General features: G+C 69.0%; 50 protein-coding genes (2 of these 50 only partly in view). 27 read left to right on the top strand and 23 right to left on the bottom strand.

Translation table 11 applies throughout. The annotated features are described in order from the left end of the window. The 7 genes from AQJ84_RS17155 to AQJ84_RS17125 form a co-directional block, all read left to right on the top strand. Positions 1–511, top strand: partial view of an SDR family oxidoreductase gene (locus AQJ84_RS17155; RefSeq protein ID WP_030041792.1) — the end only. Its footprint begins 1,250 nt before the window's first position; the window shows 511 of its 1,761 coding nt (coding positions 1,251–1,761); the start codon falls outside the window, past its left edge; it ends in the stop codon at positions 509–511. Continuing rightward, the gene (locus tag AQJ84_RS17150) at positions 508–1,380 is read left to right on the top strand and encodes a metal-dependent hydrolase (RefSeq protein ID WP_059198833.1); all 873 of its coding nucleotides are present in this window, start codon (positions 508–510) and stop codon (positions 1,378–1,380) included. The genes AQJ84_RS17155 and AQJ84_RS17150 overlap by 4 nt, the downstream gene beginning before the upstream one ends. Before the next feature lie 113 nt (positions 1,381–1,493). Continuing rightward, on the top strand, positions 1,494–2,453 hold the full coding sequence (locus AQJ84_RS17145; RefSeq protein ID WP_051870044.1) for a MerR family transcriptional regulator: 960 nt from the start codon (positions 1,494–1,496) through the stop codon (positions 2,451–2,453). Between the two features lie 122 nt (positions 2,454–2,575). Next, positions 2,576–3,124 (top strand): RNA 2'-phosphotransferase, encoded by a 549-nt coding sequence (locus tag AQJ84_RS17140; protein ID WP_030041788.1) that lies wholly within the window; start codon positions 2,576–2,578, stop codon positions 3,122–3,124. A 19-nt stretch (positions 3,125–3,143) separates the two neighbouring features. Next, entirely contained in the window at positions 3,144–3,590 is a 447-nt protein-coding gene (locus AQJ84_RS17135; protein WP_225877301.1) for a hypothetical protein, read from the top strand. A 52-nt stretch (positions 3,591–3,642) separates the two neighbouring features. Further along, positions 3,643–4,554 (top strand): LLM class flavin-dependent oxidoreductase, encoded by a 912-nt coding sequence (locus tag AQJ84_RS17130; RefSeq protein WP_030041786.1) that lies wholly within the window; start codon positions 3,643–3,645, stop codon positions 4,552–4,554. A 70-nt stretch (positions 4,555–4,624) separates the two neighbouring features. Further along, positions 4,625–5,515 (top strand): Cof-type HAD-IIB family hydrolase, encoded by an 891-nt coding sequence (locus AQJ84_RS17125; RefSeq protein ID WP_198536337.1) that lies wholly within the window; start codon positions 4,625–4,627, stop codon positions 5,513–5,515. A gap of 15 nt (positions 5,516–5,530) precedes the next feature. Here AQJ84_RS17125 and AQJ84_RS17120 read toward each other — a convergent pair whose 3' ends face one another. From AQJ84_RS17120 to hisC, 5 genes are all read right to left on the bottom strand, one after another. Continuing rightward, positions 5,531–6,601, bottom strand: a complete 1,071-nt coding sequence (locus AQJ84_RS17120; protein WP_030041784.1) for a M23 family metallopeptidase — start codon at positions 6,599–6,601, stop codon at positions 5,531–5,533. A 97-nt stretch (positions 6,602–6,698) separates the two neighbouring features. Next, a complete protein-coding gene (gene cydD / locus AQJ84_RS17115; protein ID WP_225889101.1) occupies positions 6,699–10,217 on the bottom strand; it encodes a thiol reductant ABC exporter subunit CydD in 3,519 nt (1,172 codons plus the stop codon). Between the two features lie 82 nt (positions 10,218–10,299). After that, entirely contained in the window at positions 10,300–11,307 is a 1,008-nt protein-coding gene (gene cydB / locus AQJ84_RS17110; RefSeq protein ID WP_030041781.1) for a cytochrome d ubiquinol oxidase subunit II, read from the bottom strand. Between the two features lie 19 nt (positions 11,308–11,326). Then, positions 11,327–12,832: a cytochrome ubiquinol oxidase subunit I gene (locus tag AQJ84_RS17105; protein ID WP_030041780.1), complete on the bottom strand. Its 1,506-nt coding sequence runs from the start codon at positions 12,830–12,832 to the stop codon at positions 11,327–11,329. 151 nt (positions 12,833–12,983) lie between these two features. Continuing rightward, positions 12,984–14,063 (bottom strand): histidinol-phosphate transaminase, encoded by a 1,080-nt coding sequence (gene hisC, locus AQJ84_RS17100; RefSeq protein WP_053191943.1) that lies wholly within the window; start codon positions 14,061–14,063, stop codon positions 12,984–12,986. 416 nt (positions 14,064–14,479) lie between these two features. Between hisC and AQJ84_RS17095 the strand changes: the two genes are divergently transcribed. The 3 genes from AQJ84_RS17095 (at position 14,480) to AQJ84_RS17085 (ending at position 17,974) form a co-directional block, all read left to right on the top strand. Next, positions 14,480–15,592 (top strand): LacI family DNA-binding transcriptional regulator, encoded by a 1,113-nt coding sequence (locus AQJ84_RS17095; RefSeq protein ID WP_078632050.1) that lies wholly within the window; start codon positions 14,480–14,482, stop codon positions 15,590–15,592. Between the two features lie 243 nt (positions 15,593–15,835). Then, entirely contained in the window at positions 15,836–16,918 is a 1,083-nt protein-coding gene (locus AQJ84_RS17090; protein WP_030041776.1) for a metallophosphoesterase family protein, read from the top strand. Positions 16,919–17,110: 192 nt separating this feature from the next. Next, positions 17,111–17,974, top strand: a complete 864-nt coding sequence (locus AQJ84_RS17085) for a hypothetical protein (protein ID WP_053191941.1) — start codon at positions 17,111–17,113, stop codon at positions 17,972–17,974. Between the two features lie 113 nt (positions 17,975–18,087). Here AQJ84_RS17085 and thiC read toward each other — a convergent pair whose 3' ends face one another. Both thiC and AQJ84_RS44735 read right to left on the bottom strand, forming a co-directional pair. Next, positions 18,088–19,905 (bottom strand): phosphomethylpyrimidine synthase ThiC, encoded by a 1,818-nt coding sequence (gene thiC / locus AQJ84_RS17080; protein WP_053191939.1) that lies wholly within the window; start codon positions 19,903–19,905, stop codon positions 18,088–18,090. A 194-nt stretch (positions 19,906–20,099) separates the two neighbouring features. Further along, a complete protein-coding gene (locus AQJ84_RS44735; RefSeq protein WP_198536339.1) occupies positions 20,100–20,786 on the bottom strand; it encodes a hypothetical protein in 687 nt (228 codons plus the stop codon). Positions 20,787–20,924: 138 nt separating this feature from the next. On the opposite strand from AQJ84_RS44735, the gene AQJ84_RS17075 reads away from it, so the two are divergent. Then, positions 20,925–22,169 (top strand): YibE/F family protein, encoded by a 1,245-nt coding sequence (locus AQJ84_RS17075; RefSeq protein ID WP_374935409.1) that lies wholly within the window; start codon positions 20,925–20,927, stop codon positions 22,167–22,169. 340 nt (positions 22,170–22,509) lie between these two features. Here the strand turns inward: AQJ84_RS17075 and AQJ84_RS17070 are convergent, their stop codons facing one another. The 4 genes from AQJ84_RS17070 to AQJ84_RS17055 all read right to left on the bottom strand — a co-directional run bounded on the left by AQJ84_RS17070 (position 22,510) and on the right by AQJ84_RS17055 (position 24,973). Next, positions 22,510–22,947 carry an SsgA family sporulation/cell division regulator gene (locus AQJ84_RS17070; protein ID WP_030042264.1) on the bottom strand — a complete coding sequence of 146 codons (438 nt, stop codon included), beginning with the start codon at positions 22,945–22,947 and terminating at the stop codon, positions 22,510–22,512. 98 nt (positions 22,948–23,045) lie between these two features. After that, positions 23,046–23,900, bottom strand: coding sequence for an IclR family transcriptional regulator (locus AQJ84_RS17065; RefSeq protein ID WP_078632118.1), 855 nt, complete (start codon positions 23,898–23,900; stop codon positions 23,046–23,048). 394 nt (positions 23,901–24,294) lie between these two features. Continuing rightward, complete coding sequence (locus AQJ84_RS17060) at positions 24,295–24,507, bottom strand: DUF5326 family protein (RefSeq protein ID WP_030042262.1); 213 nt, start codon at positions 24,505–24,507, stop codon at positions 24,295–24,297. A gap of 148 nt (positions 24,508–24,655) precedes the next feature. Further along, positions 24,656–24,973, bottom strand: a complete 318-nt coding sequence (locus AQJ84_RS17055) for a cupin domain-containing protein (RefSeq protein WP_030042261.1) — start codon at positions 24,971–24,973, stop codon at positions 24,656–24,658. Between the two features lie 57 nt (positions 24,974–25,030). Here AQJ84_RS17055 and AQJ84_RS17050 point away from each other — a divergent pair, with 57 nt between their 5' ends. The 5 genes from AQJ84_RS17050 (at position 25,031) to AQJ84_RS17030 (ending at position 28,853) form a co-directional block, all read left to right on the top strand. Continuing rightward, a complete protein-coding gene (locus AQJ84_RS17050) occupies positions 25,031–25,408 on the top strand; it encodes a phage holin family protein (protein WP_030042260.1) in 378 nt (125 codons plus the stop codon). A gap of 7 nt (positions 25,409–25,415) precedes the next feature. Beyond that, positions 25,416–25,907 (top strand): low molecular weight protein-tyrosine-phosphatase, encoded by a 492-nt coding sequence (locus AQJ84_RS17045; protein ID WP_030042259.1) that lies wholly within the window; start codon positions 25,416–25,418, stop codon positions 25,905–25,907. Continuing rightward, the gene (locus AQJ84_RS17040; protein ID WP_030042258.1) at positions 25,904–27,058 is read left to right on the top strand and encodes a cystathionine gamma-lyase; all 1,155 of its coding nucleotides are present in this window, start codon (positions 25,904–25,906) and stop codon (positions 27,056–27,058) included. Before AQJ84_RS17045 ends, AQJ84_RS17040 begins: the two co-directional genes overlap by 4 nt. 230 nt (positions 27,059–27,288) lie before the next feature. After that, on the top strand, positions 27,289–28,260 hold the full coding sequence (locus AQJ84_RS17035; RefSeq protein ID WP_030042257.1) for a LysR family transcriptional regulator: 972 nt from the start codon (positions 27,289–27,291) through the stop codon (positions 28,258–28,260). Positions 28,261–28,370: 110 nt separating this feature from the next. Then, the gene (locus AQJ84_RS17030; RefSeq protein WP_030042256.1) at positions 28,371–28,853 is read left to right on the top strand and encodes an NUDIX domain-containing protein; all 483 of its coding nucleotides are present in this window, start codon (positions 28,371–28,373) and stop codon (positions 28,851–28,853) included. A gap of 13 nt (positions 28,854–28,866) precedes the next feature. Here the strand turns inward: AQJ84_RS17030 and AQJ84_RS40995 are convergent, their stop codons facing one another. Together AQJ84_RS40995 and AQJ84_RS17020 are read right to left on the bottom strand one after the other, a co-directional pair. Then, positions 28,867–30,660, bottom strand: coding sequence for a globin domain-containing protein (locus tag AQJ84_RS40995; protein ID WP_374935408.1), 1,794 nt, complete (start codon positions 30,658–30,660; stop codon positions 28,867–28,869). 416 nt (positions 30,661–31,076) lie between these two features. Then, the gene (locus AQJ84_RS17020; RefSeq protein ID WP_030042254.1) at positions 31,077–31,709 is read right to left on the bottom strand and encodes an HAD family hydrolase; all 633 of its coding nucleotides are present in this window, start codon (positions 31,707–31,709) and stop codon (positions 31,077–31,079) included. Between the two features lie 206 nt (positions 31,710–31,915). On the opposite strand from AQJ84_RS17020, the gene AQJ84_RS17015 reads away from it, so the two are divergent. Further along, on the top strand, positions 31,916–32,782 hold the full coding sequence (locus AQJ84_RS17015; protein ID WP_030042253.1) for a GNAT family N-acetyltransferase: 867 nt from the start codon (positions 31,916–31,918) through the stop codon (positions 32,780–32,782). Positions 32,783–32,886: 104 nt separating this feature from the next. Here AQJ84_RS17015 and AQJ84_RS17010 read toward each other — a convergent pair whose 3' ends face one another. Next, the gene (locus AQJ84_RS17010) at positions 32,887–34,095 is read right to left on the bottom strand and encodes an MFS transporter (RefSeq protein WP_030042252.1); all 1,209 of its coding nucleotides are present in this window, start codon (positions 34,093–34,095) and stop codon (positions 32,887–32,889) included. 159 nt (positions 34,096–34,254) lie between these two features. Here AQJ84_RS17010 and AQJ84_RS17005 point away from each other — a divergent pair, with 159 nt between their 5' ends. Next, positions 34,255–34,707, top strand: coding sequence for a GNAT family N-acetyltransferase (locus AQJ84_RS17005; RefSeq protein WP_030042251.1), 453 nt, complete (start codon positions 34,255–34,257; stop codon positions 34,705–34,707). Positions 34,708–34,794: 87 nt separating this feature from the next. Here AQJ84_RS17005 and AQJ84_RS17000 read toward each other — a convergent pair whose 3' ends face one another. Together AQJ84_RS17000 and dnaB are read right to left on the bottom strand one after the other, a co-directional pair. Further along, positions 34,795–36,180 carry a serine hydrolase domain-containing protein gene (locus tag AQJ84_RS17000; protein ID WP_030042250.1) on the bottom strand — a complete coding sequence of 462 codons (1,386 nt, stop codon included), beginning with the start codon at positions 36,178–36,180 and terminating at the stop codon, positions 34,795–34,797. A gap of 58 nt (positions 36,181–36,238) precedes the next feature. After that, positions 36,239–37,714, bottom strand: coding sequence for a replicative DNA helicase (gene dnaB, locus AQJ84_RS16995; protein ID WP_030042249.1), 1,476 nt, complete (start codon positions 37,712–37,714; stop codon positions 36,239–36,241). A gap of 458 nt (positions 37,715–38,172) precedes the next feature. Between dnaB and AQJ84_RS16990 the strand changes: the two genes are divergently transcribed. Continuing rightward, positions 38,173–39,510 carry an MATE family efflux transporter gene (locus AQJ84_RS16990; protein WP_053191947.1) on the top strand — a complete coding sequence of 446 codons (1,338 nt, stop codon included), beginning with the start codon at positions 38,173–38,175 and terminating at the stop codon, positions 39,508–39,510. Positions 39,511–39,636: 126 nt separating this feature from the next. Here the strand turns inward: AQJ84_RS16990 and rplI are convergent, their stop codons facing one another. From rplI to rpsF, 4 genes are all read right to left on the bottom strand, one after another. Beyond that, the gene (rplI, locus tag AQJ84_RS16985; RefSeq protein ID WP_030042246.1) at positions 39,637–40,083 is read right to left on the bottom strand and encodes a 50S ribosomal protein L9; all 447 of its coding nucleotides are present in this window, start codon (positions 40,081–40,083) and stop codon (positions 39,637–39,639) included. Between the two features lie 18 nt (positions 40,084–40,101). Beyond that, the gene (gene rpsR / locus AQJ84_RS16980; protein ID WP_003949403.1) at positions 40,102–40,338 is read right to left on the bottom strand and encodes a 30S ribosomal protein S18; all 237 of its coding nucleotides are present in this window, start codon (positions 40,336–40,338) and stop codon (positions 40,102–40,104) included. Between the two features lie 57 nt (positions 40,339–40,395). Beyond that, positions 40,396–40,998: a single-stranded DNA-binding protein gene (locus AQJ84_RS16975; RefSeq protein ID WP_030042245.1), complete on the bottom strand. Its 603-nt coding sequence runs from the start codon at positions 40,996–40,998 to the stop codon at positions 40,396–40,398. 78 nt (positions 40,999–41,076) lie between these two features. Beyond that, positions 41,077–41,367 carry a 30S ribosomal protein S6 gene (gene rpsF / locus AQJ84_RS16970; RefSeq protein WP_010353482.1) on the bottom strand — a complete coding sequence of 97 codons (291 nt, stop codon included), beginning with the start codon at positions 41,365–41,367 and terminating at the stop codon, positions 41,077–41,079. 264 nt (positions 41,368–41,631) lie between these two features. Here rpsF and AQJ84_RS16965 point away from each other — a divergent pair, with 264 nt between their 5' ends. The 3 genes from AQJ84_RS16965 (at position 41,632) to AQJ84_RS16955 (ending at position 44,349) form a co-directional block, all read left to right on the top strand. Further along, complete coding sequence (locus AQJ84_RS16965) at positions 41,632–41,943, top strand: hypothetical protein (protein ID WP_030042244.1); 312 nt, start codon at positions 41,632–41,634, stop codon at positions 41,941–41,943. Between the two features lie 178 nt (positions 41,944–42,121). Beyond that, positions 42,122–43,243 carry a peptidoglycan bridge formation glycyltransferase FemX gene (gene femX, locus AQJ84_RS16960; protein ID WP_030042243.1) on the top strand — a complete coding sequence of 374 codons (1,122 nt, stop codon included), beginning with the start codon at positions 42,122–42,124 and terminating at the stop codon, positions 43,241–43,243. 74 nt (positions 43,244–43,317) lie between these two features. Continuing rightward, complete coding sequence (locus AQJ84_RS16955) at positions 43,318–44,349, top strand: alanine racemase (RefSeq protein WP_030042242.1); 1,032 nt, start codon at positions 43,318–43,320, stop codon at positions 44,347–44,349. Between the two features lie 102 nt (positions 44,350–44,451). On the opposite strand, the gene AQJ84_RS16950 is transcribed toward AQJ84_RS16955, so the two are convergent. Next, entirely contained in the window at positions 44,452–45,981 is a 1,530-nt protein-coding gene (locus AQJ84_RS16950) for a glycosyltransferase family 87 protein (protein ID WP_078632114.1), read from the bottom strand. Between the two features lie 100 nt (positions 45,982–46,081). Then, on the bottom strand, positions 46,082–48,787 hold the full coding sequence (locus AQJ84_RS16945; protein WP_079022698.1) for a transglycosylase domain-containing protein: 2,706 nt from the start codon (positions 48,785–48,787) through the stop codon (positions 46,082–46,084). A 374-nt stretch (positions 48,788–49,161) separates the two neighbouring features. Between AQJ84_RS16945 and AQJ84_RS16940 the strand changes: the two genes are divergently transcribed. The 3 genes from AQJ84_RS16940 (at position 49,162) to AQJ84_RS16930 (ending at position 52,333) form a co-directional block, all read left to right on the top strand. Further along, positions 49,162–49,842: a PadR family transcriptional regulator gene (locus AQJ84_RS16940; protein ID WP_030042239.1), complete on the top strand. Its 681-nt coding sequence runs from the start codon at positions 49,162–49,164 to the stop codon at positions 49,840–49,842. A gap of 45 nt (positions 49,843–49,887) precedes the next feature. Further along, positions 49,888–50,970, top strand: a complete 1,083-nt coding sequence (locus AQJ84_RS16935; RefSeq protein ID WP_030042238.1) for an inositol-3-phosphate synthase — start codon at positions 49,888–49,890, stop codon at positions 50,968–50,970. Positions 50,971–51,070: 100 nt separating this feature from the next. Further along, on the top strand, positions 51,071–52,333 hold the full coding sequence (locus tag AQJ84_RS16930; RefSeq protein ID WP_030042237.1) for an MFS transporter: 1,263 nt from the start codon (positions 51,071–51,073) through the stop codon (positions 52,331–52,333). 111 nt (positions 52,334–52,444) lie between these two features. Here the strand turns inward: AQJ84_RS16930 and AQJ84_RS16925 are convergent, their stop codons facing one another. Continuing rightward, the gene (locus AQJ84_RS16925; RefSeq protein WP_030042236.1) at positions 52,445–53,887 is read right to left on the bottom strand and encodes a CCA tRNA nucleotidyltransferase; all 1,443 of its coding nucleotides are present in this window, start codon (positions 53,885–53,887) and stop codon (positions 52,445–52,447) included. Positions 53,888–54,143: 256 nt separating this feature from the next. On the opposite strand from AQJ84_RS16925, the gene AQJ84_RS16920 reads away from it, so the two are divergent. Both AQJ84_RS16920 and murJ read left to right on the top strand, forming a co-directional pair. Further along, positions 54,144–56,537, top strand: a complete 2,394-nt coding sequence (locus AQJ84_RS16920) for a DUF6049 family protein (RefSeq protein WP_053191938.1) — start codon at positions 54,144–54,146, stop codon at positions 56,535–56,537. Between the two features lie 44 nt (positions 56,538–56,581). Then, positions 56,582–57,414, top strand: the 5' portion of a protein-coding gene (gene murJ, locus AQJ84_RS16915; protein ID WP_030042235.1) for a murein biosynthesis integral membrane protein MurJ. It continues 1,444 nt past the right edge of the window; only the first 833 of its 2,277 coding nucleotides appear in the window; its start codon is at positions 56,582–56,584; the stop codon falls past the right edge of the window.

Genomic DNA, 57,414 nt, shown 5'->3' with positions numbered 1-57,414 from the left:
TGAGGACTGGAAGAAGGTCCTCGACGTCAACCTGTGGGGCGTGATCCACGGATGCCGGCTCTTCGGGAAACAGATGGCCGAGCGCGGCCAGGGCGGTCACATCGTCAACACCGCGTCCGCGGCGGCCTACCAGCCCTCCAAGGCGCTGCCCGCCTACAGCGCCTCCAAGGCGGCCGTGCTGATGCTGAGCGAGTGCCTGCGCGCGGAACTGGCGGGCCAGGGGATCGGCGTGACCGCGGTCTGCCCGGGCTTCGTGAACACCGGCATCACCTCGACCGCGCGCTTCGCCGGGGTCGACGCCGAGGAGGAGAAGCGGCGGCAGAAGCGGACCGCCCGGCTGTACGGACTGCGGAACTATCCGCCGGAGAAGGTCGCCGACGCGATCCTGCGGGCGGTCGTGCGAGGCGAGGCGGTGGTCCCGGTGACGCCCGAGGCGCGCGCCGCCCACCTCATGTCCCGGTTCATGCCCAGGGCGCTGCGGGCGATCGCACGTCTGGAGCCCCCGCTGTGAGCGCGCGGATCGCCCCGCGCCGGGTCTCCTTCGACTGGTCGCGCACACCCCTGCACTGGATCCCCGGCGAGCCCACGGCGACCCATGTGATCAATGTGCTGCACCTGTTGCTGCCGGCGGGGGAGCGTTGGTTCGTGCAGGTCTTCAAGCAGGGTCTGCCACTGGTCGAAGACCCCGAACTGCTGGCCCAGGTCAAGGGCTTCATGGGCCAGGAGGCCACACACAGCGTCCAGCACACGCACGTGCTGGACCATCTCGGGGCACAGCGGCTCGAGACCGCGGAGTTCACCCGGCACGTCGACTTCCTCTTCGAACGGCTGCTGGGCGAGCGTCCGCCGCTCGGCGCGCCGATACCCGAGCGGGAGTGGCTGCGATTCCGGCTGGCGGTCGTCGCCGCGATCGAGCAGTTCACGGCGGTCCTCGGCGACTGGTTCCTGGCCGCCGACGGCCTGGACCGGGCCCACGCCGACGAGGTCATGCTGGACCTGCTGCGCTGGCACGGCGCCGAGGAGGTCGAGCACCGCTCGGTCGCCTTCGACATGTACCAGCACTGCGGCGGCACCGGCACGCCCCGGTACGCCCGCCGTGTCGCCGGCATGGCGGTCACGGCACCGGTGATGTTGTACCTGTGGGTATGGGGTACGGCGTACCTGATGCGCCACGACCCCCAGCTGACGGGCAGCCGCCTGCGCTACTCCTACGCCGAGCACAACAGGGCCGTGCACAAGGGGCTGTTGCCCGCGTGGCGGGAGCTGGGCGCGGCGATACCCCGCTACCTCCGGCGGTCCTACCACCCTTCTCAGGAGGGGTCGTTGAGCCGGGCGTTGGAGTATTTGAGAAGGTCACAGGCGTCGAGGGCTGCCTCGTGACGGTCGGATCGGGGAGTGAGGGGCGACCTGACACCGAGAAGACCGGCCACCCCGCCGACGAGCCCGCCCGCCCCGCCGAGGAGCCCGGCCACCCCGCCGAGGAGCCCGGCCACCTGACTGAGAGCCCTGGCCGCACCGCCGCGGGGCCCGCGTACCGGATCGACGACCTCGCACACCTCAGCGGTGCCACGGTCCGCACCATCCGCGCCTACCAGGACCGCGGGTTGCTCCCCCGCCCCGAACGCCGTGGCCGTGCCAACGTGTACGCGGACGCCCATCTCCTCCGGCTGCGCCAGATCGCCGACCTGCTCGACCGCGGCTACACCCTGGCCTCCATCAAGGAGCTCCTGGAGGCGTGGGACGCGGGCCGGGGCCTGGGCGGGGTGCTCGGTCTGGTCGCCGAGGTGGACGGTCCGTGGAGCGACGAGGAGGCGGTCCGGATCTCGCGCGCCGAGCTGGACGAGCGGTTCGGCGGAACCCCCGACGACGTGGCGGTCACCGAAGCCGTACAGCTGGGAGTGCTCGAGCCGGTTCCGGGAGATGACGGATTCTTTCTGGTGCCGAGCCCCCAAGAACTGGCCGTAGCCGTCGAGTTGCACAAGGTCGGCGTACCCCTTTCCGCGATCTCCGGCCATCTGCGGGAGTTGAGAGGTCAGGTGGAGCACATCGCCACCAGATTCCTGGAGTTCACGACCGAGCACGTATTCGCCCGGTACCTCGAGGATCCACACCGCCTGACGGACTCGGACGCCGCGGAGGCGACCTCACTGGTACGACGACTGCGCCCACTCGCGCAGCAGACCGTGGATGCGGAACTCGCCCGGGCGATGCGCCTGTTGGCCGTCCGCCACCTGCGCCGACAGCTCGGCGCGGACGAGATCCCGCAGTCCTCGGACCGGACTCGATCCGTGCCGATCCCGACGGAGACGATGAGGGCGGTGGAGAGCCTCGTTGGCTCAGAAGGCACCGCCGAGTTCGTCGCGCTGGCCGTCGAACGCGAGGTACGGGCAAGGGCGTTGGACCGCTTGGCAGCAACTCACTCCGCATCAGTTGATCTTGACCAAACACCTTGAATCGATGGGCGGTTGTCCACAGAATCGCCAATTCCCCTGTGGATAACCACACTTGGCTGTGGATCAAACATGGGCGGCAAAATCATTCGCGTGATCCCTGTCTCTCCCTACACTCTGAGGGGATGGATGAGAGACGCACCGTGAAGGTGTCGAAGTACCTGTCGAAACACCTGCGGCACCAACCCGAGCGGATCGGGCTCACCCTGGACGAGGCCGGCTGGGTGGAGATCGACGTGCTGATCGCCGCGGCCGCCGCGCACGGGTTCCGCTTCAGCCGGGACGAGCTGGACCACGTGGTCGCCACCAACGACAAGCGGCGCTTCGCGATCGACGGCACCAGGATCCGCGCCAGCCAGGGCCACAGCATCGATGTCGACCTCGGCCTGCCGACCGCGACCCCGCCGGCGTACCTCTACCACGGCACCGCGGCCCGCTCTCTGGACGCGATTCGCGCCGAGGGCCTGCGCCCCATGAACCGCCACGACGTACATCTCTCACCCGACCGCGAGACCGCCACCCGCGTCGGTGCCCGCCGCGGCCGCCCCGTCGTGCTCTCGGTCGACGCGGGCGCCATGCACCGTGACGGCCACGTCTTCCAGGTCAGCGTGAACGGAGTGTGGCTGACGAAGGCGGTGCCGTCGACGTACCTGCGGTTCCCAGACCCTCACTGACCACTGCATGATCGGTGGTATGGACCACTTGCCCACCACCCAGGCCGCCGTCACCGCCCTCCGGGACCTCGCCATGGAGTACGCGCGCGAGGTCGAGGTCACCCACGACATCGGCGCCGACCAGACCTCCCGCCGCACCGCCGCGGGAGTCGGCGTCACCACCGACGCGGACGGGTCCCTGCCCCACGAGGCGTTCGTCGAGTTCGGCGGGTTGCCCCGGGTGAGCGTGCGGCTCTACCCGGACGACGACGCGCTGATCGACGTCGAGGGCGTCGAGTGCCCCGACGTCGCCCGCGAGGACGTGCCCGCCTTCCTCCGCTCGGTCTTCGACGAGCTCGCGTACGTCAGGGCCCGCCGTTTCCCCCCGGGCTACTTCCTGATCGTGCCGCTGCCCGGCGACCGCGCGCACAAGGAGTACGTGTCGATGATCCGCCTCAGCCCCTGGCTGAGTGGACGCGTTCGATGACCTTCCGTGACGGTTTCACGTGAAACACGGTCGGCCGCTTACGCTCGGACACATGAGTCTGCGCCTGAGCACCGTCATCCTCCCGTACCGCCGCTGGCACGAAGGCGGCCGTGCGGCATGGACACGTGCCGAGCAGCTCGGTTTCCACACCGGGTACACCTACGACCACCTGTCCTGGCGCAGCTTCCGGGACGGCCCGTGGTTCGGCGCCGTGCCGACGCTGACCGCCGCCGCGGCCGCCACGGACGAGCTTCGCCTGGGCACCCTGGTGACGTCCCCGAACTTCCGGCATCCGGTGACCCTGGCCAAGGAGCTGATCTCCCTCGACGACATCTCCGGCGGACGGGTGACGCTCGGCATCGGGGCGGGCGGTACCGGCTTCGACGCCACCGCGCTGGGACAGGAGCCGTGGACACCGCGCGAGCGCGCCGACCGCTTCGCCGAGTTCGTGCACCTGCTGGACCGGCTGCTCGCCGAGGACGGCCCCGCCGGGGTGTCGTACGAGGGTGACCACTACTCGGCGCACGAGGCGCGCAACATCCCAGGGTGTGTACAGCGCCCCCGGCTGCCCTTCGCGGTGGCCGCCACCGGTCCACGCGGGCTGGGCCTCGCCGCACGCCACGGACAGGCGTGGGTGACCACCGGCGACCCCAAGCTGTACGAGAACGGCACTCCGGAACAGTCGGTTCAAGCCATTCGCGGACAGGTCGAGAAGCTGGCGGACGCGTGCGCGGCGATCGGCCGCGACGTGACCTCACTCGACAAGATCCTGCTCACCGGTTTCACCCCGGACCGCAGCCGGCCGCTCCAGTCGGTCGACGCGTTCGTGGACTTCGCGGGCCGTCACCTGGAGCTTGGCTTCACCGACCTCGTGATCCACTGGCCGATCCCCGACTCCGACTTCGCGGCCGACGAGAAGGTCTTCGAGCAGATCGCCATGGAGGCACCGGCGCAGCTGCGCTGACCTGGACGCCCGTGGTCCGTGCCTCATCCGTACCTCATCTGTGCGGACCGTCGCACGGGCGTGCGGGCATATGCGGGAGAATGGCCCGGTGACCTCAGCGACTCGAGAGCCCGAAACCCCGGCCGCCGCCCTCCCGCCCCGGCTGATCGCCACCGACCTCGACGGCACCCTGCTGCGCGACGACAAGTCGGTGTCCCCGCGGACGGTCGCGGCCCTCGCCGCCGCCGAGGAGGCAGGCATCGAGGTCTTCTTCGTCACCGGCCGCCCGGCCCGCTGGATGGATGTCGTCAGTGAGCACGTCCACGGCCACGGCCTGGCGATCTGCGGCAACGGCGCGGCGGTGGTCGACCTCCACGGAGGCCCCGGCGCCCACCGGTTCGTCAAGGTCCGCGAACTGGCCCGGCAGAACGCGCTGGAGGCCGTAGGACTGCTGCGGGACGCGGCGCCGGGCACGATGTACGCGGTCGAGCAGACGTACGGCTTCTACCAGGAACCGGACTATCCGAAGCTGCACATGGAGACCCCGGACTCGCTCGCACCGGCCGAGGACCTGCTGGCGCCGGACGCCCCCGGTGCCGGCGAGCCGGTCCTCAAGATCCTCGCCTACCACTCCGACATCGATCCGGACGCCTTCCTCACGCTCGCCCGCCTCGCGATCGGCGACCGGGCCAACGTCACCCGCTCCAGCCCCAGCGCACTGCTGGAGATCAGCGGCCCCGGTGTCTCCAAGGCCAGCACGCTCGCCCTGTGCTGTGCCGAGCGCGGCATCTCGCACGAGCAGGTCGTCGCCTTCGGGGACATGCCCAACGACGTCGAGATGCTGACGTGGGCGGGACGGTCGTACGCGATGGGCAACGCGCACCCGGACGTGCTCGCGGCGGCGTCGGGACGGACGGTCGCCAACAACGAGGACGGCGTGGCCGTCGTCATCGAGCGCATGCTGGCCGAGCAGCAGGCCTAGCACCGCCGGGCGGCGCTATTCCAGCGGGACACCCCGCGCCGCCAGCCACGGCACCGGGTCCACCGCCGAGCCCGTCTCCGGCGTGACCCGCACCTCGAAGTGCAGGTGCGGGCCGGTGGAGTTGCCGGAGGTGCCGGACTGCCCGATCCAGTGTCCGGCGCTCACCGACTCCCCCTGGTCGACGGCGGCGGCGGCGAGGTGGGCGTACTGCGTGTAGTAGCCGCCCGCGTGCCGGAGCACCACCTCGATACCGAAGGGGCCCCCGCACGACACCTTCACCACCCGTCCCGCACCCACCGCCCGCACCGGCGTGCCGATCGGTACCGCGAAGTCCTGTCCGGTGTGGCGATTCGCCCACCGCGCACCGCCGCTGCCGAAGGCCGCCGACAGCTCGTACGACTTCACCGGTGCGATCCAGCCGCTGGTCACGTCGGCATCCGCCTGGTCCAGCCGGACGGCACCCCGGCACGAACCCGCCGCGACGGAGGCATCGGCCTGGCCCTGCAACTGCCACCGCGCCTGTTCCAGCTTCGCCTCGATGTCCCGCTTCAGGTCGGCGAGTTCGGTGGCGTGCCGGTCCAGCTCCCGCCAGGCCGCCGCGGCCTTCTTCTCGTCCGCGGCGAGCCGTGCCTCGGCCCGGCGGCTCTTGTCGATCGCGTTGTTGACGGCCAGATCCGCCCGCCAGACGGCCCGCTGACCACGCATCAGATTGTCCGGATCGTCCGCCAGGATCATCTGCGCGGTGATCGGCAGGCCGCCACCACTGCGGTACTGGGCGCGGGCGATACGGCCCAGGTCCTCGTGGAGCACGGCGATCCCCTGGCGCTCCCGGTCCAGCAGCGCTTCGAAACGCTCGGCCTGCGCCCGCTGCACCTCGGCCTCCTGGCGACCCGCCTCGTACCGCTGCGTCGCCACGGCCGCGTCCTCGTACAGCCGGGCCACCTGTGCGCTGATCCCGGCGTCGGCAGCGCCGTGCGAGTCGCCGTCCGCAGCGGCGTCGGAGGCCCCCGGGGGACGGGCCGCGAGTACGGCGAGCGCGCACAGCAGCGCCGGAACGAGCAGCCGGGGACGGCGAAGTGAGCGCATGTCAGCGATCCTGACCCGAACAGGCGGCTCCGGTCCTGTTCAAGTCGTGCGCTTGGGGGACGCGTTGGCGCGGATGGGCTAATACGGCGCCGGCTGCCTACCGCGCCCCCACCAACAGGTCCGCCTCCTGCTCCCGAGCCACCATCCCGCGCAACGGCCCCTCCACGGCGGCCAGCTCCGCATACGTACCCCGCTGGACCACCCGCCCCGCGTCCAGGACGACGACCTCGTCCACCGCTTCCAGGCCGGCCAGCCGGTGGGTGATGAGCAGCGTCGTACGGCCCTCGGTGGCGGCCAGCAGGTCCGCGGTGAGAGCGTCCGCCGTCGCCAGGTCCAGGTGTTCGGCGGGCTCGTCGAGGACGAGCACGGGGAAGTCGGCCAGCAACGCCCGCGCCAGTGCGAGCCTCTGCCGCTGTCCGCCGGACAGCCGCGCCCCGTGCTCGCCGACCAGCGTGTCGAACCCGTCGGGCAGTCCGTCGGCCCAGTCGAGCAGCCGGGCCCGCCGCAACGCGTCACGCAGGTCGTCCTCGGTGGCGTCCCTCCTGGCGAGCAGAAGGTTCTCGCGCACCGAGCTGTCGAAGAGGTGGGCGTCCTGTGCGCACAGGCCGACCAGCCGCCGGACGTCGTCGCCGGCCAGCGCGTACGCGTCCACGCCCGCCAGCGTGTACGCACCCGCGTCCGCGTCCAGGAAGCGCAGCAGCACCTGCGCGAGTGTCGACTTGCCGGACCCGGACGGCCCGACCACGGCGATCCGGCGGCCCTCTTCCAGCGTCAGGTCCAGCCCGCCCAGCGCGTCGCGGTCCTGCCCGGCGTGCCGGGCCGCGAGCCCCCTGACCACAACCGGGAACGGGGACGCGGGCGCCTGCCGGGGTCGCTCCGGTTCCGCCACCGGCTCGGGCGCGTCCAGCACTTCGTACACGCGCTCCGCGCTCCTGCGCACCCGCTGCCGGTACTGCACGGCGAGCGGCAGGCCGAGGACGGCCTCGAACGCGGCCAGCGGGGTGAGGACGACGACGGCCATCACCACGCCGCCCAGCCTGCCGTCGGCAACGGCCTGAACACCCACCAGTGCGGTGGCGGCGACGGTCAGGCCGCACACCAGCGCGACGAGTCCGTCGCCGAGTGCGGTGGCCGTGGCGGCACGCGAGGCGATCCGGGTGAGCACACCGTCGGCCCGCCGCGCCTGTGCGGTACGTCCGGGCAGGGCACCGGCGACGGTGAGCTCGGCGGTGCCGGTGAGCAGATCGGTGACCCGCGTGGCCAGCGCTCCTCGGGCCGGGGCCAGCCGGCGTTCGGCCCGCCGGGCCACCGCGCCGGTGAGCAGCGGCACCCCCGCCCCGGCCGCAAGCAACCCTGCGGCGAGTACGGCGCCTGCCTCGGGCAGCAGCCAGGCCGTGAAGCCCACGGACACGGCGGACACGACCGTGGCGGCGCCGGCGGGCAGCAGCCAGCGCAGCCAGTAGTCCTGAAGGGCGTCCACGTCGGCGACCAGTCGCGACAGCAGGTCACCCCGGCGGGTCTGCCGGAGCCCGGCAGGCGCCAGCCGCTCCAGGCGCCGGTACACGGCGACCCGGGTGTCGGCCAGCATCCGCAGCACGGCGTCGTGCGACACCAACCGCTCCGCGTACCGGAAGACGGCCCGACCGATCCCGAAGGCCCGTGTCGCCGTCACGGCCACCATCAGATAGAGCACGGGCGGCTGCTGCGAGGCCCGTGAGATGAGCCACCCGGAGGTCGCCATGAGCCCCACGGCACTGCCGAGCGCCAGGCTGCCGAGCACCAGGGCGAGGACGAGCCGCCCGCGCCGGGCTCCCGACATGGCCCGGACCCGGGCGAGAACGCCACGCCCGTCCGTGCCCGTCACCATCGCCGCGGAGGCGTCGGAGGCGTCGGAGGCCGCAGGTGTCACCACCTCCGCGGCCTCGGCCGAGTGGACCTCGGCTGTCCCAGGAACCGTCTCCGGGCGACCGGGAGACACCGGTTCCGCGAGCCGTACCACCCGGTCCGCCACCGACAGCAGGGCCGGCCGGTGCACGACCAGCAGAACGGTCCGGCCCACCGCCAGCCGCCGTACGGCCTCCACGACCTCGGCCTCCGTCGAGCCGTCGAGCGCAGCCGTCGGCTCGTCGAGCAGCAGCACGGGCCGGTCGGCGAGAAACGCCCGGGCCAGCGCGAGCCGCTGCCGCTGTCCGGCGGACAGCCCGGCCCCGTCCTCACCCAGAGCGGTGTCGGCGCCCTGCGGCAGCGCGTCCACGAACTCCAGCGCGCCCGCGTCGTCCAAAGCCCGGCGTACGGCGGGGTCGTCGGCGTCGGGCCGGGAGAGGCGTACGTTCTCGGCGATCGTCCCGGCGAACAGGTGTGGCCGTTGCGGCACCCACGCGATCCGTGCCCGCCACTGCTCCAGGTCGGCCTCGGCGAGATCGACTCCCCCGGCCAGGACGCGCCCCTCACTCGGCCGCACAAAGCCCAGGAGTACGTTCAGCAGCGTCGACTTGCCGGCGCCGCTCGGCCCCACCAGCGCGACCGTCTCCCCGGGTTCGACAGTGAACGACACGTCCGACACGGCGTCCCCCGACCGTTCGGCGAAGCGGACCGTGACGCCCTCGAAGGACAGGGGCCCTGTCGACACAGGCGCGGAACCCGCTTGCGGCACCGGCGTCTCCAGCACCGAGAAGATCTCCTCGGCGGCCGCGAGCCCCTCCGCCGCCGCGTGGTACTGGGCCCCGACCTGGCGCAGCGGCAGATACGCCTCCGGCGCCAGCACGAGGATGACCAGGCCGATGTACAGGTCCATGTCGCCATGGACCAGCCTCATGCCGATCGTGACGGCGACAAGAGCCACCGAGAGCGTCGCGAGCAGTTCCAGCGCGAAGGAGGAGATGAACGCGATCCGCAGGGTCCGCATGGTCGCCTGCCGGTACTCGCCGGTGATGCGACGGATCGAGTCGGCCTGCGCCTTGGCCCGTCCGAACACCTTCAGGGTCGGCAGGCCGGCGACCACGTCCAGGAAATGCCCGGACAGCCGGGACAGCAGCTGCCACTGACGGTCCATCCGGGACTGGGTGGCCCAGCCGATCAGCATCATGAAGACCGGGATGAGCGGCAGGGTGCCGACGATGATGGCCGCCGAGACCCAGTCCTCGGTGACGATCCGCGCCAGCACGGCCACCGGTACGACCACCGCGAGCCCCAACTGGGGGAGATAGCGCGAGAAGTAGTCGTCGAGCGCGTCGACGCCTCGCGTGGCGAGAGCGACCAGCGATCCCGTCCGCTGCCCGCTCAGCCACCCGGGTCCCAGCGCGACAGCCCGGTCCAGCAACCGCCCACGCAGCTCCGACTTCACCGCGGCGCTCGCCCGATGCGCGGCGAGCTCGGTGAGCCACGAGACGAGTGCGCGGCCGAGGGCGACGGCCGCCAACAGCAGTAGGGGAGTCCGGAGTTCGGGAACGGCCATGCCGTGCTGGAAGGCGCCCACCACGACCTCGGCGATGAGCATCGCCTGTGCGATGACCAGTCCCGCACCGACGGCCCCCAGGCCGACGACCGCCACCAGGAAGAGCCGGGTGGCGCGGGCGTACCGGAGGAGACGCGGATCGATCGGTTTCACGTGAAACATGCCCTTCGGCCCTGGGGGTGCTTTTCACCGTGTTTCACGTGAAACATCGCGAAACCATGGTGAAGCACACCCCCACGCGGACTCAGTGAGCGGCGTCGGCAGCGAGGTGCTGCGTACCGATCCGCTTGCGGAACACCCAGTAGGTCCACCCCTGGTAGAGCATGACGAGCGGCGTGGCGATCGCCGCGCACCACGTCATGATCCGCAGGGTGTAGGGGCTCGACGAGGCGTTGGTGACCGTGAGGCTCCAGTTCTCGTTGAGCGAGGAGGGCATGACGTTCGGGAAGAGCGTCAGGAAAAGCATCGCCACGGCGGCCACGATGGTGACTCCGGACAGCGCGAACGACCATCCCTCACGCCCGGCCTGGTTGGCGACCAGCGCCGCGACCAGTGCCGCGACCGCCACGACTAGCGCGACCAGGCTCTTTCCGTCACCGCTGTCGACCTGCGTCCACAGCAGGAAGAGCAGCGCCAGCACCGCGGCAACCAGACCGACACCCGACGCCAGCTTCCGCGCCCGCTCCCGGATGTCTCCCACGGTCTTGAGCGCCGTGAACACCGCGCCGTGGAAGGTGAACAGCGTCAGCGTCACCAGCCCGCCGAGCAGCGCGTAGGGGTTGAACAGGTCCCACAGGGTGCCGACGTACTCGAAGTTCCGGTCGATCTTCACCCCGTGCACGATGTTGCCGAAGGCCACGCCCCACAGGAACGCCGGCAGCAGCGAGGTCCAGAAGATCGCGTGCTCCCAGTTGCGCTGCCAATTCTCCTCGGGCCGCTTCACCCGGTACTCGAAGGCGACACCTCGGACGATCAGGCAGACCAGGATGAGCAGCAGAGGCAGGTAGAAGCCCGAGAAGAGCGTGGCGTACCACTCGGGGAAGGCGGCGAAGGTCGCACCTCCGGCTGAGAGCAGCCACACCTCGTTGCCGTCCCAGACGGGACCGATGGTGTTGATCAGCACCCGCTTCTCGGGCCGGTCGCGAGCCAGCAGCTTGGTGAGGATGCCGACCCCGAAGTCGAAGCCCTCCAGGAAGAAGTAGCCCGTCCACAGAACGGCGATGAGCACGAACCAGACGTCGTGAAGTTCCATGACTAACAGCTCCCTCGGCCTAGTAGGAGAAGGCCATCGGCTTGTCGGCGTCACGGGAGTCGCCGCCGATCTTCGTGGGCGGGTTGAGATCGGCCTCGGTGAGCTCGGGCGGGCCGGCCTTGACGTACTTCGCCAGCAGCTTGACCTCGACGACGGCGAGGATGGCGTACAGCGTGGTGAACGTGACCATCGAGATGATGATCTCGGTCTGGGAGACGCCCGGCGACACCGCGTCCCGGGTCTGCATCACGCCGTAGACGACCCACGGCTGCCGGCCCATCTCGGTGAAGATCCAGCCCCAGGAGTTGGCGATCAGCGGGAACGCCATCGTCCAGAGCGCCGCGAGCCAGTACAGCCGGGTGAGTCGCGACCCGAGCGGCTTCTTCAGCAGCACCAGGTGCGGCACCTCGTCCTCCCCGGTCCGCAGTGCGGCCGGGAGCAGGAACTTCTTCCGCGTGAGCCACAGTCCCAGCAGACCGAGGGAGAGGGACGCCATGCCGAAGCCGATCATCCAGCGGAAGCCCCAGTAGGCGACGGGGACGATGGGCTTGTAGTCACCGGGGCCGAACTTCTCCTGCTCCGCCTTGTTGGTGTCGTTGATCCCGGGCACGTACGAGTCGAAGTCGCTGTGGGCGAGGAAGGACAGGAGCCCGGGAATCTCCAGGGCGACCTTGTTGTGCCCCTCGTCGACATCCCCGTACGCGAACACGGAGAAGGGCGCCGGCTTCTCGCCGTCCCACAGCGCCTCGGCCGCGGCCATCTTCATCGGCTGCTGCTCGTACATGACCTTGCCGAGAGTGTCGCCGCTGATGGCGGTGAACATGCCGCCGACCGCGAGGGTGACCAGGCCCAGCCGCAGCGACGTCCGCATCACCGGAATGTGCCTCTTGCGCATCAGGTGGAAGGCGGCGATGCCCACCATGAAGGCGCCACCGGTCAGGAAGGCCGCCGAGAAGCTGTGGAAGACCTGGTTGAGCGCGGTGTTCTGGGTCAGGACCCGCCAGAAGTCGGTGAGCTCGGCGCGGCCCTTCGCCTCGTTGATCCGGTAGCCGACGGGGTGCTGCATCCACGAGTTGGCCGCGAGGATGAAGTACGCCGACAACAGGGTGCCGATCGAGACCATCCATATACAGGCGAGGTGGATCTTCTTGGGGAGTTTGTCCCAGCCGAAGATCCACAGACCGATGAAGGTCGACTCGAAGAAGAAGGCGATCAGCGCTTCGAACGCGAGCGGGGCTCCGAAGACGTCACCGACGAACCGCGAGTAGTCGGACCAGTTCATGCCGAACTGGAACTCCTGCACGATGCCGGTGACCACGCCCATCGCGATGTTGATCAGGAAGAGCTTGCCCCAGAACTTGGTCGCCTGGAGGTACTTCTCCTTCTCCGTACGCACCCACGCCGTCTGCAGTCCGGCCGTGAGGGCGGCCAGAGAGATCGTCAGGGGGACGAACAGGAAGTGGTAGACCGTCGTGATGCCGAACTGCCAGCGCGCCAGGGTCTCCGGCGCCAAAGCCAGGTCCACGTTGCCGCTCCTAACTCACACGCTTGTGAAAGCGTTCACATTCACAAGCAATTATGCAGCACCGTTTCCTCAACATGCGAGGGGGGTCCCGCCTATCGCGCGGGAACCCCCCTGACCGTCTCTGACCAGCCGAAACAGCGGCGCGAACGCGCTACAGCTCCTTGCGGAACCCCTCCGCCGCCTTCAGGAAGATGTCGTTCGCCTCGGTCTCTCCGACCGTGACCCGCACACCCTCACCAGGGAACGGCCGGATCACCACACCCGCCTGCTCACAGGCCTGGGCGAAGGCGACCGTGCGCTCCCCCAGCCGCAGCCACACGAAGTTGGCCTGGGTCTCCGGCACCGTCCAGCCCTGGGCGCGCAGGGCGTCGACCACGCGAGTGCGCTCGCACACCAGCGAGCCGACCCGGCCGATCAGCTCGTCCTCGGCCCGCAGCGAGACGACCGCGGCGTCCTGTGCGAGTTGGCTCACACCGAAGGGGACAGCCGTCTTGCGCAGAGCCGCGGCCACCGGCTCGTGAGCGATCGCGAAGCCGACCCGCAGCCCGGCGAGGCCGTACGCCTTGGAGAAGGTACGCAGCACACAGACGTTCGGACGCTCGCGGTACAGCTCCACGCCGTCCGGCACCTCGACGTCACGGATGAACTCGCGGTAGGCCTCGTCGAGCACGACCAGCACATCGCTCGGCACCCGGTCGAGGAAGCGCTCCAGCTCGGCCCGCCGCACCACCGTGCCGGTCGGGTTGTTGGGATTGCAGACGAAAATCAGTCGGGTCCGGTCGGTGATCGCGTCCGCCATGGCGTCCAGGTCGTGCACGTCGCCCGGCGTCAGCGGCACCTGCACCGCCTTCGCACCGCTGATCCGCGTGATGATCGGGTACGCCTCGAAGGACCGCCAGGCATAGATCACCTCGTCGCCGGGGCCCGAGGTCGCCTGGACCAGCTGCTGGGCCACGCCGACCGAGCCGGTGCCGGTGGCCAGGTCGGAGAGCGGGACGGCGAACCGCTCGGACAGCTCGTTCATCAGACCCGTGCACGCCATGTCCGGGTAGCGGTTGAACGACGAGGCCGCGGCCGCCACGGTCTCCATCACGCCGGGCAGCGGCGGATAGGGGTTCTCGTTGGAGGACAGCTTGTAGGCCACCGGGCCACCGGCCGCCGCGGGCTTGCCCGGCTTGTAGGTGGGGATCCCCTCCAGCTCGGCGCGCAGCTTGGGGCTCGTCTCGCTCACCGCAGTCCTCCTCGCGACCACCGGCGGCCATCACCACCGCCGGCATCCAATACTCCTCACCCTATGAGGATTCCGCGCGCCTGCGTACAGGTCGGAACGCACCTCATCCGTCACACCGGCATCAGGGGCATCACGACACGAAGGCGCACGAATCAAGGGGCGCGGTCACATATATCTATGCGCCGGTGGCTCACGCCGTAGCGCGCATCCCTCGTAGAGGTGAGTTGAGACCTCTTCGAAACATGGACCACTCGACAGGCTTGCACGGGTCGACAAGTCACGTCCAAACATTCAATGGGTCAAGTGCCTTGCTTTCCAAGGCATTTGACCCCTGCCAGCCTTGCAGAAACGTGCCTGTCAACGCGTGCATATGCGTCCGCCCTACCCCACCGCATGAGCCCTACTATCGGCTCGCCATGACAGCAGCAGGGAAGCACCAGGTGAGCCGCGCGGAAACCTCTCGTCGAGGAAGTCGGCCGGGCCGGGCAGGCATCAGAGACGTGGCTGCCGCCGCCGGAGTCTCCATCACGACCGTCTCCGACGCCCTCAACGGCAAGGGACGGCTCCCGGACGCCACCCGACGCCATGTCCGCGAGGTCGCCGATCGACTGGGCTACCGGCCCTCGGCCGCCGCCCGCACACTCCGAACCGGCAAGTCGGGCCTGATCGGCCTGACCGTGACGACATACGGGGATGAACCTTTCACCTTCACCGAGTTCGCGTACTTCGCCGAGATGGCGCGCGCCGCCACCTCGGCCGCGCTCGCCCGCGGCTACGCCCTCGTCATCCTCCCCGCGACCTCACGCCACGACGTGTGGTCGAACGTCGCCCTGGACGGCACGGTCGTCATCGACCCGTCCGACCAGGATCCGGTCGTCAGCGAACTCGTCCGGCAGGGTCTACCGGTCGTCTCCGACGGCCGCCCGGCCGGCGCGCTGCCGGTCACGGCGTGGGTCGACAACGACCACGAGGCCGCCGTCCTCGGCATCCTCGACCACCTGGCCGACGCCGGAGCCCGCCGCATCGGCCTGCTGACCGGGACCAGCACGGACACGTACACGCATCTGTCGACCACCGCGTACCTGCGCTGGTGCGAGCGTGTGGGCCAGGATCCGGTGTACGAGGCATATCCGGCGCACGATCCGTGCGCGGGAGCCGTCGCAGCCGACCGGCTCCTGGCCCGCCCCGACCGGCCCGACGCCGTGTACGGCTTGTTCGACCCGAACGGCACCGACCTGCTCGCCGCCGCCCGCCGCTACGGGCTGCGCGTACCGGACGACCTGCTTCTGGTCTGCTGCAGCGAGTCCACCGTGTACGCCAACACCGAGCCTCCCATCACCACGCTCTCCCTGAAGCCGCGCCGCATCGGCACCGCGGTGGTCCAGCTCCTCATCGACGCCATCGAGGGCGTCGAGGCGGACCGACCGGTCGAGCAGGTGATACCGACCGAACTGATCGTGCGTACCTCGTCCCAGCGACGTCCGCCGCGCACGACCGTCAGCCCGCCGCGGTCGCCCGAGGAGCAGTAGCCCGAGCGCGGCCGGAGCGGGAAAGCGCGTTCCGTGAAGTGGGACAAGGGTGGTCGACACACGGTCGAAGCCCTGCCCAATCGGGGCGAAAGCCGCGGTGAACTGGAGTCTTGCTCCGATTCACCACCCCTGGGTCATCACACGGCGCGATCCGCATTCCTATGATGGGCCCACGACACCGCGGGCCGCTGCGACCAGGCAGTCCGAAGAGGTGCAGATGCGGCGTGATGGTGGAGGGGTCTGATGACTCAGGGGGCCGGTCAGGGACCCGAGGTGGAGCGGACGGCGACGTTGCGCGACTTCCGGGTGCCCGCGTATGTCCACGAGACCGGTCCGTACCCGCACGTCGTGCACGCGAGCGAGACGGCCCGACCTGTCGAGGAGCCCGTCGACCTCCCCGAGGGGTACACGCCGACCGAGCGCGACCTGCCGGTCATCAACCGGGGCGACACGCTGCAGGTCCACATCGACCCCGCGGCGGCACCGGACACGCAGTCGACGGCCGGCCCCGGGCCGCTGTACGTCGTCGGCGACGTACACGGCTATCTCGACGAACTGGTGGCAGCCCTCCAGGAGAAGGGACTCGTCGACGACGCGGCCCAGTGGTGCGCGGGCACCGCGAGGCTGTGGTTCCTCGGCGACTTCACCGACCGCGGCCCGGACGGCATCGGCGTCATCGACCTGGTGATGCGACTGTCCGCCGAGGCCGCCGCCGCGGGCGGCTACTGCAAGGCCCTCATGGGCAACCACGAGCTGCTGCTGCTCGGCGCCAAGCGGTTCGGGGACACCCCCGTCAACTCCGGTGCGGGCACCGCCACCTTCCAGGCGGCCTGGCTGCTCAACGGCGGGCAGAAGAGCGACATGGACCGCCTCCAGGACCACCACCTGCAGTGGATGGCCCGGCTCGACGCCATGGAGGCGGTGGACGGCCACCTGCTCGTGCACTCCGACACCACCGCCTACCTCGACTACGGCCGCTCCATCGAAGAGGTCAACGACACCGTCCGCGAGACGATCACGCGCAACGACGCGGACGAGGTGTGGGACGTGTTCCGGAAGTTCACCAAGCGCTTCTCCTTCCGCGACGAGGGCGGCGCCGACGCCGTACGCTCCCTGCTCGATACGTACGGCGGCACCCGCATCGTTCACGGTCACAGCCCCATTCCGTATCTCCTCGGCGAGGTCGGCTCCGAAGAGGGCGAGGACCCGGCAACGCCGCTGGTGGAGGGCCCGCACGTCTACGCCGACGGGCTCGCCATCGCGATGGACGGCGGAGTGACCATGGCCGGAAAGCTGCTGGTCCAGCAACTTCCCCTGGATATCTGAACGTTCACAGGGCAGGCGTTCTTCGTGGCGGACCGGTCTGCGGCGACCCTGGCCAGAGGCCATTTTCGGTAAACCCCCTGTCACCGCGTGCCGTCATCGCTCTACCATCTGCTTATCCGTAGCAGGCTCCCCTCCGTTTCTGCCCGACGGCTCGTCAGCGTGCGAGCCCCAAGCCCTACGGAGCATCGGGGGATGCACATGAACAGCGTTCCGCAGCACCTGCTGAGCGAGGACCGCCAGGAATACGAGCGGATCCTCGATGAGGCGCTGCGCTCCGCCCCACACCGCCCTGAACTGGCCGCTGTCGGTCAGCGGCTCAACCCCGAACAGCTGCGCACCATGGCGCTCAACGCCACCGCACTCATCACGGCGGCCGCGGCGACCGAGTACCAGCACTACGTGAAGGTGCGCGAGGAACTGCGCCATCCGGCGCCGTCCACCCCGTCGTCCACGCGCGAGACCGGCTCTCCGGAGCCGGGCACGAGCACGATGGGGCTCGCCGCCACCATGGGCGAGGTCGCCGAGACCGCCGGCGCGGGCGCCGTCGCCGTCGTCGCGGTCCTGGCCCCCGTCCTCGCCGGCACGGCCGCGGCGATCTTCCTGCTCGTGGGCTACATCCTGAAGATGCTCAACCCCGAGCCGGCGTTCGCCCAGACCATGCTCACCACCGGATGGGTGTTCGGTGCGATGACCGCGGCCGCGATCCTCGTCGCCGCCGTCGGACTGCTGCTCACCGCACTGCGCAACCGGCCCTCGCTCGAAGCCGGGCCGTACGGCGCGATGAACGAGGAGGTGGCCCGTGCCAGGGAAGCCTGGCGCGAAGCACTGCTGGAGCGCGGCGTCCTGCCGTTCCTCCGGGAGGCACTCACCGCCCCCGACAGCGCCGCACTGCGACGTACCGCACCGCCGGCACCGACCAGCCGCATCCCGCACCTCGGTTACGGCCGCCCGGGCTTCAGCAGCCCGGACGACGGCGCCCCGGGCCCCCGCCCCAGTTTCTCGAGCCCGGACTACACCAGCCCGGACTTCGGGGGGCCGGAACACCAGCCGGACTAGGTCCCTTCCGGCCGGAGCGACCCCTCGGCTTGCGCCCCCGTCCAGGGGAGCGCAAGCCGAAGAACCGGCTTCGGCCCGGGCGGGCCTCCTCGCACCACGGTGCGGACGGCGCGTCAGTCCACGACGGGCAGATACACCCGGTTGCCCGCCGCCGCGAACTCCTTCGACTTCTGCGCCATGCCCTCCTCGATGTCCTCCTGGCTCCCGCCGTGCCGACGACGGATGTCCTGGGAGATCTTCATCGAGCAGAACTTGGGTCCGCACATCGAGCAGAAGTGCGCTGTCTTCGCGGGCTCGGCCGGCAGTGTCTCGTCGTGGAACTCCCGTGCCGTGTCCGGGTCCAGGGCGAGGTTGAACTGGTCCTCCCACCGGAACTCGAAGCGGGCGTCCGACAGCGCGTCGTCCCACTCCTGCGCGCCCGGGTGCCCCTTGGCGAGGTCGGCCGCATGGGCGGCGATCTTGTAGGTGATGACGCCGGTCTTCACGTCGTCCCGGTTGGGCAGGCCCAGGTGCTCCTTGGGCGTGACGTAGCAGAGCATGGCCGTGCCCCACCAGGCGATCATCGCCGCACCGATGCCGGAGGTGATGTGGTCGTACGCCGGAGCGACGTCCGTGGTCAGCGGCCCGAGCGTATAGAACGGAGCTTCATCACAGATCTCCTGCTGAAGGTCGATGTTCTCCTTGATCTTGTGCATCGGCACATGGCCCGGGCCCTCGATCATGGTCTGAACATGGAAACTCTTCGCGATCCGGTTGAGTTCGCCGAGCGTGCGCAACTCCGCGAACTGCGCCTCGTCGTTGGCGTCCGCGATCGAGCCGGGCCTGAGACCGTCGCCGAGCGAGTACGTGACGTCGTAGGCGGCGAGGATCTCGCAGAGCTCCTCGAAGTTCTCGTACAGGAAGCTCTCCCTGTGGTGCGCGAGGCACCACGCCGCCATGATCGAACCGCCGCGGGAGACGATGCCGGTCTTGCGGTTGGCGGTCAGCGGTACGTACGGCAGGCGCACACCCGCGTGGACCGTCATGTAGTCCACGCCCTGCTCGGCCTGTTCGACGACCGTGTCCTTGTAGATCTCCCAGGTCAGCTCCTCGGCCCGGCCGTCGACCTTCTCCAGTGCCTGGTAGAGCGGGACCGTGCCGATGGGGACGGGCGAATTGCGCAGCACCCACTCGCGGGTGGTGTGGATGTTGCGGCCGGTGGACAGGTCCATGACCGTGTCGGCGCCCCAACGGGTCGCCCAGGTCATCTTCTCGACCTCCTCCTCGATGGAGGACGTCACCGCCGAGTTGCCGATGTTGGCGTTCACCTTCACCAGGAACCGCTTGCCGATGATCATCGGCTCGATCTCCGGGTGGTTGACGTTCGCCGGCAGCACCGCCCGGCCCGCCGCGATCTCCTCCCGAACGACCTCCGGCGAAACGTTCTCCCGGATCGCGACGTACTCCATCTCCGGGGTGACCTCGCCCCGGCGGGCGTAGGCGAGTTGGGTGACCGCCGTGCCGGAGCGGCCGCGGCGCGGCAGTCGTGGCCGTCCCGGGAAGACCGCGTCCAGGTTGCGCAGGCCTCCGCGTGGTGCGGTGTGCTTGATGCCGTCGTCCTCGGGGCGGACCGGACGGCCCGCGTACTCCTCGGTGTCGCCGCGGGCCACGATCCAGTTCTCCCGCAGCGGCGGCAACCCCCTGCGGACGTCGGTCTCGGTATGGGGATCGGTGTACGGGCCCGACGTGTCGTACAGCGTGACCGACTGCCCGTTGGTGAGGTGCACCTGACGGACCGGCACGCGCAGGTCGGGGCGTGAGCCCTCGACGTACGCCTTGTGCCAGCCGATGGACTTCCCGGCCTCCTCGTTCGACGTGCTGTCCGTCGGCACCGCCGTCGGAATCTGCGCGTTCTGCGTGGAGGCAGGCGTGCGTGCGTCCTTGCTGGTCATGAGACCTACTCCCTACGCCGGCATTACCCGGTAACAGGTTCGGCGGTCGACGCAGCGGATTCCGTCTGCCGATGTTTCGTGTCAAACATCACTCGCTTGTAGCGATGTTTCATGTGAAACATGACTGGGACGGAGGTCAGCGCCCTCTCAGCCCGGTGCTCCGAGCTCCCGCGTGTTCAAAGGTGCCCCCCACGCTAGCGGCAATTCGGGCGCGGTGACCAGAGGGCCTCTGTCGTTCTTGCGATGATCGGTCGGTGACCACGACACAGCAGTTCCCGTTCCCACCCTCCGAGCCGCCCCGCAGGCCGGGCGGCGGGAACGGCGGCGGAGACGACGGCGGCCGCGGCGGCGGCCCCGGCGGCGGACCTGGCAACCGCCGGGGTGGCAGTCAGGGCCGTGGCCAGGGCGACGGCGGGGAAAGCGGCTATGACTTCTTCGGTGTCGCGGGGGATGGGCGGGCCCGCGGCAACGACGCCGCCGACCAGCACGGTCGGGAAGCAGGCCTCGGCTACGGTCCCGGCTCGGGCGGTGGGCCCGACCGCGGCCCCGGTGCCGCGCAGGGGCACGGTTCCGGCGGCGGGCAGGAGCCCGGACCTGGGTTCGGCGGGCACGACCACGGCTCGGGTGGACACGGCCACGGACCCGGTGGCGTCGGGCGAGGCCATGGGCCCGGTGACGGTGGACACGGCCAAGGATCCGGCGGCGTCGGACGCGGCAACGGGCCGGTCGGTCACGGTCACGGACCCGGCGGACACGGACGGGGCGAAGGCGGACACGGCCAGGGGCCCGGCGGACACGGGCACGGCAAAGACGGACACGGCCAGGGGCCCGGTGATGGCGGACACGGCCACGGCAACGGCGGTGATTCGGGCGGTGGGCAAGGGCCCGACGGCCCCGAATCCGGGGGCGGGCACGGTCACTCGCACAGCCACGGGCCGGCTACCCCCGTCTCCAAGCACCTTCGCAAGGTCATCGCGGCGATCCTGATCCCGTTCGCCACAGCCGTCCTGGTCGGGCTCGTGGTGCTGTGGCCGGGCGGCGCCCCCGCGCACGAGCGCACGGGGGTCGGCTTCGACCGGCAGACCCAACGGGCCACGGTCACCACGGTCGAGAGCGTGAGCTGCTCGTCGGTGAACGCCTCGGGGGACACCCCGACCGGTGACACGTCCACCGCCGAGGGTTCCTCCGCTCAGCAGCAGGCGAACGGCACCTGCAAGAAGGCGACGATCCGGGTCGACACGGGCAAGGACAAGGGCCGTACGTTCACCGAAATCGTCCAGCCTGACCAGTCGCGGCAGTTGCACGAGGGCCAGAAGGTCGTGGTCGCCTACGAGCCCTCCGCGCCGAAGGACCTGCAGTACTCGGTCACCGACGTCGACCGTCGCCTCCCGATGGCGCTGCTCGCCGGCATCTTCGCGGTCGCCGTCGTCGTCGTGGGGCGGCTGCGGGGCGTCATGGCCCTGGTCGCTCTGGCCATCAGCTTCCTGATCCTGAACTTCTTCGTGCTGCCTGCCATCCTGCAGGGATCGAACCCGCTGGTCGTGGCGGTGGTCGGGTCGAGTGCCATCATGCTGATCGCCCTTTACCTGTGTCACGGGCTGTCGGCCCGTACCTCGGTCGCGGTACTCGGCACCCTGATCTCACTGCTGCTCATCGGCATCCTGGGCTCGCTGTTCATCGACTGGGCCGCGCTCACCGGCAACACGGACGACAACACCGGTCTGATCCACGGTCTGTATCCGACGATCGACATGAGCGGTCTGCTTCTCGCCGGCATCATCATCGGTTCACTCGGTGTCCTCGACGACGTGACGGTCACCCAGACATCGGCGGTCTGGGAGCTGCACGACGCCAATCCGGCGATGGGCTGGCGCGGGCTGTACCGCGCGGGCATCCGGATCGGCCGCGACCACATCGCGTCCGTCGTCAACACACTCGTCCTCGCCTACGCGGGTGCCGCGCTGCCGTTGCTGCTGCTCTTCTCGATCGCGCAGAGCAGCGTGGGGACGGTCGCCAACAGCGAGCTGGTCGCCGAGGAGATCGTGCGCACGCTGGTGGGCTCGATCGGTCTGGTCGCGTCGGTCCCGGTCACCACAGCCCTGGCGGCGCTGGTGGTCTCAGCCGACCGGCCGGGGGCGGGGAGCGCGGCAGGGATGGCCGGGACGACTCCCGGGGCCCCGGTGGAGGCGGGAGCGGGGCCGGCAGCGGCCGGTGCGCGCGCGGTTCCGGCCCGCGGCGGGAAGGGACGACGGCGCAGGCGGTGACCAGGCGTGGGGCCTGCTGACTCTCGTGGCGGACCGCCGCACACGAGGCCGCCCTCAGCAGCCCGAGGCCAGCGTTGCCGCGGTGCCAGTGGTATCCGCGGTACCAGCGGTGCCAACGGTTCCGCGTTGTCAGCAGTGCCAGTGGTGTCCGCGGTACCAGTGATGCCTGCTGTGCCGGCAGTGCCAGTGGTGTCCGCGGTACAGCCATGGCCGCACAGCCCAGGCAGCCGCACCCGGGTTAAGAAACGCGTGCCCCGCACACACCCCGCGAAGAAGCGTTACTGCACGACCTCCCGCCCTTGCTGAAGCGTTCCGTCAACGCGATGCCGCAAGGGCTTCCTCAGCCGGCGCTCTGCTCCTCCGCCAGGATGCGGTCCAGGGCCTCGTCCAGGTGGGCGTCGAAGTCGGCGTGCGCACCCTCCTGGCCCAGCGGCACCAGCTTGTCGGTGCGGTCGAGGAAGGCGATGAGCGGAGCTGTGGACGAACGGAACAGCGCCTGGTCGCTGCCGACCTGAAGCCGGATCAGCACATCACCGAGCGTGTCCGCCTCGGCGGGCGAGACCCGCACATCACCGTCCCCACACGGTCGCCCCACCCCGTCGATCAGCAGCTCACGACCGAACGCCCAGGTCACCGGAGCGTCACCCGGCAGATGGAAGGTCAGCCGGACGGCATAGGGGTCGCAGGTCTCGTAGCGCAGCTCCACCGGGATACGGAAGGAGAGCTCCTCGGAGACGAGAAAGCTCATCATGACCTCTGCCTGTACGAACTCGCGCATCGCCTACCCCGTCACCTGCCGTCGACTGGCTGGGAATCATCCCTCTGACACTGTCGAATCTTGCTGAACGTGTACGACAGATCACAAGGAGTGAGTTTTCAGATACTGATAGAGATCGCGAGTGACCCCAGGAGCAGGCCCAACGCACCCTGCAACTGCTGCGTCGCCGCCGCCAGCCGGTCGGCCTGATGTGCGGGCAGGGAGATCGCCATCGTCGCCGCCGCGTTGCCCACCGTGATCGGGATCGCCGCGCACACCGTCCCCAGCGCGTACTCCTGTCGTTCCGTCACCGGATCCGACCGCCGCATGCGTTCGAGCCGCCGCAGCATGGCGTGGTTGTCACGCACCGTGTACGGGGTGATGGACTGCACCGGGTAGCGGTCCAGGTGGTCGCGTCGGGCCTCGTCGTCCAACTGGGCCAGCAGGCACTGTCCGATGGCGTGCGCGTGTCCGGTCTCACGGAAGTCGGCCCACTCCTCGACCGCCGGGGTGCCCGGGGTGTCGGAGACGCACATGACCTCGATCTCGCCGTCGCGGTACATCGCGTAGTAGACGGGTACGCCGATCGCGTCGCGCCAGTGCCCGAGCGTCTCCGCGACCGTGCTGCGACGTTTCTGCCTGGCTCCGCTGCTACCCAGCCGTTCAGCGGCCTCCCCGAGGAAGAACAGCCCCTTGTCGCGGCTCAGATAGCCCTCGTGCACGAGGGTGCGCAGCAGGTGGTAGGCCGTGGGCAGCGCCAGGCCCGCCTCACGGGCCAGCTGCTTGGCGGGGGCGCCGTGTTCGTGTTCGGCGACGCACTCCAGCAGCCGCATCGCGCGCTGCACGGACCCGATGAGGGTCGCGGAGTGCGGCGGCGGAGGAGAGGCGGTGCCCTGTCGCTGCGTCGGAGGACTTGGCGCCGTCGCGGGGCGCCGCCGGGCCGACGGTGCGGGGGGCTGCTCCGGGGGCCGCATACGGGCTCCGGGAGGCGGGAGTTCGGCCCGGGCAGCGGTGGTGGGCGGCAGGGGCTGCGAGGGGGCGGTGGGTGCGTGGGGCTGAGCTGGTGCCGTGGGCACGTGGGGCTGGACGTGTGCGGTGTCAACCGTGGCCAAGGGTCACTCCCGAAGCGCGAGAGGGCAGCCCGTGCGGGGGAACACGGGAGGGGGTGTACGCCGCTCGCGGGGTGGTCCCCGCGTCGAGTTCCGGACTCTAACCGTCTGCCACCGCTCGCAGACGGCCCGGCCGGGAAACTTCCCTCGCGCGAGGGAACCGGCGATTCCTGTTACCGCTCGCCGGTTGCCCCGAGTTGTGCGCGACCGCTCGCCCGTCGTCCTGGCCGGCCGCTCGCCCGTCGTCCTGGCCGGCCGCTCACCAGTCGCTGCGGGACGAGGAGCTCGACATGAACTTCCGTACGACGTAGATGAGTCCACCCACCAGGGCGACGAAAACCAGCAGCTTGAAGAGCAGGCCGATGACGAAGCCGACGACGCTGGCTATCAGCCCGCCGAAGACGACCAGGGCGATGACCGGCACCGCAACCCACTTCACCCACCACGGCAGTCCCGTGAAGATCTCTCGCATCGCCCTTGCCTCTCTGGTGCCCGGCACTTCCGGTGCCGGATCTTCTGATGTCCTGCACTCGATGCTAGGGCCGGGAGGGGTCCCCGCGGGGGCCTGGCACCCCTTGTCCGCCCCTGACTGATCCCCTAGGGAACCCCGAGGCCGCAGGTCAGCTCTCGGGCGGAGAGAAGACCACCATCACCCTCAGGTCCTCGCTGATGTGGTGGAACTTGTGCGCGACACCGGCCGGTACGTAGACCACGCTGCCGCGCGCCACCTGGGTGGTCTCCATGCCGACGGTGATCGCCGCACGGCCGCTCACGACGAAGTAGACCTCGTCCTGACTGTGCGGCTGCTGTGGGTCGCGCTCGCCCGCGTCGAGCGCGTAGAGGCCGACCGACATGTTCCGCTCCCTCAGGAACTGCAGGTAGGCGCCGTCGTTGGCGGCGCGCTCCGCCTCCAGCTCGTCCAACCGGAATGCCTTCATCGACTTAGTCCGCCCTGCCCGTACTCGTAACCGATCTCGTCTGCCACGATCAGACACATGAAGAATTTCGTAGTCAAGACGATCGCCAACGCGGGCGCCCTGGCGGTCGCCGTGTGGCTGCTCGACAAGATCACCCTGACCGGCGACAGCACCGGCAAGAAGATCTGGACGCTGCTCCTCGTCGCTCTGGTCTTCGGACTGGTGAACTTCCTGGTCAAGCCCATCGTGAAGGTGCTCACCTTCCCGCTGTTCATCCTGACGCTCGGCCTGATCACCCTGGTGGTCAACGCTCTCATGCTGCTGCTCACCTCGTGGCTGGCCGACGTGCTCGACCTGAGCTTCCACGTCGACGGCTTCTGGACCGCCGTCCTCGGCGGTCTGATCATCTCGATCGTCTCCTGGGCGCTCAACATGGTCCTGCCCGACGAGGACTGAACGCACCATGACCTACCGCGTCTGCTTCGTCTGCACCGGCAACATCTGCCGCTCCCCGATGGCCGAGTCGGTCTTCCGTGCCCGCGTGGCGGAGGCCGGGCTCGAGGGCCTGGTGGAGGTCGACAGCGCCGGCACGGGCGGCTGGCACGAGGGCGACGGCGCCGACCCCCGCACCGTCACCGTCCTCGAGAACGGCGGCTACGACGGTGCGCACACGGCCCGCCGGTTCCGGCCCTCGTGGTTCAGCCGGCTCGACCTCGTCATCGCCCTCGACGCAGGCCACCTCGCGGCCCTGCGTCGCCTCGCGCCCACTGCTCAGGACGCGGAGAAGGTGCGACTGCTGCGTTCCTACGATCCCGCCGCGAGCGGTGACCTCGACGTCCCGGACCCGTACTACGGGGGCATGGACGGCTTCGAGGAGTGCCTTGAGATGGTGGAGGCGGCGAGCGAGGGTCTGCTCGCAGTGGTGCGCGAGAACGTGGAGGGACGAGCCGCATGAGCGCTACGAGTGGGCAGGGACTGCCGGAGGCCGGCGGTGAGGGCACGCGCGCGGTGCGGGCCGGGCTGCCCGAGGCGGTGAAGCACGAGCCGACCCTGCCCGGTCCGGTGTTCGCCGCCCACTTCCACCTGCCGGGCGAGGTGACGGGCCCGTACAGCTACGGCCGCGACGACAACCCGACCTGGACCCTGCTGGAGCGGGCCATCGGCGAACTGGAGGCGCCCGGCCAGGACGGCGTCGAGACGCTCGTCTTCGCCTCGGGCATGGCCGCCATCTCCTCGGTGCTCTTCTCGCAGCTGCGCGCCGGGGACGCGGTCGTCCTGCCCAGCGACGGCTACCAGGTGCTGCCCATGGTGCGCGCGCAGCTGGAGGCGTACGGCATCGAGGTGCGCACCGCTCCCACCGGCGGCGACGCCCAGCTCGACGCCCTCGACGGCGCCAGGCTGCTGTGGATCGAGACTCCCTCGAACCCCGGGCTCGACGTCTGCGACATCCGCCGGCTCGCCGAGGCGGCCCACGCGCGTGGCGCCCTGGTCGCCGTTGACAACACGCTCGCGACACCGCTCGGGCAGCGCCCGCTTGAGCTCGGCGCGGACTTCTCCGTGGCCAGCGGCACCAAGCAGCTCACCGGGCACGGCGACGTCCTCCTGGGATACGTCAGCGGTCGCGACCCCGACGCCATGGCCGCGGTACGACGCTGGCGGAAGATCGTCGGCGCGATCGCCGGGCCCATGGAGGCCTGGCTCGCGCACCGCTCGATCGCCACACTCCAGCTGCGGGTGGACCGCCAGAACGCGACCGCTCTGGTGCTCGCCGAGGCGCTGCGTGAGCGGCCCGAGGTGACCGGGCTGCGCTATCCGGGGCTGTCCGACGATCCGTCGCACAAGGTCGCCGCCCAGCAGATGCGGCGCTTTGGATGCGTCGTCTCCTTCACGCTGCCCACGCGCGCGCGTGCCGACCGTTTCCTCGACGCGCTGAGGCTCGTCGACGACGCGACCAGCTTCGGCGGTGTGCGGTCCACGGCCGAACGCCGTCGACGTTGGGGAGGGGACGCGGTGCCGGACGGATTCATCCGCTTCTCGGTCGGTGCGGAGGATCCCGAGGACCTGGTGGCGGACGTCCTGCGTGCGCTGGACGCATCAGCCTCCTGACCGTGCCGTCCGCCCGCTCCGGGTGGTGCCGGCCGCCTACGACGGACGGTCCGAGCCTCCCCCCTCGTGGCTCGGACCGTCCCGGTTCTGCGCGCGAAGAACCGCTTGCACAAGGCTAGTTGACTCTGTGTCAGTGTCCAATCACAGTAGCGACAGAGACCTATCGACATATTTATAGTTGGGCCCTGCCTCGGGGCCGGGAGAAGGGCAGGGAAGAGGAGGACGTCGCCATGGATCTGGCCTTGCTGCGCACCTTTGTGACGGTGCACCGGGCCGGTTCCTTCACGCGAGCGGCCGCGCTGCTCGGACTGTCCCAACCGGCCGTCACCTCGCAGATCCGCACCCTGGAGCGGCAGTTGGGGCGCCCACTCTTCCTGCGGCAGGCCCGGGGAGTGACCCCGACGACCATCGGCGACGAACTGGCCCACAAGGCGGCACCTCACCTCGACGCCCTGGTGGAAATCGCCGAAGCCGGGGTCGACGACGAGTCCTCCTTACGGACACTGCACCTCGCGGGCCCACCCGAGTTCACCGCCGAGCGGGCGCTGCCCGCACTCACCGAGCTGACCGGCGAGGACGGCCAGGGCTTCGCTCTGCGCGCTTCCTTCGGGAACGCCGAGGAGGTCCTGGAAGGACTGGCGGCCGGACATCATGATCTGGCCATCTGTACGGCTCGTCCGCGCGGCGCCCTGCTCACGGCGACTGCGCTCTGCGACGAGGAGCATGTGCTGGTCGCCGCCCCGCGGTGGGCCGAGCGGCTCCGCGCCGGGAGACCGCGCCGCAAGACGGCGCGAGCGTTGCGGCCCGGGGCCAAGAGCACGCCCACGCTGAAGGACGTCCTGGCGGTCGACGAGGCACCCGCTCTGGAGAACATCCCCGTGGTCGAAGTCCACGAGTCGTTGCCGTTCGTCTCCCGCTACTGGGCTTCGGTCTTCGACTCACGCCCGCCCGCCCCGGGCTCCGTGATCGTCCCCGACCTGCGTGCGGTCCTCGCCTGCGCGGCGGCGGGCGCCGGACTCGCCGTGCTGCCCCGTTATCTGTGCGCATCCGCCCTCGAGCACGGCGAGGTCGTCGCCCTGCACGAACCGGCCGTACCGCCGCTGCGCACCTACTTCCTGGTGGTCCGCACCGGCACGCTCGCGATGCCGCACATCGCCCGCGCTCATGAATGGCTGATGGGGGCCGCCGACGACTGGTGCTGAGCCGCGGATCGCTGCTGGCCAGGGCTCTGATCCGGGCCGATCACACCGTGAACCCGTTCGGTGACCTCCCGCGATGTTTCACGTGGAACCAGCCGGGCCACATTTCTCCCATGACCGTCCGACCTGTGGTCAAGCGCACCGCCCGTGCCGTTCTGCTGGATGCTGACGACCTGATTCTGATCAAGCGCACCAAGCCCGGCCTGGATCCCTACTGGCTCACGCCCGGCGGCGGGGTGGAGCCAGACGACACGACCGTCGTAGACGCCCTGCACCGCGAGGTGTACGAGGAGCTCGGCGCCAAGATCACCGATGTGGTGCCCTGCTTCGTCGACACCGTCGAGCACATCGGCGAGGACGGCGGCGCGACCGGCGTGAAGGTGCAGCACTTCTTCGTCTGCCGCCTGGAGTCCATGGACCCGTCCCTGCGGCACGGGCCCGAGGTGGACGAGCCCATCGGCGAGTACGAGATCGTGCGGGTGCCGTTCACCCGCGTCGGCATCGCCTCCGTCCACCTCGTGCCACTCTCCCTACGGCACTACCTGGACGGCAACATCGAGGGCGTACGTGCCATGCACGCCCCGGACCTCGGCTGACACCGGCACCGGATCACTGGGCGGCGCCGACGAGCTCCTCCACCGAGTCGTGGCGTATGCGTTCCCACGGCATGCCGATGTCCCTGAGCGTGTCCACCCCGCTGCGGATCATCCCGGGCGGACCGGAGAGGTAGGCGTCGTATTCGTTCCACGGCCCGTACTCGCGTATGGCGTCCGGGAGCTGCAGATGCGCCTGCTGGTCGATGATCGCGCGGACCGAGAGCCACGGGTGGGACTGCTGGAGCCTGAGCATCGTGTCGATGTCGTAGAGGTCGTGGTCGGTACGGGCGCCGTAGAACACCTCGACCGTACGCCGTTCGCCATGCTCGGCGACGTCCTCGACGAGAGCCTTGATCGGGGCTATGCCGGTCCCGCCGCCCAGGCAGAGCAGTCCGCTGTCGGTGGTGTGGTCGACGGTCATCGAGCCGGCCGGCGGACCGAGCCGGATGATGTCGCCGGGCCGGGCGCGGTGCACCAGGGCGTTGGAGACCCAGCCCGCGGGAACGGCCTTCACGTGGAACGACAGCAGTCCGTCGGGGCGAGGCGCCGAGGCGAAGGAGTAATGCCGCCAGATCCGCGGCCACCAGGGTGTCTCCACACTCGTGTACTGACCGGCCAGGAAGGGATAGGGCTGGTCGGGTCGGACGGTGACGACCGCGACGTCCTGCGTTCTCTGGTCGTGCGAGACGACTTCCGCGTACCACCAGGCGGGAGCACGCAGCTCGTCCGCCGCGGCAGCGTCGATCATGACCTGGGAGATCGTGGTGTACGCCCGCACCCAGGCGGCCTCCAGCTCCGGATTCCAGATGCCGGCGGCGTACTTGCTCAGCGCTCCGATGAGGCACTCACCCACAGCCGGGTAGTGCTCGGGCCGGGTGCCGTACTTGCGGTGTCCGCGGCCGAGGTTCTGGAGGTAGTCCACTAGCACTTCGGTGTTGTCGATGTGCTCGGCCGCGGTGAGCAGGGCCTTGAGAAGCCGGTCCCGCTGAGTGTCCATGGCGGCCGGGAACAGCGATCGCAGATCGGGGTGGCGCACGAAGAGCAGCGCGTAGAAGTACGAGGTGACCTTGTCGGCCACGGGGCCGACCTCGGCCATGGTCCGGCGGATGAGAACAGCGTCCGGGGAGGCGTCTGAGGCGTCCTGCTGCGGAGTGGAGCGCTGCCCGGGTACCCGCCCTTCCAGCGGTGCCGCTTGCGTCAGAAAGGGGGCGCGGGCGGATGGGGCCTGGGCTGCCGGCGCTTGGCCGGGCGGGGCCGAGGCGGGGAGCGGTATTCCGGAGACTGGCATCGGGGCCGGGACGGGGAGCTCCATTTCGGGGGCCGGTATGGGGGACGCTGCCTCGGGACCTTGGAGCGCGGCGGGCGCGCCGGTCGCGGTGGCATGGGGCGGGTCCGACCGGGGGGCGGATGGCACTTCGGGAGCTGTGCTGAGAGGTGTGTCGTTCTCGGCTGTCAGGGGCGTGTAGGGAGGCGTGCTGCCCTGGTCCGCGTCGGCTGTCGCCACTGTGGGCGAGACATCGTCCGGCTCCTCGGTGGAGGCTGCGGGGCCCGGGGCCTCGGTGGGCGGCGGCGCGCCGTCGGTCGTGGCGGCGGGCTGTGCGGCGCCCGGCGTCGGCGAGTCCGTGTCGGTGCTGGTCGCGCCCCTGCCCATCGGGCGCATCGCTGCCAGGCGGCGGCCGTCAGCGGTCGCCGGTTCGGTGCCCGGTGTCGTGCCCGGCGTCGTGTCCGGCTGCTTGCGCGGCGTGAACCAGCCGCTCCCGCCGCCGGAAGTGCCGTTGTCGGCCGACGTGGTGGTCGGAGCGTCCATGGTGTGCCTCGCCTCGAACATCTTTCAGTCGGTCTGCGCACTTCCTCGGTCGGAAGGTGCCTGCTTTCCCCCGCAGACGGCTTGGTCTCTTGTCCGGTGCCCCCGCCAATGCGGCCACATTCAACCCGTGTTCCTGCCCGTTACGGACAAGTAAGGCGAGAGTGTGACATTGGCCGCAGTACTGCCATCGCAGCGTCCCATCGGCACGAACGCCCCGGCGCCATACACCGAAATACGGTTCTTCGATCTCTCCGTCCCGTTAGGCTGCGTTGCTCTGTCCTCGGCCGGCTCGGGCCTACCGGAGGACTCCTCACCCGGACACGAACCGGAGTCGACCATACCGGCCGCCGCTCCGCACACAAGTCCCCCCTCCTCCTTCACGAATGCCACCAGGGTCGAGCCATCAATTCCCTCAATTACCGGGCGTGGCGCACCAATTCATAGGCTTCCCACAGATCTCGGCCCATGTACGAGTGCGTCGAGATGCCTGACAGATGACTGTCCGCATTGACCGCGACGGAGATCGGCACCGCCCCGAACAGGTCCTTGTCCGACAGCGAATCCCCGTACGCCACACAGTCGTCGCGTCCCACCCCGAACTGTTCGCACAGTAGATCGGCGATGCGTACCTTCGCCGCGGCGCTGAGCACCCCGGCCGGATCCATGGGCTCGGTGAACGGCACCGCGGGAAAGCGAGAGCCGTACGCCGCATGGGCACCCCAGTCGATGAGCCGCTCCACGAAGAAGGAGGGCGAGAGGGACACGACCGCGCAATAGTCCCCGTCCTTCCTGATCTCCGCCCAGACCTCGCGGATTCGCGTCAGCCACGGGGCGCATTCGAAGGCCACCGCCACATGAGCCTCGGTGAGCTCCGCCCAGAGCCGGTATACCTCCGCCGCATACTCGGGCGGCCCTATCAGGCCCGCCCCGATCGCCTGGTCGAGCGCCACGGCTTCGGCTTCCAGCCCGAGCTGCCGGGATATCTCCACGGGCGCGGTGCTCCCATGCAGCAACGTGCCGTCGAGGTCGAAGAGATGGAGTCTGGCCATACCGCCGAGGCTAGCGGGGCGGGCTTGTTCGGCTTTCGTCCGGCATTCGGTGGCGCCATCAGACGATCAGCATTCGCCAATGTTTCACGTGAAACACGCAGCGCTTGTCGGCAAGCTGTGCAGTTGGCTACGACATGGCCAAAAGCTCGTACGTCCCCTCGGAAACAGGTGGACGTCGAGGGTGCCGATCAGACAGCCTGACCTGCGTGCCGACTCCTTCTCCCAGCGCTCTGCCCATCCGTCGTCTGACGCTTCGCGACCTCACCGCCTGCGCCGACTTGTCCGAGGGCCGGGGGTGGCCACGCGAGGAGCACAAGTGGGGTCTTCTCCTCGCGGCCGGGAAGGGACACGGCATCGACGACCCCGGCGGCGGACTCGTCGCCGCCTGCGTGGTGACCGAGTACGGGCCACAGGACCGCCCCGATCTCGGGGCCATCGGCATGGTGCTGGTCGCCGAGCGGCATGCCCGCCAGGGCATCGGGCGCCGACTGATGCGTCACATCCTCTCGGCGATGGGACCCACACCTCTCACCCTGCACGCGACGCCGAACGGTCGCCCGCTCTACGAAGAGCTCGGCTTCAAGGCCATCGGCCGAGCCGAGATGCTCAGCGGACGCTTCACACCGGGCGGGCCGTCGCCCGAGGTCGCGACCCGCGCCGCCACCGCCGAGGACCTCACCGGCATCCTCAAGCTCGACGAGAAGGTCTTCGGCACGGATCGCACGCACCTCATCACCCGACTGCCCGCCTTCGCCGACCAGTTGCGCGTCGCCGAGGAGAACGGCCGGATCGTCGGCTACGCGGCAGCCTGGCCCAACATGGACACCCATGTCGTCGGTCCGCTGATCGCCCGTGACACCCGGACGGCGAAGGCGCTGATCGCCTCCCTCGCCGCCCATACCGGCCGCCCGCTGCGGACCGACATCGACGTACGGCACGAGGAACTGCTGGCCTGGGCGAAGGAGCGGGGCCTGGCCTCCATCGCCTTCAACACCGTCATGACGTACGGAGCCGCGGAGCTGCCCGGGGACTGGAGCCAACGGTTCGCCCCGCTCACGGTGGCGGCGGGCTGAGGCCCGGCCCCTCCTGGCGCGGATACGGCGACGCCGGTACCCGGAATCTCCTGGGAACCGGCGTCGCCGCGTACGACTCGGGGGGGCGGCGGCAGTTGTACGAGTCAGTGAGGGACGGCGGTCCGCCGGTCTGCCGGAACTGCTTCCGCGACCACTGTGCTCGTCGTGCCGCCACGACGTTCCAGAGCGGCCGACAAGAGGGCGAGCAGCAGCGCGGCCGCCGCGAGGGCCGCGCCGACCCAGTTGGGGGCGGTGTAGCCGAGGCCGGCCGAGATGACGAGGCCGCCGAGCCACGCGGAGAGCGCGTTGCCGAGGTTGAAGGCGCCGATGTTCACGGCCGAGGCCAGGGTGGGGGCGCCGTGAGCCTGGTCGAGGACACGCTTCTGCAGCGGCGGAACGCTGGCGAAGCCCAGAGCGCCGATCAGGACGATCGTGACGGCCGCCAGAAGCTTGTTGTGCGCGGTGAGCGTGAAGAGGGCGAGTACGACAGCGAGGGCGCCCAGAGAGACGTACAGAAGGGGCATCAGGGCGCGGTCGGCGTACCTGCCTCCCAACAGGTTGCCGACGACCATGCCGAGCCCGAAGAGGACCAGCAGCCAGGTGACCGAGCCGTCGGCGAAGCCGGTGACGTGGGTCATCATCGGCGCGATGTAGGTGATGGCCGCGAAGACGCCACCGAAACCGAGCACGGTCATCGCCATCGCGAGAAGGACCTGTGCGTTCTTGAAGGCGGCCAGTTCACGGCGCAGGCTCACTCCTTCCGCCCGGGGCATGTCGGGGACGAGCCTGGCGATGCCCAGCAGGCCGATCACCCCCAGGAACGCGACGATCCCGAAGGTGACACGCCAGCCGACGGACTGCCCGACGAGTGTGCCCAGCGGGACTCCGACGACGTTGGCGACGGTCAGGCCGGTGAACATCATCGCGATGGCTCCGGCCTTCTTGTCCGGCGCGACCAGGTCGGCCGCCACTACCGAGCCGATACCGAAAAAGGCCCCGTGCGCGAGTGAGGCGACCACCCGGCCGATCAGCATGACGGCGAAGGCGGGTGCGAGCGCCGACAGGAGATTGCCGGCAATGAACAGGCCCATCAGCAGCATCAGCATCCGTTTGCGGGAGACCTTGGTGCCGAGCACGGTCATCAACGGGGCGCCGAACATGACACCGAGCGCGTAGCCCGTGACCAGGAAGCCGGCGGTGGGGATGGAAACCCCGAAGTCGTCCGCGACCTCGGGCAACAGGCCCATGATCACGAACTCGGTTGTCCCGATTCCGAAGGCCCCGATCGCGAGAGCGAGAAGCGCGAGCGGCATGGGGATGACACCTTCCCAGACGGTTGCAGGAGCGCGTAAGGCGCCAGATTAGTTGCACACGCTCCATATATGCAAACGCCCGCTATCTCGATGTCGCCCTATTCCCTGTGTGCCCACTGGACTGAGGGGCACTGGAGCCAAGGTGTCTAGAGTGCGGCCATGGGAGATCTTGAGATACGGCCCGCCGCGGCAGCCGACCTTTCGGCGATCGTCGCCATGCTCGCCGACGACCCCCTGGGCGCCCAGCGGGAGTCCCCGGATGACCTGAGCCCCTACCTGGCTGCGCTGCAACGCCTCACTGCCGACCCCAACCAGCATCTGGTGGTCGCCGTCCGTGATGACCGCGTCGTCGGCACGCTCCAGCTCACGGTCATTCCGGGACTGTCCCGACGCGGCTCTGCCAGATCGATCGTGGAAGGCGTCCGCATCCACGCCGACGAACGAGGCAGCGGCCTGGGGACGCGACTCATCGAGTGGGCCATCGAGGAATCCCGCGGTCAGAACTGCCAGTTGGTCCAGCTGACGTCGGACAACACCCGCACGGACGCTCATCGCTTCTACGAACGGCTCGGCTTCACGGCCTCACATGTGGGCTTCAAGCTCCAGTTGTGACTGCACGCCGAGGAGAGCGCCTCGCGCCGACTGACACACAGAAGCGGCCTGTTTCACGTGAAACAGGCCGCTTCTGTGTGAGCGCGTCTAACTGATGCCTCGCCACCCCTCGGGATCCACCCCACCGGGCAGGGAAGCCCCCTGCTCGTACGGCTGACGTGTGAAGACGAACGACCCGAGGTCGAGATGGCCCACGGATCCGTCGGGCCGCCGTACGGCCTTGAGGAGCTCTCCGGCGTAGTACCCCTCCAGGCCGGTCCAGGTTCCGTCACCGTTGTCCCGGAACCGTGAACGCCGGCCGTTGCCCGAGAGGGGCCCCAGCGAGACAAGGCCGTCGGCCGTCAGCCGCAGAGCGAAGGCATGCGTTCCCCAGTACCACTGACCCGCCGACTCGAGGACCGAGGCGTCCACTTCGCGCAAGGGGCGCCACGGCTCGGGAAGGCGCGGCTCCGCCTCGGCGACGATCCGGACAAGATCGGCACCCAGAGCCGAGAGCATCGGGCCGGAGGTGCAGTTGGCCAGCACCACGGCCGCGACATCGTCCACCACGCTGATCGTGAGGTTCGCCAGGAAGCCCGGCAGAGACCCCGAATGGCCTACGAGCAGCCGCCCGTCGCGGTGCTGAATCTGGAGACCGAGACCGTAAGTGGCGCCGTCCACGACATCCGCGGGCTCGGCCGGCGCCGCGGGTGTCCGCATCTCACGCACACTCTCGGCGCTCAGCACCCGGGCGTCACCCTTCGCCAGGAAGGCGGCGAACCTCGCCAAGTCGCCCGTGGTGGACCACAGTTGGCCCGCCGCGGCCATCAGGCCGAGGTCCTCGGTGGGTTCGGGCAGCATCACGTCGGCCCATGGATGCACCGCCCAGCCGCCCGCATGAGGAGCCTGCGGCTGTGCACTCGTACGGTCCAGGCCCAAAGGCTCCAACACCTCCCGCCGGAGCACCTCCTCCCACGGAGCCCCGCGCAGCTTCTCCACGAGCGCGCCCAGAACGCTGTATCCGGGATTGGAGTAGTGAAAGCGACGGCCGGCCGGATGACGGATGGGCTGCTCCCCCAGTACATCGGCGAGTTCCGGACGCAGAGATCCCGGAGTGCGCTCCCACCAGGGGGCGGGCGACTCGGCCGCCAGCCCGCTCGTGTGCGCGAGCAGCTCTGCGATGGTCGCCTCGCCCGCTCCGGTGCCCGGGACGTGCTTCTCCAGCGGGTCGCCCAGGTCGATCGCCCCCTCGTCACGCAGGCGCAGCACGAGAACGGCGGTGAAGGTCTTGGTGATCGAACCGATCCGGTACTGCACGTTCTCGTCGGGACCGTGGCCCTCCACCGAGGTTCGCGAACCGTGCCAGACGGCATGGCCACCCCGTACGACCGCGGCGACCAGCGAAGGCGCACGTCCTTCCGCCTGGGCCACGGCGATGCGGTGCAACAGCGCCCGGCGTGTCCCGGGCAGCAACTCTTCCTGAGGTGTCGTCATGGCCCCAGTCCATCCCGCGGGGCGCTCGGACGTCGACCTCATTTGGTCCGCGCCGACGTCAGGTCTGGGCCATGTCCACGAAGCGCGAGTAGTGGCCCTGGAAGGCGACCGTGATGGTCGCCGTCGGCCCGTTACGGTGCTTGCCCACGATGATGTCCGCCTCGCCCGCGCGCGGCGACTCCTTCTCGTAGGCGTCCTCCCGGTGCAGCAGGATCACCATGTCCGCGTCCTGCTCGATGGAGCCGGACTCACGCAGGTCGGACACCATCGGCTTCTTGTCCGTACGCTGCTCGGGACCACGGTTGAGCTGCGAGAGCGCGATCACCGGGACCTCCAGCTCCTTGGCCAGAAGCTTGAGGTTACGGGACATGTCCGAGACCTCCTGCTGGCGGCTCTCGGAGCGTTTCGAACCACCGGCCTGCATCAGCTGCAGGTAGTCGATGATCACAAGCTTGATGTCGTTGCGCTGCTTCAGTCGCCTGCACTTCGCGCGGATCTCCATCATCGACAGGTTCGGCGAGTCGTCGATGTAGAGCGGCGCGGACGAGACCTCGGGCATCCGGCGCGCCAGACGCGTCCAGTCGTCGTCCGTCATCGTGCCGGAGCGCATGTGGTGCAGGGCGACTCGCGCCTCGGCCGACAACAGGCGCATGGCGATCTCGTTGCGGCCCATTTCGAGGGAGAAGATGACGCTGGCCAGGTTGTTCTTGATCGATGCGGCGCGGGCGAAGTCCAGCGCGAGTGTGGACTTACCCATGGCGGGACGGGCCGCGATGACGATCATCTGTCCCGGGTGCAGGCCGTTGGTGAGCGAGTCGAGGTCGGTGAAGCCGGTGGGTACACCGGTCATCTCGCCGCTGCGCGAGCCGATCGCCTCGATCTCATCGAGCGCGCCCTCCATGATGTCGCCGAGGGGCAGGTAGTCCTCACTGGTGCGCTGCTCGGTGACCGCGTAGATCTCTGCCTGGGCACGGTTGACGATCTCGTCGACGTCGTCGTCGGCCGCGTATCCCATCTGTGTGATGCGGGTACCCGCCTCGACCAGCCGACGCAGGACCGCCCGCTCGTGGACGATCTCCGCGTAGTACTCGGCGTTCGCCGCCGTCGGCACTGTCTGGACGAGGGTGTGGAGGTACGACGCCCCGCCGACCTTGTTGATCTCGCCGCGCTTGGTGAGCTCGGCGGCGATCGTGATGGGGTCGGCCGGCTCGCCCTTGGCATAGACGTCGAGGATCGCCTGGTAGATCGTCTCGTGCGCGGGCTTGTAGAAGTCGTGGCCCTTGAGCACCTCGACGACATCGGCGATGGCGTCCTTGGACAGAAGCATGCCGCCCAGCACCGACTGCTCGGCGTCGAGATCCTGCGGCGGGACGCGCTCGAAGGAGGAACCGCCGGACTCCCAGGATCCGTTCTCCCTGCCCCTGTCGTGCTGTTCGTCGCGGCCCCTCGCTCCTTCACCGCGTCTGCGGGAGGGCAGACGATCACTGGGACCGCTGTCGGCCCAGGGGTCGTCCAAGGGCTCGGAAATACTCACCGAGCCACCTCCTCCCGTCCGCGGAGCGGACCTCGCGTGCCCCTCTTTTCTACGGCACGCCACTGACAAATGAGACGCCCAACTCCGGTTCTGGTGCGTCGGATTTGGGATGGTTTCCAGGCCGACGGACGGAGCGGGCGCCGGTCCACGGTAGGCCCGCAGGCACCGTCAGCCAATCTGGTTATCCACAGGCCATGTGGACGACGGCCCGGATGCTGTGGAGAACTCGGCAAAACCTGTGCACGACCCGGTGGACAGCCCTGTGAACAAGCCGGACCCTGACCTGTGACAGTCACCTTGACCTGCATGTTTCCCGTCCACCGGCTGTGCAGAAGAAAAACTTTCCCTGTCGGACCAAGATCACATCGACTGGGGCACACGCGTGCGCACCACCAGACTCGAAGTAAGGGTCATTAGGCAATTGCATCTCTTACCTGTGGATGATTAGATTGGTGCTCATGACACAGGCTCCCGCGACCCTCCGGGCCATCCGGCGCCGGCACGACCGAGAGATCGTCGCGCTGGCCGTCCCGGCCTTCGGCGCACTCGTCGCCGAGCCCCTCTTCGTCATGGCCGACAGCGCGATCGTGGGCCACCTCGGCACTGCTCAGCTCGCGGGTCTCGGCGTCGCCTCCGCGCTCCTCATGACGGCCGTCAGCGTCTTCGTCTTCCTGGCCTACGCCACCACAGCGGCTGTCGCCCGGCGTGTTGGCGCGAACGATCTCCAAGCTGCCATCCGCCAGGGCATGGACGGCATTTGGCTGGCACTGCTGCTCGGCGCCGCCGTCATCGCCGTCGTCCTGCCCACAGCGCCGACCGTCGTGGAACTCTTCGGCGCGTCGGACACCGCCGCGCCGTACGCCATCACGTACCTACGGATCTCGGCTCTGGGCATCCCTGCCATGCTCGTCGTGCTTGCCGCCACCGGCGTCCTGCGCGGACTGCAGGACACCAAGACCCCTCTGTATGTCGCCATCGCCGGCTTCATTGCCAACGGTGCTCTCAACGTAGGCCTTGTCTATGGCGCCGGCCTGGGCATCGCCGGCTCAGCCTGGGGCACAGTCATCGCCCAGTGCGGCATGGCCGCGGCCTATCTGGTGGTGGTCGTCCGCGGCGCCCGTCGGCACGGCGCCTCACTGCGCCCCGACGCCGCCGGGATTCGCGCCTCCGCACAGGCCGGCGTCCCTCTCCTGGTCCGCACCCTCTCGCTCCGGGCGATCCTGATGATCGCCACTGCCGTGGCGGCCCGTCTCGGCGACGCCGACATCGCGGCTCACCAGATCATCCTGTCGCTGTGGAGTCTGCTCGCCTTCGCGCTGGACGCCATCGCCATCGCCGGACAGGCCATCATCGGCCGCTATCTCGGCGCCGACGACCCTGAAGGCGCCCGCAATGTCTGCCGCCGCATGGTGCAGTGGGGCGTAGCGGTGGGCTGCGTGCTCGGCGTCCTGGTGGTGATCAGCCGCCCTGTGTTCCTGCCGCTGTTCACCGGCGACCCCGTGGTGAAGGACGCGGCCCTGCCCGCTCTGTTGATCGTCGCCCTTTCCCAGCCGATCTGTGGAGTCGTCTTCGTCCTGGACGGCGTCCTGATGGGCGCCGGTGACGGGCCGTACCTGGCATGGGCGATGGTGGTCACCCTGCTGGTGTTCATCCCGGCCGCCTTCCTGGTTCCCGCACTCGGCGGCGGACTCACTGCCCTGTGGGGAGCCATGACGCTGATGATGACCGTGCGAATGCTGACGCTGTGGCTACGCACCCGCTCTGGGCGCTGGCTGGTGACCGGAGCGACGCGCTGACGGTTTCACGTGAAACCGGCGTTTCACGTGAAACGTGGTCTCCCCTTCGGAGTCTCCAGCATGGGGAAGGGGCCGCACCCAGCCGGGTGCGGCCCCTTCTCTCAGCAGTGCAGCCGAGTGCGGCAATCAGGCCGCGACGACCTCGATGTTGACCTTGGCGGCAACCTCGGGGTGCAGACGCACGGACGTCTCGTGAGCGCCCAGCGTCTTGATCGGCGAGCCCAGCTCGATGCGGCGCTTGTCGACCTCGGGGCCACCGGAAGCCTTGATCGCGGAAGCGATGTCGGCCGGGGTGACGGAGCCGAAGAGACGACCGGCGTCGCCGGAGCGAACGGCCAGACGAACCTTGACACCCTCGAGCTGGGCCTTCACCACGTTGGCCTGCTCGATGGTCTGGATCTCGTGGATCTTGCGAGCACGACGGATCTGCTCGACGTCCTTCTCGCCACCCTTGGTCCAGCGGATTGCGAACTTCCGCGGGATCAGGTAGTTGCGAGCGTAACCGTCCTTGACGTCGACGACGTCGCCCGCGGCACCGAGGCCAGAGACCTCGTGGGTCAGGATGATCTTCATGTTTCGGTCACCCTTCCCTTATCGCGCAGTGGAGGTGTAGGGCAGCAGCGCCATCTCACGGCTGTTCTTCACGGCCGTGGCGACGTCACGCTGGTGCTGCGTGCAGTTGCCGGTCACGCGGCGGGCACGGATCTTGCCGCGGTCGGAAATGAACTTCCGCAGCATGTTCGTGTCCTTGTAGTCCACGTACGTGACCTTGTCCTTGCAGAAAGCGCAGACCTTCTTCTTAGGCTTGCGCACAGGCGGCTTCGCCATGGTGTATCTCCTGTGTGATCAAGAAGTTGGGGTACGCCCCACCCTCGGCTCGAAGGCCTAGAAGGGGGGCTCGTCCGAGTAGCCGCCGCCGGATCCGCCGCCGGAGTTTCCACCCCAGCCGCCGCCACCGCCGGCGCCCTGGTTGCCGCCAGCGGGAGCGCTGGTCGCCCACGGGTCGTCCGCGGGAGCCGCGCCGCCGCCCTGCTGGCCGCCGCCGGAGTTTCCACCCCAGCCGCCGCCACCCTGGCCGCCACCGGCACCGCCGCCGCCGCTGTAACCACCCTGGCCACCGCGGCCGGCGGTCTTGGTGACCTTGGCCGTGGCATTGCGCAGGCTGGCGCCGACTTCCTCGACGTCCAGCTCGTAGACCGTGCGCTTGACGCCCTCACGGTCCTCGTAGGACCGCTGCTTCAGCCGGCCCTGCACGATGACGCGCATGCCTCGCTGGAGCGACTCGGCGACGTTCTCAGCCGCCTGACGCCAGACCGAGCAGGTCAGGAACAGGCTCTCGCCGTCCTTCCACTCGTTCGTCTGACGGTCGAAGGTGCGGGGGGTGGACGCGACACGGAACTTCGCGACCGCCGCACCGGACGGGGTGAAGCGCAGCTCGGGGTCGTCGACAAGATTGCCGACGACCGTGATGACGGTCTCGCCTGCCATGGGGGAACCTCTCGGCGGGTTTGCTGCTGGCTGCTTGGTGCTGCTACTCGAATCCCGAGATCAGCTGAGCGGGAAAGCTCAGTGGGTCTCGGGGCGGAGGACCTTGGTCCGGAGGACCGACTCGTTCAGGTTCATCTGGCGGTCGAGCTCCTTGACGATCGCAGGCTCGGCCTGCAGATCGATGACCGAGTAGATGCCCTCAGGCTTCTTCTTGATCTCGTACGAGAGACGACGACGGCCCCAGGTGTCGACCTTCTCGACCTTTCCGTTGCCCTCACGGACGACGGAGAGGAAGTTCTCGATCAGAGGGGCGACAGCGCGCTCCTCCAGATCGGGGTCGAGGATGACCATCACCTCGTAGTGACGCATGTAGAACCCACCTCCTTTGGACTCAGCGGCCACGGTCGTTCCGTGGCAGGAGGGTTGTTATGCGTACGCCACGGTATCGGCCGCCACTGACAATCGGGGTTCCCCAAGGGGAGTCCCTGTCGTGACGTGGGCAGACACCGGTGCAGACGGTACAGAGTACCCGCACTGCGGCTTCCGGTTGAAATCCGGCCCCGATGACCGTCAGTCTGTACACATCGGGTGTGCATGGCGCTACGATGCGCCGTCTTCCGCAGGAGGTGCCCTATGGCACAGGCATTGCGACCCAACACCGCCGGAGGCCTTTTCGCCACGGACGGCAAGCCCCATCCCCTCCAGGACACGCTGCTCGCGGTGACGCTGGTGCTGGGCATCACGTCGTTCGTCACGGCGATGTTCCACAGCCTGCATCTGCTCAGCTCCTGGACCGGCCTGGTGGGGATCCTCACCGGGGCGTACGGGCAGTGGGTCTCGGAGACGACCCGTGAGCGCTTCGGGCTGATCCTCGGCCTGGGCGCCTCCGGAATCGGCTTCTTCCTCGGCATGGCGCACGGTGGTCTCTTCGGCGGGGTCTTCTGACGCCACGATCACACCCCACTGAACCCCTCACAACGCACAGCGGAACGCCTCGGCGGCCCACAGGCCGGGGCGAAGGTGCGTATGCCCAGTCGGGGCGCTCGAAAGGCGCAGTAGGCTTCGGCGCGAGAGCCGGAGCCCCTGTACCCATGGGGACACACCAGCCCGAGGAGCGCCCCGAATGAGCCTGACCCTGAGGACGATCAGCCGCGAGCAGCATCTGGCATACATCCAGAGCCTGCCCTCGGCGAGCCACATGCAGGTTCCGGCCTGGGCCGATGTCAAGGCGGAGTGGCGCTCCGAGAGCCTCGGCTGGTTCGACGACCGCACCGGCGAACTCGTCGGCGCGGGGCTCGTCCTCTACCGTCAGCTGCCCAAGATCAAGCGCTATCTCGCCTATTTGCCCGAGGGCCCGGTCATCAACTGGTTCGCGCCGAATCTGACCGAGTGGCTTGAACCGATGCTCGCGCACCTCAAGCACCAGGGCGCCTTCTCCGTGAAGATGGGCCCGCCGGTGATCATCCGGCGCTGGGAAGCGACCTCCATCAAACAGGGCATCCAGAACCCGGACGTGAAGCGGCTGCGCGACATCGAGGCCGACTTCATCGAGCCCCGTGCCTTCGAGGTCGCCGACAAGCTGCGCCGCATGGGCTGGCAGCAGGGTGAGGACGGGGGCGCCGGCTTCGGCGACGTGCAGCCCCGTTACGTCTTCCAGGTGCCGCTGGCCAACCGCTCTCTGGAAGAGGTCCACAAGAACTTCAACCAGCTGTGGCGCCGCAACATCAAGAAGGCCGAGAAGGCCGGTGTCGAGGTCGTCCAGGGCGGCTACCAGGACCTCGAGGAATGGCAGCGCCTGTACGAGATCACGGCGGTGCGCGACCACTTCCGGCCCCGGCCGCTGTCGTACTTCCAGCGCATGTGGACGGCTCTCAACACCGAGGACCCCAACCGCATGCGGCTGTACTTCGCCCGGCATGACGGCGTGAACCTGTCGGCGGCGACGATGCTGATCGTCGGGGGACACGTCTGGTACTCCTACGGCGCCTCCGACAACATCGGCCGTGAGGTCCGGCCCTCGAACGCGATGCAGTGGCGGATGCTCCGCGACGCATACGCCCTCGGCGGAACGGTCTACGACCTGCGGGGCATCTCCGACTCGCTGGACGAGACGGACCACCTCTTCGGCCTGATCCAGTTCAAGGTGGGCACGGGTGGCCAGGCCGCCGAGTACCTCGGCGAGTGGGACTTCCCGCTGAACAAGCTGCTCCACAAGGCGCTCGACATCTACATGTCGCGTCGCTGACGTCGCGTTCTTCGCTTCAATAGCTCCCATACCTCTGATACACCGCAGCCACCAGAAAGGTTCCAGGTCCGGCCATGGCGCTCACGCTCTACGTCGACACCGCGCGCTGGCGGGCGCACCACAAGCACGTGCAGGAGCAGTTCCCCGGGCTCGTCCCGGTCTGCAAGGGCAACGGCTACGGCTTCGGGCACGAGCGGCTGGCGGAGGAGGCCACGCGCCTGGGCTCGGACGTCCTCGCCGTCGGCACGACGTACGAGGCCGCCCGGATCAAGGACTGGTTCGGCGGTGACCTGCTGGTGCTGACGCCCTACCGGCGCGGCGAGGAGCCCGTCCCGCTGCCCGACCGGGTCATCCGGTCGGTGTCGTCGATCGACGGGGTGTACGGCCTTGTGGGCGCCCGCGTGGTCATCGAGGTGATGTCCTCGATGAAGCGGCACGGCATCAGCGAGCAGGACCTGCCACAGCTGCACGCCGCCATAGAGAACGTCCGCCTCGAGGGCTTCGCGATCCATCTGCCGCTGGACCGCACCGACGGCTCGGACGCCGTCGAGGAGGTCATCGGCTGGATGGACCGGCTGCGCGCGGCCCGGCTGCCGCTGCACACGATGTTCGTCAGTCACCTCAAGGCCGAGGACCTGGCGCGGCTGCAGCAGCAGTTCCCGCAGACCCGGTTCCGGGCCCGCATCGGCACGCGGCTGTGGCTCGGGGACCACGACGCGACCGAGTACCGCGGGGCGGTCCTGGACGTCACGCGAGTCACCAAGGGGGACCGCTTCGGCTACCGGCAACAGAAGGCGGCCTCGGACGGCTACCTGGTGGTCGTGGCGGGCGGTACGTCGCACGGAGTGGGCCTGGAGGCCCCCAAGGCGCTGCACGGCGTCATGCCGCGCGCCAAGGGCGTCGCCCGGGCCGGCCTCGCCACGGTCAACCGGAACCTTTCTCCTTTCGTCTGGGGCGGCAAGCAGCGCTGGTTCGCCGAGCCGCCGCACATGCAGGTCTCGATCCTGTTCGTGCCGTCCGACGCCCCGGAGCCGAAGGTCGGTGAGGAACTGGTGGCCCACCTGCGGCACACCACCACCCAGTTCGACCGCATCTTCGACCGCTGAGGACCGGCCCTCACCGTCCGCCGAGCGCAGCAGAGCAGCCGAAAGGCCGTACACGGAACGCCGTGTACGGCCTTTTGCGTGGTCGCGCCACGTTGCGTTCGCTCAGAGCGAACTGCTTGCGCTGCCTCCGGAAGGCTCCGCTGAGGACACAGTGCCCCACTCCACCTGAGGTCCCTCGAAGTGGGCGGCGTGACGCGGTGGATGGGCGGCCGGGCCGAGGACGAAGACGTCCTCCGCTCCGTCGAGCACGCCCCCTGACGGGTCGTCGTCCCCGGCCCGGCGCACCACGTCCCGCTCCGGCATGACGATGTCGCGTACGACGACCACGCACAGGTACAGCGTGCCCAGCAGGTGCAGGGCGATGGCCCAGTGGTAACCATCCGTCGGCAGACCCTTGTGGGCGTCGCCGCTGGTCGTGTACGCGAGGTACATCCAGATGCCCAGGAAGTACGCCACCTCGCAGGCCTGCCAGATCAGGAAGTCCCGCCACTTGGGCCGGGCCAGTGCGGCCAGCGGCACCAGCCAGAGGACGTACTGCGGCGAGTAGACCTTGTTGGTGAGGATGAACGCCGCGACGATCAGGAAGGCGAGCTGGGCGAAGCGCGGACGGCGCGGGGCGGTCAGCGTGAGGGCCGCGATGCCGGCGCAGCTCAGCAGCATCAACAGCGTGGCCATCGTGTTGACGGTCTCGGTGCTGGGCGGGTCGCTGGAGTTCTGCGACCAGATCAGCCAGAAGGAGCCGAAGTCGACGCCCCGCTCCTGGCTGAACGTGTAGAACTTCGACCAGCCTTCGAAGGCGAACAGCATCACCGGCAGGTTCACGACCAGCCACGCGACGATCGCGCCCGCCAGAGCCGTCCCGTACTCCCGCCACCTGCCCGCACGCCAGCACAACAGAAGCAACGGCCCGAGGAGCAGGAAGGGATAGAGCTTGGCGGCCGTGGCGAGCCCCAGCAGGACGCCGAAGGCCAGGGCGCGGCCCCGAGACCACATCAGCATCGCGGCGGCCGTCAGAGCGACCGCCAGCAGGTCCCAGTTGATGGTGGCGGTCAGCGCGGCGGCGGGCGCCAGAGCGACCAGCAGGCCGTCCCAGGGCCGGCGGGCGTGTGTCCGGGTCACGCAGGCGGCGATGACCGCGGCACACACCATCAGCATCCCGGCGTTGACCATCCAGTACCACTGTTCCTGGTCCTGGATGCTGCCGCTGCCGGGGGTGAGCCAGCTGGCGACCTCCATGAACACACCGGTCAGCACCGGGTACTCGAGGTACTGCATGTCGCCGGGGAGCTTGTCGAAGTAGGGCACGAGGCCGTCGGCGAAACCGCGCCCCTGGTACAGGTGCGGGATGTCCGAGTAGCACGCGTGCGTGTACTGCGAGCTGGCGCCGAAGAACCAGGCGCCGTTGTAACAGGGCGCCTTCTGGACCAGGCCGAGGGCGAACACGCCGATCGCCACTAGAGCGATGATCCGGACCGGACTCCACCACGACGAGCCGAGCAGGGCACGCCGGCCGATGGGACCACCGATCAGCTCACTGCCGCTTCTGGCGATCTCGTCGTCCTTGGTCGGCCGCACCGGGTCCGGCTCGTGGACGCTCGCTGGCGTCGATTCTGCACTGGGCATGCCGCACATCCTGCCGTACGTGCCTAGGAATACGCCGAGGGCCGCCGCACCTGGTGGGGTGCGGCGGCCCATGTTTCACGTGAAACACCCTTTGCGGGCGATATGGCGGCTAACCGGCTGGGCCTCCGAAGATGCCGCCGTTGTTGTTTCCGTTGTTTCCGTTCTCGCCTGTCGGCGTGACCGTGGGGGTGGACGTCACCCCCCCGTCGGTGCCTCCGTTGTCCGTCCCGCCATCGTCGGCTCCGGTGCACTGCCAGTCGAACTGGCAGGACTCGGTCGGCGTGGGCGAGGGAGACGTCTGACTCTCGCTGGGCGAAGGACTCGGCGTCGGACTGGCGCTCGCGGTCTCAGTGGGCGTGGGAGTGGGCGTCGGCGTCGGAACGTCGTTGACGATCTCACCGATGGGCTCCGGAGTCGGGAACGGCTCCGGCTTCGTTCCCTTCAGCGCCTGTTCCATGTAGTCGTGCCAGATCTCCGACGGGAACGAGGCGCCGTGGATCTTCTCCTGACCACCCGTGCCGAACATCTCCAGGAACTCACGGTTCTTCTTGGTCTCGTCGTCGTCCAGCCGGAACATGGCGATCGACGTGGACAGCTGCGGCGTGTAGCCCACGAACCAGGCGGACTTGTTGCCGTCGGTGGTACCGGTCTTGCCCGCCACCTCACGGTCGGACAGCTGGGCGTTGGTACCCGTGCCCTTCTCGACCACGGTCTTGAGGACGTCGGTGACGTTGTCGGCGACCTTCGCGTCGAAGGCCTGCGTGGTCTTGTCCTTGTGGGTGTAGATCGGGCCGTCCTTACCCGTGACCTTCGCCACCGAGAACGGCTCCCGCTGCTCGCCGCTGGCCGCGAACGTGGCGTACGCCCCCGCCATGCGGATCGCACTGGGGTCGGAGATGCCGATGGAGAAGGACGGGAAGCTGGTGCCCGCGAGGCTGTTCTCCTTGAGGCCGGCGTCCATGGCCGCCTCCTTGACCTTGTCCAGGCCGACATCCATGCCGAGCTGCACGAAGGCGGAGTTCACCGACTCCCGCATCGCCTCACGCAGGTCGATGTTGTACTTCGGCGGAGTGCCGTACGACTGCTGGCCGTCGTTCTCCTGCAGCCACTCCTTGCCTTCCTCGTTCTTCCAGATCGCTCCGTCATACGTCTTGATCTTGAGGTCGTTCTCGCCGCTGAACAGGCTCTTCGGGGAAACGACCGTGCGCTCGTCCTGTGCCTGGCTCTCGCCCAGGTCCGGATCGCGCACACCCCACTTCATCGCCGCCGCGAGCACGAACGGCTTGAAGGTCGAACCGACCTGGGCACCGGTCGCGTCGGCGTTGTTGGTGAAGTGCTTCGTCGCGTCCTCACCGCCGTAGATGGCCTTGATGGCACCCGTCGCCGGATCCACGGACGCGCCACCGAACTGGACGTACTTGTCCGTCTTCGGGCGCTCCTTGGGCTTGATGTTCGCCTTCCGAACCTTCTGGACCGACTTCTCGAGTTCGTCGACCTTCTTCTTGTCGAAGGTCGTGTAGATCGAGAGGCCACCCTGCTGCAGCCTGTCAGCGCTGACGATGTCGTTGTTGATCAGGTAGGCCTTGGCGAGATCGACGAGGTAGCCGACCTGGCCGCTCAGCTGGTTGTTCGACCGCGGGTTCTTCCAGTCGGGAAGCTTGGTGTACTTGGCCCGCACCGCGGGATCCAGATGCTTGTACTCGACCATCTTGTCGAGGGTGTCCTGCATCTGCCTCAGGGCCCGCTTGCTGTTGGCCTCGGGAGAGGCACCGGACGGGTCGATGGACGTCGAGCCCGCCGGGTCGTAGTACGTGGCGCCCTTGAGCATCGCGGCGAGGAAGGCGCACTGCCCCTCGTTCAGGTCGACGGCTTCCTTGTCGAAGTACGCGCGTGCGGCCGCCTGGATGCCGTAGGCACCGCGTCCGTAGTACGCGGAGTTCAGGTAGCCCTCCATGATGTCGTCCTTCGACAACTTGGCGCCGACCTTGACGGAGACGAAGATCTCCTTGAACTTCCGCGAGACGGTCTGGGACTGGTCGTTCAGCATCGCGTTCTTCACGTACTGCTGGGTGATGGTCGAGCCACCCTGCGTCTCGCCGCCCCTGGCCATGTTGAACACGGCGCGGGCGATGCCCTTGGGGTCGATGCCGCTGTCGGTCTCGAAGGTCTTGTTCTCCTGCGAGATGACGGCGTACTGCATCGCCTTGGGGATCTGCGTGAGGTTGATGTTCTGGCGGTTCGTCTCACCGCCCGTGGCGACCATCTCGGAGCCGTTGGCCCAGTAGTAGACGTTGTTCTGCGCGTTCGCGGTCTCGTCGACGTTGGGCACGCTCACGAGGGCGTAGCCGACACCCGCGACCGCGACCATGCCACCGAAGAAGCTGATGAACAGACCCGTCACCAGTTTCCACGACGGCACCCAGCGCGCCACGCCGTACTTGCCGGCGCGCGGGTAGTCGATGATCCGCTTCCTTCCGGGGTCGGCTCCCCGGCCCCGGCCGCGCCCGGGACCGGCCGCGCCTCCGGGACCACCCCGCCGACCACCCCGGCCGGCGGGTTCGGCCGCTCTGCGTCGGCCCCCACTGCTTCTCTGTGACGACCGGCGGGCCTCGGCTCGGCCGCCGTACGGACGTTCCTCGCCCCCCGGTCCATAGGAATCCGACTCATGGGAGCTCGCCCCATAGGAGTCGGAAGGAGATCCGGTGGCGCCTCGCGGTGCCGCGCGGCGGCCGGTGGACGAGCCGGACTGGCCGCGTCGGGCCGCGGCACGTCCGCCTCCCTGCGGCGGCGGCGGTTTGCGACGGTGCTCGCTCATCGAACGACTACTCCTCGGGCAGGCGCACCTTTGCGCGCCTGGAAACGGCAGCTGGTTTCCGGTCCCCCCGAAGTACGGATGCGCTCGGTTCCGCATTCACCCGTACTGCACCGAGGACGATGACGCCCCCCAGGCGTCACTCGGTTCCCGGTGGTGTGCATGGCGCACAGACTACGCACCGTCAAAACCCGCCGAGCCCAGAGGTTCCCCCCAAATCAGGCAACTTGCTTGCCATGAATCAGCGATGTGATCCCGTTCACCGTCCCCCCTCTTGTCGCATCCGGAAGGCCGTTCTATCGTCTTGATGTATCGAGTCGATACATCAGCGCGTCATAAAGACCGTCACGGCCCGTCCGCGGCAGAGAGGAGGCGACATGAGCCGGCGTTCCGGGATCCTTGAGTTCGCCGTCCTCGGCCTGCTCCGCGAGTCGCCGATGCACGGCTATGAGCTGCGCAAACGACTCAACACGTCACTGGGGGTGTTCCGCGCGTTCAGCTACGGAACGCTGTATCCCTGCCTCAAGACGCTGGTCGCGAACGGCTGGTTGATCGAAGAGCCGGGAAACACCACCGAGGACGCCCTCGCGGCACCACTCGCAGGGCGTCGCGCCAAGATCGTCTATCGGTTGACGGCGGAAGGTAAGGAACACTTCGAGGAACTCCTCTCGCAGACGGGGCCCGACGCGTACGAGGACGAGCACTTCGCTGCTCGCTTCGCCTTCTTCGGACAGACGTCTCGAGATGTGCGCATGCGCGTGCTCGAGGGCCGCCGCAGCCGCCTGGAGGAGCGCCTGGAGAAGATGCGCGCCTCGCTGGCGCGTACCCGGGAGCGCCTCGACGACTACACGCTTGAGCTCCAGCGCCACGGGATGGAGTCCGTGGAGCGCGAAGTGCGCTGGCTGAACGAGCTCATCGAGAGCGAGCGGGCGGGTCGGGACCTCAAGGGCCCCGGCCACGGAGAACCCGCTCGCGACACCACAGAGGGAGCGCCGGGCGTCCTGCCCCGGCCCGGGGACGTCCCCGGGCCGGATACGCCCGGCGACACCACCACGTGAGAGCCCCTGCCAGGGCCTCACTCGTACACACAGGGAGCAACCGGAATGGGTTCGGTGCGCGTAGCCATCGTCGGCGTGGGCAACTGCGCCGCGTCGCTGGTTCAGGGAGTCGAGTACTACAAGGACGCCGACCCGGCGTCCAAGGTCCCCGGCCTCATGCACGTTCAGTTCGGCGACTACCACGTCGGTGACGTCGAGTTCGTCGCCGCCTTCGACGTCGACGCGAAGAAGGTCGGCCTCGACCTCTCGGACGCCATCGGTGCCAGCGAGAACAACACCATCAAGATCTGTGACGTCCCGAACAAGGGCATCACGGTCCAGCGCGGCCACACCCTCGACGGTCTCGGCAAGTACTACCGCCAGACCATCGAGGAATCCGCCGAGGAGCCGGTGGACGTCGTCCAGGTCCTGAAGGACAAGGAGGTGGACGTCCTCGTCTGCTACCTGCCCGTCGGCTCCGAGGACGCGGCGAAGTTCTACGCCCAGTGCGCCATCGACGCCAAGGTCGCCTTCGTCAACGCTCTTCCGGTCTTCATCGCCGGCACCAAGGAGTGGGCGGACAAGTTCACCGAGGCCGGCGTCCCGATCGTCGGCGACGACATCAAGTCGCAGGTCGGCGCCACCATCACGCACCGCGTGATGGCGAAGCTGTTCGAGGACCGCGGTGTCCGTCTCGAGCGCACCATGCAGCTCAACGTAGGCGGCAACATGGACTTCAAGAACATGTTGGAGCGCGATCGCCTCGAGTCCAAGAAGATCTCGAAGACGCAGGCCGTCACCTCGCAGATCCCGGACCGCGACATGGGCGAGAAGAACGTTCACATCGGTCCCTCGGACTACGTGGCCTGGCTGGACGACCGCAAGTGGGCGTACGTCCGCCTCGAGGGCCGCGCCTTCGGTGACGTCCCGCTGAACCTGGAGTACAAGCTCGAGGTGTGGGACTCCCCGAACTCCGCCGGTGTCATCATCGACGCGCTGCGTGCCGCGAAGATCGCCAAGGACCGCGGCGTCGGCGGCCCCATCCTGTCGGCCTCCTCGTACTTCATGAAGTCCCCGCCGGTCCAGTACTTCGACGACGAGGCCTACGACAACGTCGAGAAGTTCATCAAGGGCGAGGTCGAGCGCTAGATCGACCCAGCGCTGCGCGCCGGAGCCTGCTCCTGCCAGGGCCTAGAGGGTCCCCGGGTTGTGCACCCGGGGACCCTCCCCGTATGTGAGGCTGTGCCCCATGTCCGTCGTGCGTGACCTGCGCGTCCTGCTCCACTACCGGAACTTCCGACGCCTGCTCGCCGTACGCCTGTTCTCCCAGGGCGCGGACGGCGTCTACCAGGTCGCGCTCGCCTCCTATGTCGTCTTCTCGCCCGAGAAGCAGACCTCGGCCACCGCGATCGCCTCCGCGATGGCGATCCTGTTGCTGCCGTACTCACTGGTTGGCCCCTTCGCCGGCGTCCTGCTCGACCGCTGGCGCCGCCGCCAGGTCTTTCTCTACGGCAACCTGGTGCGTGCCCTGATGGCGTCGGTGACCGCCGTCCTGATGGTCAGCCAGGTCCCCGACTGGCTCTTCTACGTCTCCGCCCTCTGCGTCACCGCCGTCAACCGCTTCGTCCTGGCCGGCCTGTCCGCAGCACTGCCCCGCGTCGTCGACGCGGATCGTCTGGTCGTCGCCAACTCCCTCTCGCCGACGGCCGGAACACTCGCCGCGACCGCGGGCGGCGGCCTCGCCTTCGTCGTACGGCTGGTGGTCGCGGACTCCGACGCTGCCGTGGTTCTGCTGGGATCCGCCCTGTATCTGTGCGGAGCGCTCGCATCGCTTCGCATGGCGCCGGAACTGCTGGGCCCTGACCGCGAGTTGGTACAGCCCAGGCTCACCTCGGCGCTGACCGGCACCACCCGCGACCTGGTGGCGGGGGTACGGCATCTCACCGCCCCCTCGCGCCGGGAAGCCGCCCGAGCGCTCGGCGCGATGACGCTGATGCGGTTCTGCTACGGCGCTCTGCTGGTGATGCTGCTGATGCTCTGCCGGTACGAGTTCTCCACCGAAACCGATGACGGACTCGCTCTGCTGGGGCTGGCGCTGGGGATCTCCGGCGCCGGCTTCTTCGCGGCGGCCGTAGTGACACCCTGGGCAGCCGGACGGCTCGGGCCCGGCAGGTGGATCGCCGTGTGCGCCGGCGCCGCGGCGATCCTGGAGCCCACCCTCGGTCTTCTGTTCGCCGTCGCCCCCATGCTGGCCGCCGCGTTCGTGCTGGGCCTGACCACACAGGGAGCGAAGATCGCCACGGACACGATCGTCCAGTCCTCCGTCGAGGACGGCTTCCGAGGTCGGGTCTTCTCTGTCTACGACGTCCTCTTCAACGTCGCATTCGTCGGCGCTGCGGCCGTGGCCGCCCTGATGCTGCCACCCGACGGCCGCTCAGTTCCGTTGGTGGTCACCATCGCCGTCATCTATGGAGCGGCCGCCGTCACGCCCACCCGCCATGAGCGCCGATAGGTTCACCGAGCCATGTTTCACGTGAAACACCGCCACTGATCGCACCCGAGATCATCCTCGGCGGGCGATCGGGGTCATGTTTCACGTGAAACATGACCCCGCCTCGCGGCTTCAGCTCTGCCCGGCCCACCATTCCTTGAGGGCGGCCACCGCCTCGTCGTGACCCATGGGCCCGTTCTCCAGACGAAGCTCCAGCATGTGCTTGTAGGCGCTGCCCACAGCGGGGCCGGGGCCGACACCGAGGATCTCCATGATCTGGTTGCCATCCAGGTCCGGTCGGATCGCGTCCAGCTCCTCCTGCTCCTGGAGCTGGGAAATCCGCTCCTCCAGACCGTCGTAGGCCCGTGACAGTGCGGCAGCCTTGCGCTTGTTCCGGGTCGTGCAGTCCGACCGCGTCAGCTTGTGGAGCCGCTCGAGAAGCGGTCCAGCGTCCCGGACATAGCGGCGGACCGCTGAGTCGGTCCACTCACCAGTGCCGTACCCGTGGAAGCGCAGGTGCAGCTCGACCAGGTGTGAGACGTCCTTCACCAGTTCGTTGGAGTACTTCAGCGCTGTCATGCGCTTCTTGGTCATCTTCGCTCCGACCACCTCGTGGTGGTGGAACGAGACCCGGCCGTCCTTCTCGAAGCGGCGCGTACGGGGCTTGCCGATGTCGTGCAGCAGCGCGGCCAGGCGGAGGGTCAGGTCGGGACCGTTCTCCTCCAGCGCGATCGCCTGCTCCAGGACGATCAACGAGTGCTCGTAGACGTCCTTGTGCCGGTGGTGCTCGTCACTCTCCAGCCGCAGGGCCGGCAGCTCGGGCAGGACATGGTCGGCGAGTCCGGTGTCCACCAACAGCGTCAGCCCCTTGCGGGGGTACGTGGAGAGGATCAGCTTGTTCAGCTCGTCCCGGACCCGCTCCGCCGAGACGATCTCGATGCGCCCCGACATCTCCTTCATGGCCGTGACGACCTCGGGGGCCACCTCGAAGTCGAGCTGAGCCGCGAAGCGTGCTGCGCGCATCATCCGCAAGGGGTCGTCCGAGAACGATGCCTCGGGAGTGCCCGGAGTGCGCAGTACACGGGCGGCGAGATCCTCGAGGCCGCCGTGCGGGTCGATGAACTCCTTCTTCGGCAGCGCGACGGCCATCGCGTTCACGGTGAAGTCACGCCGGACCAGGTCCTCCTCGATGGAGTCGCCGTACGACACCTCGGGCTTGCGGGAGGTCCGGTCGTACGCCTCCGACCGGTACGTGGTGACCTCGATCTGGTAACCGTCCTTTTGCGCCCCGACCGTACCGAAGGCGATCCCGACCTCCCAGACGGCGTCCGCCCACGGCCGAACGATCTTCAACACGTCCTGGGGGCGGGCGTCGGTCGTGAAGTCCAGGTCGTTGCCGAGCCGGCCGAGCAGCGCGTCCCGGACCGAGCCGCCGACCAGGGCGAGTGAGAACCCGGCGTCCTGGAAGCGGCGGGCGAGGTCGTCGGCGACAGGCGCTACCCGCAGCAGTTCACTGACCGCACGGTGCTGCACCTGACTCAGGGCACTGGAGTTGTCTTCGGTTGCGTTCGGCACAAAAGAAGAGGGTACGTGGCTCGGACCACCCTGAGCTCCTCCATTAAACGCGCACAGGCTCTCCACCCCGACCCGCACAAGGCCTGCCCTTGAGCCCCACACATGGGGCTCTCTTTATATGCGCACGTTCAGGACAGCACGACCCGTCCCCCGATCTTGTGGAGCAGTCCGCGGCACTTCCCCTCAGCGCGCATCGTTACCATGCGTGGACGCACATTCCGACGACCACTGACGATGACGAGGGACGGGCGAGCGCGTGGCCGAGGCGGCAGACTTCCAGGGGACGAGTGCCTCACCTGCCCGCCGCTTGCTGCGGCGCACCGGAGCCCTGCTCGCGGGGGCGCCTCTCCTTGCCGGCCTGTGCCAGCTGCCCGCCGCCACCCCCGCGGACGCCGTCGGCCAGACCTCCACGCAGGCCGTCGCGGCGTCGGGCACGGTGTCCGTGGCCGTCGACACCCTCAGCCCCGGCGCTCCCTCCGAGGGCGACACCCTGACCGTGTCGGGCACGGTGACCAACAACGGCAAGCAGGCCGTCACCGACGCCCACGTGGGCCTGCGGGTGGGGACCGAGCTGAACACCCGCTCGGCTGTCGACAGCGCCGCCAAGAGCAGCACCGACCTCCAGGCCGCCACCGGACCGGAAATCGGTGGAAAGTACGTAGAGAAGTTCTCCAAGCTGACTCCGGGCGTCGCCGAACACTTTTCCATCGCGGTGCCGGTCGACGAGCTCGACCTCGCCGGCAGCGGTGTCTACCCCTTCGCCGTGTCACTCTCCGGCCAGACCCCCGGACAGCCGTGGGAGCAGGTACTCGGCACGCAGAACACCTTCCTGCCGTGGCAGCCCGAAGAGGCCGACACGAAGACGAAGACGACGTACCTGTGGCCGCTCGTCTCCACCGTCCACATGACGGCGGAGACGGGATCGAACGAACAGCAGACGCCGGTCTTCCGCAACGACGACCTCGCCAAGGAGATCGCTCCGGGTGGCCGTCTGGACCGGCTGGTGTCGCTGGGCAAGGACCTCGACGTCACCTGGGCCGTCGACCCCGACCTGCTGGCGTCGGTCGACGCGATGACGACCACCTACCGCGTGAAATCGGGCGACACCACCAGGGCGGGCTCCCAGGAGAATCAGGAGATCGCCAACGAGTGGCTCACCGAGCTGCAGAACGCGGTGGCGGGCAAGGAGGTCGTCGCGCTGCCCTTCGCCGACCCGGACCTCGCCTCGCTCGCCCACAACGGCACGAGCGTGACCGGCTCCCTCAGCCACCTGAAGGAGGGCACGGACGTCGTGGCGAACACCGTGGAGACGATCCTCCATGTGAAACCGACCACTGACTTCGCCTGGCCCGTGGACGGTGCCGTCGACCCGTCCATCGTCAAGGTGGCCACCTCCGCGGGTGCCGACAAGGTGATCGCGCGCAGCGACAGCCTGCAGGAGACCAGCGGCCTGCCGTACACGCCCTCCGCGGCCCGCCCCATCGGCGGTGGCACCACCGCTGTGGTCGCCGACGCACGGCTGTCCACGGCCTTCCAGGGCGATCTGACGAGAGCGTCCGCCTCCACGCTCGCCGTGCAGCAGTTCCTTGCCCAGAGCCTCACGCTCAACCTTCAGACGGGCAGGCAACGCAGCATCGTCGTCGCCCCGCAGCGCATGCCCTCGGCCCGCCAGGCGCAGTCGATGGCCGAGGCCCTCACAGCCCTGCAGGACGGAAACTGGTCCGAGTCCCAGGACCTCACGGCGGCCGCCGGCGCCAAGCCGGATCCGCAGGCCACCACGAAGGTGCCGCCGACATCCAGGTACCCGGCCTCTCTGCGCAAGCAGGAGCTGCCGCGGGCGGCCTTCGAGCAGATCGCCGACACGCAGGAGAAGCTCGACAACTTCAAGGTGATCCTCGCCAACGAGTCCCGGGTGGTGACGCCCTTCGGCCGGGCCATGAACCGTGAGATGTCCACGTCCTGGCGCGGCCGGACCATGGAGGCGACCAGCTTCCGCGACGACGTGGAGACGTACCTCGACGAGCTGACCGACCAGGTCAGACTGATCGACAAGTCCCCGACCAAGCTCTCCGGACGCAGCGCCACGATCCCGGTGACCGTGCAGAACAACCTGGTGCAGGGCGTGGACCATCTGGTGCTGCGGCTCACCTCGCTGAGCCCGAAGCGTCTCGAGATCGGCGGCAGGCCCTACTTCGAGCAGCCGGTCGAGGTCTCCGGCGGCCACAGCCAGTCGGTGAAGTTCACCACCACGGCGAACGCCAACGGCCGCTCCACGGTGATCGCCCAGCTCTACACGGAGGACGGACAGCCGTACGGTGAGGCAGTCACCTTCGAAGTCAAGGTCACCGAGTTCACGGCGACAGTGATGCTGGTCATCGGCGGAGGTGTCCTCCTGCTCGTGCTGGCCGGCTTCCGGATGTACACGCAGCGCAAGCGGGCGGCCGCACGTGAGGCCGACCAGGACGGCCCCGACGGGGCGGACGAGGACGCAGCCGCGCCGGAGAACCCGGAGGCCGCCGAGGACCGTCTCAAGGATGAGAGCGGCACCCCGGCCCGGGCAGACGAGTCCGAGCAGCCGAGTGACCTGACACCGGACACCCCAGCGGAAAGCGCAGACCCGTCCGGCACGGGTGAGAGAGTGGACCGTTGAGGATGTCGTGGCCGGTGGGCCCGGGACGATGAGGTGGGGTAACCATGAACGCGCCGTACGACGGTGACCGCGGCCAGGCCGCGGGCAGCTCGGGGCACCCCGAGGGCCCGCAGCCCGAGGGTCAGGTACCGCCGCAGCCCCCCGCCGACATGTACCTCCAGGACGCCTACGACCAGGACCCCTACCAGGCACAGGATCTCTACGCCCAGGACCCGGTGGCCGAGGCGCTCTACGACCGCGCGGCGCACCCCCCGCCGGCCCCGGGCACGTACCCGCCGCAGCAGCCGCTGTACGCCCAGCCGCCCCAGTCCCCGTACGCCCCCGACCCGCGCGTGTGGGCGCAGACCCCCGCGCCGGAACCGGAGGGCCCCACCCAGTACCTGCCCTATGGCGACGACCCCCGCACCACCCAGTTCGTGGGCGTCGACGACCTGGTGACCCAGGCCGGTGAGCAGCGCCACGAACAGGACGCCTTCGCCCACCTCTTCCGGGACCAGCAGCAGAACGGCAACTACCAGCCGTACGAACCGCCGTCCGTGCCCAACCCGTCCCCGGCGCCGTCCGCCGGTCAGTATCCGGCGGCGACACCGCCCGCCCAGGGCCGGTACGAGGCGCCGGTGTCCCCTCCCGTGACCGAGGCTCCCGCTCCGGACGCTCCAGCCGCCGCGCAGGCTCCCGCCGCGAAGAAGAGTGGGAAGGCCGCCGGCCTGCTCAAGTCGAGCGCCGTCATGGCCGCGGGCACGATGGTCTCCCGCCTCACCGGCTTCATCCGCTCCGCTCTGATCGTCTCGGCCCTGGGCACGGCTTTCCTCGGTGACGCCTTCCAGGTGGCGTACCAGCTGCCGACGATGATCTACATCCTGACCGTGGGCGGCGG

It is taken from the genome of Streptomyces resistomycificus (assembly GCF_001514265.1).
Taxonomy (GTDB): Bacteria; Actinomycetota; Actinomycetes; order Streptomycetales; family Streptomycetaceae; genus Streptomyces; species Streptomyces resistomycificus.
This window is presented reverse-complemented; position numbering and strand designations above follow the sequence as displayed.

Coding starts and splice junctions, on each gene's coding strand:
- AQJ84_RS17065 (WP_078632118.1), bottom strand. CDS start 23,900: ATGCGGCCCCCGGAGCAGCCCCCCGCACCGTCGGCCCGGCGGCGCCCC.
- AQJ84_RS17005 (WP_030042251.1), top strand. CDS start 34,255: ATGGGAGATCTTGAGATACGGCCCGCCGCGGCAGCCGACCTTTCGGCG.
- AQJ84_RS16940 (WP_030042239.1), top strand. CDS start 49,162: ATGAGCCGGCGTTCCGGGATCCTTGAGTTCGCCGTCCTCGGCCTGCTC.
- AQJ84_RS17045 (WP_030042259.1), top strand. CDS start 25,416: ATGACCTACCGCGTCTGCTTCGTCTGCACCGGCAACATCTGCCGCTCC.
- AQJ84_RS40995 (WP_374935408.1), bottom strand. CDS start 30,660: ATGGACGCTCCGACCACCACGTCGGCCGACAACGGCACTTCCGGCGGC.
- AQJ84_RS17140 (WP_030041788.1), top strand. CDS start 2,576: ATGGATGAGAGACGCACCGTGAAGGTGTCGAAGTACCTGTCGAAACAC.
- AQJ84_RS17120 (WP_030041784.1), bottom strand. CDS start 6,601: ATGCGCTCACTTCGCCGTCCCCGGCTGCTCGTTCCGGCGCTGCTGTGC.
- AQJ84_RS16950 (WP_078632114.1), bottom strand. CDS start 45,981: ATGTGCGGCATGCCCAGTGCAGAATCGACGCCAGCGAGCGTCCACGAG.
- AQJ84_RS16975 (WP_030042245.1), bottom strand. CDS start 40,998: ATGGCAGGCGAGACCGTCATCACGGTCGTCGGCAATCTTGTCGACGAC.
- AQJ84_RS17130 (WP_030041786.1), top strand. CDS start 3,643: ATGAGTCTGCGCCTGAGCACCGTCATCCTCCCGTACCGCCGCTGGCAC.
- AQJ84_RS17040 (WP_030042258.1), top strand. CDS start 25,904: ATGAGCGCTACGAGTGGGCAGGGACTGCCGGAGGCCGGCGGTGAGGGC.
- AQJ84_RS16965 (WP_030042244.1), top strand. CDS start 41,632: ATGGCACAGGCATTGCGACCCAACACCGCCGGAGGCCTTTTCGCCACG.
- AQJ84_RS17060 (WP_030042262.1), bottom strand. CDS start 24,507: ATGCGAGAGATCTTCACGGGACTGCCGTGGTGGGTGAAGTGGGTTGCG.
- femX (WP_030042243.1), top strand. CDS start 42,122: ATGAGCCTGACCCTGAGGACGATCAGCCGCGAGCAGCATCTGGCATAC.
- AQJ84_RS17035 (WP_030042257.1), top strand. CDS start 27,289: ATGGATCTGGCCTTGCTGCGCACCTTTGTGACGGTGCACCGGGCCGGT.
- AQJ84_RS17055 (WP_030042261.1), bottom strand. CDS start 24,973: ATGAAGGCATTCCGGTTGGACGAGCTGGAGGCGGAGCGCGCCGCCAAC.
- AQJ84_RS17000 (WP_030042250.1), bottom strand. CDS start 36,180: ATGACGACACCTCAGGAAGAGTTGCTGCCCGGGACACGCCGGGCGCTG.
- AQJ84_RS16945 (WP_079022698.1), bottom strand. CDS start 48,787: ATGAGCGAGCACCGTCGCAAACCGCCGCCGCCGCAGGGAGGCGGACGT.
- AQJ84_RS17010 (WP_030042252.1), bottom strand. CDS start 34,095: ATGCCGCTCGCGCTTCTCGCTCTCGCGATCGGGGCCTTCGGAATCGGG.
- cydB (WP_030041781.1), bottom strand. CDS start 11,307: ATGGAACTTCACGACGTCTGGTTCGTGCTCATCGCCGTTCTGTGGACG.
- AQJ84_RS16935 (WP_030042238.1), top strand. CDS start 49,888: ATGGGTTCGGTGCGCGTAGCCATCGTCGGCGTGGGCAACTGCGCCGCG.
- AQJ84_RS17125 (WP_198536337.1), top strand. CDS start 4,625: ATGCGGGAGAATGGCCCGGTGACCTCAGCGACTCGAGAGCCCGAAACC.
- AQJ84_RS17070 (WP_030042264.1), bottom strand. CDS start 22,947: ATGCGCGAGTTCGTACAGGCAGAGGTCATGATGAGCTTTCTCGTCTCC.
- AQJ84_RS16955 (WP_030042242.1), top strand. CDS start 43,318: ATGGCGCTCACGCTCTACGTCGACACCGCGCGCTGGCGGGCGCACCAC.
- rpsF (WP_010353482.1), bottom strand. CDS start 41,367: ATGCGTCACTACGAGGTGATGGTCATCCTCGACCCCGATCTGGAGGAG.
- thiC (WP_053191939.1), bottom strand. CDS start 19,905: ATGACCAGCAAGGACGCACGCACGCCTGCCTCCACGCAGAACGCGCAG.
- AQJ84_RS17085 (WP_053191941.1), top strand. CDS start 17,111: ATGCACATGAACAGCGTTCCGCAGCACCTGCTGAGCGAGGACCGCCAG.
- rpsR (WP_003949403.1), bottom strand. CDS start 40,338: ATGGCGAAGCCGCCTGTGCGCAAGCCTAAGAAGAAGGTCTGCGCTTTC.
- rplI (WP_030042246.1), bottom strand. CDS start 40,083: ATGAAGATCATCCTGACCCACGAGGTCTCTGGCCTCGGTGCCGCGGGC.
- AQJ84_RS17095 (WP_078632050.1), top strand. CDS start 14,480: ATGACAGCAGCAGGGAAGCACCAGGTGAGCCGCGCGGAAACCTCTCGT.
- AQJ84_RS17020 (WP_030042254.1), bottom strand. CDS start 31,709: ATGGCCAGACTCCATCTCTTCGACCTCGACGGCACGTTGCTGCATGGG.
- AQJ84_RS17030 (WP_030042256.1), top strand. CDS start 28,371: ATGACCGTCCGACCTGTGGTCAAGCGCACCGCCCGTGCCGTTCTGCTG.
- AQJ84_RS16990 (WP_053191947.1), top strand. CDS start 38,173: ATGACACAGGCTCCCGCGACCCTCCGGGCCATCCGGCGCCGGCACGAC.
- cydD (WP_225889101.1), bottom strand. CDS start 10,217: ATGTTTCACGTGAAACCGATCGATCCGCGTCTCCTCCGGTACGCCCGC.
- AQJ84_RS17090 (WP_030041776.1), top strand. CDS start 15,836: ATGACTCAGGGGGCCGGTCAGGGACCCGAGGTGGAGCGGACGGCGACG.
- AQJ84_RS16930 (WP_030042237.1), top strand. CDS start 51,071: ATGTCCGTCGTGCGTGACCTGCGCGTCCTGCTCCACTACCGGAACTTC.
- AQJ84_RS17050 (WP_030042260.1), top strand. CDS start 25,031: ATGAAGAATTTCGTAGTCAAGACGATCGCCAACGCGGGCGCCCTGGCG.
- AQJ84_RS17135 (WP_225877301.1), top strand. CDS start 3,144: ATGGACCACTTGCCCACCACCCAGGCCGCCGTCACCGCCCTCCGGGAC.